Source organism: Flectobacillus longus (assembly GCF_030056705.1).
Taxonomy (GTDB): Bacteria; Bacteroidota; Bacteroidia; order Cytophagales; family Spirosomataceae; genus Flectobacillus; species Flectobacillus longus.
Genome location: NZ_JASHIC010000021.1, coordinates 1 through 57,671 on the forward strand (window position 1 = coordinate 1; position 57,671 = coordinate 57,671).

Sequence of the window (57,671 nt, forward strand, 5' to 3'; positions counted from 1 at the left end):
GATAGTTATAGATCTTTGTTAAATCGCTTCGACACAACGATTTCAAGTTGGATGGGGTTTAACTTTATAGCATTCATTATCATGGCAATTAAGAAAATTAAAAAGTCAAGATGACTTCTAGTTGATAAATGAGTAATTGGTTTCAGAGTTTTCTGAAACCAATTTTTTTTTGCCCTTTTTTTTCAAGAAATTTAAGGAAATTTATACGCCATGACACACCAAGATAATTCTCTAAACACCCTACATCAAGTAGAGTCTCTAAGTACATTTGCTACTCATTTATTAATCATTAGCGACTTGCATATTGCAAGAGGGAAAGAACCATCGGGAATGATTACTGGAACTGAAAATTTTTTTGCTGATGATGCCTTTCTACGATGGATTCGTTTCCACTTAGACAAATATCAAGATGAATCAGCCATGCTAGTAATTAATGGTGATTTCATTGATTTTTTAAGAGTCATTTTTACAGAAATAGAAATTCTAAACTTTGATTATATCGAATGGCAAAAGATATTGCAAAAAGTACAAATTAATATGACTATCGAAGAACTTAAAACCAGCTTCACAGAAGATGAAAAAATATATGGATTTAAGACCGATGATTTCAAATCTATCTGGAAATTAGAAAAAGTTTTTGAAGGTCACGAAAAGGTATTTCTAGCTCTTACCGAATGGTTGAGTTCTCCCAATAAAGAACTCTTAATTCTAAAAGGAAATCATGATTTGGAATGGCATTGGAAAAAGGTTCAAACGTATTTCTCTATAAAATTAAATGAGATAGCTAACCAGCAAAAGAAATCAATCAACGGCAAAATATCTTTTATACAAGACTCTGTAATTATCAATAAAAAGCTCTATATCGAACATGGGCACCGTTATGATAAGTTTTCTAATGTTGTTGGAACCCCAACATTAGACGGCAAACTAAGCGGGCAATTGAGGTTGCCTTTGGGCTCTTTTGTAAACAGATATGTGCTAAATCGTATTGAGATAGCCTATCCTTTTCTTGATAATATTCGTCCTACGAGTAATATTCTTGCTATCCTTTTGAAAGAAAGATTTCCGTTGGCCATTGAGATTTTAACCAAAAGAATCTTGACATTATTGAAATTTGTCGATAAAAAAGCCTTTGCTTATGTTTTTGGACAAGCTTTTACTTTTGTAGGTATCATCATGATTCCTGTGGTGCTTACTATTTTTTTGATGTATAAAGATATTACGTACTTCAATCTAAAAGGAGATTGGAGTAATTTAAGTTTTTTAAAAAACCTAGGTACATTGGTGTTATCTTATATTATTGGTCAATTTGTGGGGGTATTTAATCTAAAAGAACCTGATGACCTTTCTCAAGAATCGTCCAATATCTTCAGAAAATATCCTGATGTAGAAGTAATAACGATGGGACATACACACAATCCTATGCAAATATTTCAGGAGAACAAGGCGTTTTTTAATTCAGGAACTTGGATTCCAATAATAGAGCAAACTGTAGGAAGTCTTAAAGAGAATAAGACCTATAATTATCTAGAAATTAGTTTTTTAGAAAAAGAGTTATTCACCAAAGATTCTCTAAAGCGGTGGAATGACGATGCGCTAAGGCCTGAAAGTTTATATCTAACATTTAAAAATTAAAAATGAACCTTACTTAGTGGTGTTCAAATAGTTTATTTACCAAAAAATAAAAAACAAATTGAATTTTCTTCACTTAAGGCACGATTGTTGCGATAAAATAGTTGTTCTTGTAGTGCAACAACGAAGCATTACAAAAATAACTAACAATTTTACCTAGCATTATTATAATAAAAAAGACGCTTCTTATTATTGCTTAACTCAATGCTATTAAGATTATCCTCTACCTTTTTAAGAAAATAATGTAAAATTATCCAGATAAGTAACCTTTGTAATATTCACAATTCGGTTCTGGTATTTAGATTGCTTTTCTTATGGCTTAGTTAAACCTCCCTCTATTGAATAGAAAAGATTTAATACGAAACTATTCTTTTCTAATCTACCTATTCTATTGTTAACAGCAAGTAAAAAGCTTATTGAAGCCATTTACGTATATGCTAATATTTATATAGAAAACCCTTTTAATTTTTAACAATTCAAACGCAAATTATTACTGTTTTGTGAGTTTATATCGATATATAAACAACAGCTAGTTACATTTGAAGAGGTCATTTGTGGGATTCTATTTAGCTTTCTGAATATATCCTTACTTTATGATTTTAGTGCAATAAAACCGCAGAATCCCCAGGTGGCCTCTACAAATGACTTTTATTTTTGGATCGTAGCACATAAACACTCGCTCTTTTTTCTGAAGATAATTTGCTTTGACCATCTCTATCCTGAATATTAAATGCACCCAATACAAGATCTATATCTCCATCTCTGTCCAAATCGCCACAATCCATTACCATCCATTTTTTATCGGAAATTCCTTCTATAAAATGCGGAGTAAAGCCTTTTCCTGTATTCTCAAAATATAAAAAACCCTCTCCAGGATTTTGCTTTTTATCAGGAAAAAATGAGATAGCTGCAATATCCATATCTCCATCACCGTCAAAATCTTGACTTAGAGCTTTAGAAGCTCCGTGCATAGGATAGAAATATTGATGCTTAAAATTCATTTTTCCATCGTTCAAATATACATGTACACCATGATAACGTTTTAGCGAGATAGAAGCGTCGGCATTATCGCCGTTGGTGTAAACTATATCTTGAAAACCATCTTTGTTGATGTCAACTACTTGAATAAAACTAGAACCATAAATCGGAGGAAAACGCAAGACACGCTGTGGTTCAAAATTTCCATTCCCTTGATTTTTGAGTATCCAAATACCCTCATCACCTTGAGTTTGCAAAACCACAATATCAGGTAATTTATCGCCAGTTATGTCAGTTATACTGGCATTTCGAATACCTGAAAAACTCAATATTTCTTTCTTCAATTTAAAGTTTTGATCATACCACGTTAACTTTCCTATATCGTTACCAAATTCACAAATCAGATAATCAGGCGTACCATTAGCATCCAAATCTCCCACTGATATTTCGACAGGGCGACGGAGTTTTTCTACTAAGGTCTGAGGTGTGCTTTTTGAAATATTCCATAATTTCCCTAATGCTTGATCATTGGGATCCATGATTCCCATACCAAGCGCTATCATACTAATAGGTGTTTTTACAACATCCGAAACAGGACTTTCGGTTGGAACTTCTGAGATTTTCTGGAGTGTCTTATCCCATTTTTCCACACGATTTCTACCACGATGTGCTACGTAAAGGGCTTGTTCGTCAGGTGAAATTTTCACCATCGTTACTAATGTAGGTTCATTGTTGGGATTCTCTAACTTTTGAATTTCAAACAAATCAGAAAGAGGCGTGGCTTTAAGTTTCGAAACTTGCGGAATAGGTTTTTCAGGAGCATTCTTAACATAGAAATCCACGATTTTCTTCCAATCTTCAGGAGCCATAGCTGGTTCATCTGGGTAGATATTAGCTACCGAAACCTCCATCATATCTTCATAATTGATATTGGTAAGATACCCCATTTTGTTTCCCATGCCAAGTCGCAAAGCCATTTTCGGCAAAATACCTTTAGCCCACCATTCTTTTTCTACAAGATTAGGAGAAGGATAAGCGTGACAAGCCACACAATGTTGTTGAGATAGTTGTTCGCCCGTCAAACCAGAGGGAACTAACTTTTGTTTGTTCGCTTTTGTTGAGTCACAAGAAACGTACAGAAGGGTATTAGCAATTAATAAGCTAAAAATAAATGCTCGATTCATTACTGAAATTCATTTATATGATGCGTGTAGACATCATTTTTGGGATAATAATTCAGTAATTTTATCATTTTATGAAGGTAATAAAAGATTACTTTCATTTATTCGACCATACGGGCAAAACTATAGATAAATCGGAGTTACAGCAATAAAGCACCTTGCGGGTGCTTTATTGCTGTTCTAAAATAAATTTTTTAAAAAGTGCGTCGGCTTGCCATACAGTCACCTCAGACAACCATTGATTTTGTGGCTGAAAGCATAATATTGGAGCATGCTTACAGCGATCTGTACATTCAATTTTTACAATTTCAACCTTGTCTTTGAGTCCATTGTCTTTGATGGACTCCTTGAAGAACTTACGAAGCTCTTTATGCTTTCCACATTTGCTACCATCGCAAATCAGAATAGTTTTTTCGGGAAACGTTATGTGAGACATAGTTTTTGGAGATTTTTAGTACAAGATAAAAAAAAACCTATCCAAAATAAACGGATAGGTTTCTATTAGCGAAATAAAGGTATAGAGGTCAACTTTCTAAATACGAAATGAAAAGGCTTTTAACTCAGAAAAGTGCTAGTTGCACTGAACTAATTCTTTCGTCAGCCCATTTTGTTACTCAGTAATTAATGCGGTCTTATTTTTTGGTTTAGTCAAAGTATCTTTCTTCTTGTTACGACGTCCCCACCAAATCACAAATCCAGTAATAGGCAAACTTGCTGAAATTAGACTTACCGAAAAAGCTAAAATTTTACCTGCAATTCCCCAAATAGCACCAACGTGAATATCGTAATTCATCCTGAAAAGTTTATCAGAAGCTGTAGCATCTTTGAGACGACCATACAGGTGAGATACATGAAGTTCCTTCAAAGTATATTGGTCAAAATATCGATAATCTGTTGTCCAGAAAGTACCTTTTTGATGGTTTACATTCACAGCAATCGAAGCAGAATCTGATTCAGGAACATGGACTTCGATAGAGGCTGCGTGAGGTGTTTCTTTCAATACCTTTTTCCAAGCTTGGTCTATAGCAGCTTCAGCACTGGCAATAGGGATTTTTCTTGAAAGTGGATCGACAAATTCTAAAGACTTTTTTCCACCAATTCCGGCATAAACTCCTTTAGAAAACCACTGAAATCCCCACACAAGACCTGTAATTACAAGTACGACTACAACCCATGAAGCATAAAAACCTAAAACATTGTGTAAATCATAATTTTTGCGGCGCCACTGGGCATTCCATTTAACAGAAAATCGCTGCTTAGCGGCACTTTTGTTCTTGGGCCACCAAAGAATAATGCCAGAAATAAGTAAGATAAAAAAGACTAGCGTTGCCGAAGCTACGATAGGTTGTCCAACTGTAGGAGGTAACCACAAATAATAATGCCCGTCTAACACCCATCTAAAAAAATCCTTTGACATATTCTTCACCTGTAGCACCTTGCCTGTGTATGGGTCGAGGTACACTAGGTAATAATGGTAAGGCTCAAAATGATAAAATATAGCTTGAACCGACTGGTTGGCGGTTCCATACATAATCGCATGTAAATTTCTAGTAGGCAAGGTTTTCGTGGCTATCTCCTGTAATTTGGAAGGAGGTAGCATAGCTGTTTTTTGGGGTGCAACAAAACGAAATTCCTCTGTTGCATTTTGTATTTCTTCCTGAAAAGCATATAAACAACCCGTAACACTGATGATAAAAACAATAACTCCAGATGCCAAACCCAAGAATAAATGAATATTTCCGACAAGTTTTTTAAAATTCATTAAAGAATAATTTTAGATGTATAATCAATAAATGAGCATCCCTCCTATTGGAAGGATGCCTCTATAATTAAAACTTATATCCTACTGTCAAACGAGCATTACGGAGTGCTTCTGTTTGATAATAATAAAAACCACCCCAGTTGTAATAAGCGCCTGAATACAAATAAGCATTAAGTAAATTATTGATATTCAAGGCAAAAGATAATTTATTTACTTGATATGAAACAGCGCCATCCATTTTGAAATAATCTTTCAGAGGTTGTTTCGTTCCATCAAATACGTACCAAGACGAACGACCATTTTGGTATTGAGCTCCTAACGAAACGCCCCATCCTTTCAGTTTTCCCTTAGTCGCTTTGTACGATAACCAAGCATTGGCAATATTTCTGGTTGAGCCTGGTACATCTACACCCTCATTCACAGGATTGGTATCTTTGGTTACTTTTGCGTTGGTATAAGCATAGTTTAACGTTAGGTCTAAACCGTGAAGGATTTGTCCACGAAGGTCAAATTCAACACCTTTTGTTTGAGTTTGTCCCAACTGCACTGAGAAATTAGGGTTGCTAGGGTCAGCAGTCAGTACATTATTCTTGGTAATATTATAAGCAGCTACAGAGGTAGTCCACAAGCCTCCAAGCCATTCTCTTTTTAAACCAATTTCTTTGTTATTACCTGTAATGGGCTTAAAACTTGCGCCATTTTGACCTGCCCCTGCTTGAGGAAGAAACGCTTCGTCGAACACCGCATAGGCAGAAGTGTGCTTGTCAAGTGAATAACTTAAACCAACACGTGGGGTAAATTTGTTTCCAACAGCTTCACCAGCATAAGGATTTCCATCGGTTGAGGACGTAAAGCGACCAGCCAAGGTCAATCTTAATTTGTTTTCAATCAGATGAATTTCATCTTGCACATAAAAGGCGTAGTATTTTTGGTAATAATGCGCCCCACGTTCTTTTAAGCTTTTACTTCTATCATACACAGGATATACCGATTCGGGAGTAATACCGTATTGTGGATTATAAATTGCCAAAGGAGTGATTTCCTTACCATTTACAAAATCATGATAGTAGTCTTTGTAACCGATGTCGGTTCCTCCCAATAAAAGATGTTTGAAGGAGCCCGTTTTAAAATCTCCATTTACAAAAAACTGCCCTAGCTTATTTTCACCTAATACATCCCAGATAGACATTTTGCGATAAAGTGTATCACCATTGGCAGATATACCAGTTGGCCACATCGATTGTCCTACTTGGCTATAATTCATATATGCCACCTGTCCTGTAAACTTCCAATTAGGATTAAACGCATGAGCAAACGTCAAGAAAATCGTATTGTCGTTGATATTGGTCGGATCCATATTTTTCTCAGCAGTCGTAAAACTCGCTGGTAAATCAGCAAAGCCTTTTTTTGAATAAGAATAATTAGACCCAATCATTGACATTTGATTATACTGGTAGGTATATTCAGCTGTTAATGAAGTTTTAGGTGAAATTTGATATTTGATAACTGGTGCTACCGACACACGATTATTGTGCTCAAACAAGCGATGTGAGCCTTTCGACTGCCCCATAATGTTTAGACGGTACAGTAATTTTCCGTCATTTGTTAACTTTCCATCCAAATCCAATGTAGTACGATAAGTATTAAAACTTCCCACAGTACCAGTTACCTCTCCACGGGTAATCCCCGTTGGCTTTTTGGTTACTACATTGTAAAAACCCGCAGGTTCGCCATTGGCAAGCATAAATCCAGCAGGTCCTTTAACAAACTCGATACGCTCGACCATACTCATATCTTCAGCAAGAGGTCCCCATGCCATTTGTACATTCATTCCGTTACGAAAAGCTGCAATTTGAGAACCACGCATATTCAAAAGTGCGTAATTATCCCAGTGCTCAAGACGCGTAACACCACTTACGTTGCGGGTTACGCCTTCGAGCATATCAAAAATTTGTTGGTCTTGTAATAATTGCTTGGTAACAACTTGGATGTTTTGAGGTAATTCGAGTAAAGGGGTTTTTAATCTTAAAGAGATTGAAGGATAATCTGTTACATATTTACTAGGGTTCGAGTTTACGATAACTTCCTGTAATTCTTTGGCACTTTCAGGTAAAGTCAAAGTGATTTCAAGTGTTTGTCCTGAGGTTAAACTTACTTTTTGTTGAACAGCCTCTAAGCCCACAAAACTGGCCTGAACTATATAATTACCAGCTTTGACGCCTTGGATTTCAAAATTACCAGCATCATTTGTAACGACACCTTTATTAGTACCACGTAAAATTACATTCACAAATTCCGCAGGATTGCCCTCTTGAGTTTTGACTTGTCCTTTCAATACTGCGGTTTGAGCTATCGATAGCAATGAACTCGTCAACAGCACCAATGTAAGATAAATGTTTTTCATTATAGAAATATTTGAGAGTTGATCAAGTGGTTAGCGTCCACTATTTAGGGTATCCTCAAAGCCTTATTTATAGAGTGAAAACCCTAATAATTTTGACTTTGATGAAACAAAACTATGTCTTATTTAGACTAAATACAAATAAATTGACGTTTTTATTTGGAATAATTCTAAATAGATGAATATATTTGCTTAGATTTTGATACAGATAAATCTATTAACCATCTATCAATCAAATAGTTAAATTAAATATAACAAACCTATGAATATTTTAATGTTTAGAACCGACATACAATCACCGATAGGCATACAATCGGTATGGGAAGCTTTACAGCCACTCGGAATCAAATCATTTAGCATTGATTTTTCAGATTTTAATCACGCTCTTTCGGTGGTATCCGAAGAACTGATCACCCCTCAATCAATCAGTAAAGCATTGAAAGGAATTGGGTATTACTGCGAATACCTTTCGAAGTAGATTTTGAACTATAAAATAAAAACGTATATACTATGCGTCATTCAGAACATCAAACTCAAAGCATATTAGAAAAAGAAAATGCTTTTGTTAGTCACTGCACTTGTTGCAATCAATATAATCTTTCGTACAAGAATTTGCTTTTTGCCCTTTCTTTAGCTGAGCTTAGACAATTTAAAGCTATTATGGAGGAGAAAATAGGTTTTTATGAATATCCGAGTTCACATGGGAAAGAGTTGTTATTCAAAACGCCGTTACAGCACTTCTTTTTATTATTTTCAGAAGCCGAAATCCTTGAATTATGCGACCTCATAACCGAATCTTTGTTGGTTGTTGAAGCACGATTTATACTATCAAATACTCAAATTGACGAATAAAAATATTAAAATTCACTAACAGGCAGAATACTATTTTGTTAAATTTTAATATAGCAAAACAAAGCCTTAGTTTAACGCTTTTTAGTTGTTAAACTAAGGCTTTGTTTATATACTAAATTGAAGAAATATCATGATTGACAAAACTCATAGAGAATCAGCATATTACTATTGTCAGAGATACAAGTAAGTATCTTATTTAGATAATTATAAAATAAAAATCAAACTACTTGTCTTTCCCCTATCTAGCGCTTACATATCTCTAGCACATCGAAAGCCAATATGGTTTGTCGAACTCATAGCCTCTCCTTTTCCTCTACTCCCCGCCTCATATCTTACACAATACTGGTCACTGCACAGATAAGAGCCCCCTCTTTGAACATACTTTATTACACCCGGTTCTTCTGGGTCAAAACTATTTTTAGGTCCTTTAGGGTTTTGCACAGGGCTGGACTTGTAATAATTTACATGATACAAATCGCTACACCATTCCCAAACATTACCTGTCATATCATACACGCCTGTGGCATTCGCTGGAAATGACTCCACTGGAGCTGTAGCAGCATAACCATCTTTTTTTAGATTATTTGTCGGAAAAGTACCTTGAAAAATATTTGCCATCCATTTTCCATTAGGTAGCAACTGATTTCCCCATTCGTATTTGGAACTTACACTCTTACCTTTCGATGCAAATTCCCATTCGGCCTCTGTAGGTAGACGTTTTCCAGTCCATTTGGCATAAGCCACAGCATCTTCATGGGCAATATGAACAACAGGATAATTTTCTTTTCCTATAATATTGCTTTTAGGACCTAAAGGATGTTGCCAATCTGCACCAGCTACAAACTCCCACCATTCGAAGTAGTTGTCAAGCGAACTTACTTGCTTTGGTGCTTTAAAAACCAATGACCCTGCCTTTAATTTTTCTAATGGAACACCAGGAAATGCTTTAGGATCGAGTGGTCTTTCTGCCACTGTGATATACTTGGTAGCTTTTACAAATGCCGAAAACTCTGCGTTTGTTACCTCATGTGCATCTATCCAATATGAGTTGACTGTAACTTTATGAACAGGTACTGCATCTGAGAAGTCTTTATTTCCCATCATAAAACTACCACCTTGTACAAACACCATTCCGTTATCTTTGTTGTCTGCATTAGCCTTGATACTATTTTTCGTGGCTATTCTAGCTAAGCTTTTTTTCTTAGGTTCTGTTTTACAAACAACTACAGAAGGCTTTTGTTGTGTGGTGATAGCTTCAGGAGAAATCAGGTTTAAAATCCATCCCACCAGACTTGCTAGCATTGTTATTCTTATCATGGTACAAAATTTTATAGAAAATAGGATTTTAAATCTCTACAGATAATGTTCAAATTTAGTAAAAACTCAAGAGTATTTTATCCTTTAGCTTTATTCTCGTTGCTATCATAAAATCTGTTGATTATTCATTTCAAACAAAAAACGCTTCCTAAGGTCTGTACCTCAGAAAGCGTTTTGTTTAAAAATAAATTAGATTGCTGCAAATGTTTGTATGAATTGAGCCACTATTTAATCAATCGAATAGATTGTATAGCACCTGAACCGTTTTCTCCAATCGCAACAATTTTGATTTGAATATTTTTCTGGTTCAAAATATTTTCTCCTAAGCCTATAGTAAAGACTTGTGATTTCCCATTTTCTGCACTAATCTCTACTTTTTGAGATAGTGTATCATTCAACCAAACTTCGAAAGCATGAGCTTTTGAATCTTTCAATATGGTTATTTCAATCGCTTTAGACTTTAAGTCTGTGTTGTTCAGTTTGTAAGACATCCATGCCGTTGTTGAGCGCCAAAAATTACCAATACTTCCTCCTGCTCTAGTCTGTTTTCCGTCAAAAGCATGGTCTGCCTCTGGTTGTTGTTCGCCCAAACTAATCCAGTCCATAGTTTTTTGACGCAAAATAATATCAGCCTGCTCTTCTGCTTTCAATTTTTCCTGATGCTGACTTACCTCATTAGCATTCATCAAAGGCCAGTACATCATACAACGAGCATCATGCAACTGATAAAATGGCTTTAAAATCAAACTTGTTTTTTGCGTAAAAAACAAATTAGGATTTTCTATTTTAAAAGCAAGAGGCTGGTTTTTAAGAGGCTTCAAACTCGCAATCACGGCATTTTGCGAGCCGACCAACACAGGCGCTTGATTGATAGGATATAATTTGCCCATAGCTTCATGACCCATTCTTGAATCATCAGCGACTAATCCCTTCAAATCTGAAGAATCCGTAGCAGCGGCCAAAATAATTGGTCCGTGAGCAAAAGCATACCAATTAGAGCCATCAGGCAATTGTTCCAAACGGGTTTGCATTGGTAATACTAACTGAATTTGGTCCCCATTTTTCCATGTCTTTTCAAGTGAGGCATATCCCTGGGCATCAACAGTAAGGTATTGAGAGTGATTATTAACTTTCACCAATATTTTTTCACTATTTAACCAAAAAGGTTTTCTCAGATATAGCTTAAATTTTTGTGTTTGCTTCAGTGAAAGTTGAATGACAGTGCTTTCTTGATTAGGAAAGTCTGTTTTTTGGATAAAACGAATCCCTTTTTCTTTCCAATCAAGTTGTGATGGCACAAATAAGTTTACCCAAATATTTTTATCATCATGAGCATATATTAGCTCGGCATACTTCCCGTGGTTTTCTATCCCAGACCCGACACAGCACCAAAAACCTTTCTGAGCATCAGAATATACACGATAATGTTGAGGACGAATCGGTGTAAAATAAACCAATCCTCCATGTTCTGGATGCTGGGAAGAAAGAATATGATTGTAAAGTGTTCTTTCGTAAAAATCTATATATGAAGACTTTGGCTCATGCAAAAATAATGCTTTGGTGAGTTTTAGCATATTATACGAGTTACAAGTCTCTGGTCCTTGGTTAGACTCCAACATAGGCTTGAAATCGTTCGTCGCATTGAAATGTTCACGATAACTATTTCCTCCAAAAGCTACACTACGTTTTTGGGTCACATTTTGCCAAAAATATTCACTTGCCGAATGCCAATCTTGACGGTTTTTCAACTCAGCGATTCTTTCAAAGCCTATGACTTTCGGAATTTGAGTATTGGCATGCAAACCCGTTAGTTTGTCTTCGTGCGACACCAATGGTGCAAGAATAGCCTGATGTGACATTCTTTCGGCTACATCCAGATATTTGTTTTGTTGAGTTATTACATACACATCTGCCAAAACTTCATTCATACCTCCATGCTCTGTTTTGAGCATCTGTTGAATTTGCGTATCATTGAGTGGCGCTATTAGATTACAAAACCAGTCCGTAAGATGAATCAGCACTTCCTTAGCTTCTTGATTTCCACCAATCAAATAGGCATCTCTTAAACCGGCAAATAACTTGTGAATGTTATACAAAGGCACCCAAGTATTATTCAAACCAAAGCCACTACCATCAATATCACCTTTACCGATTCTTTCCCAAAAAATTTTGCCATTGGGTATTCCACCCACATAACCATTTTTGTTTTGCTGTTGACAAAGCGCTAGTTCAGCGATACAATAATCTAGCTTTTCTTTCAAACGCTTATCATCTGTAGATGCATACATCAACGCCAATGCAGACAAATAATGCCCTCCAATATGACCGTCTAAGCCCGAACTTTCCCAGTTGCCATACGCAGGTGCTTTTACAGGTAGTCCAGCCTCTTTGCGATACGGCGCAAGCAATCTGTCAGCATTAAGTGAAAGAATATAGTCTAAATCCTTTTGTTGGGCATGCAGAAATGCACCGCCTGTCAATCTGACTTCATTCAAAGAAAAAGCCACAATCGGCTTTGGAGAGTTTTGGGTATAGCTTACTGAAGAACTTATCGTAAAGCCAAGCCCAATGAGCATAGAGGTTACTTTTTTCATTATCGTCAAAAAAATAAATTGTGTATTTTTGACACAAATATAAATAACAGAAAAGTAACTAAATCATGATTTGTCATGGTTTTTTAAAAATAAATCTCTTTAAAATGAAATTGTCTTTCAAAACGAGTACAAAACTCTTTTGAAAGACAATCCATTAGCTAAAAAAGAACCTATTATTTCTCTTCTATTATCACAAATCCCCACGGCTCAAGCGATACCCCTTGATTAGTAGTCACTACCTTATTACCTAACAAATCATTGCCAGCATTTTCTTTGTAGGTAAAATTTTGAGAAGCTCCTGAATAGTTAAAATAGTAATGCAATCTCTTCCCCAGTTGATTGGTGCCCGAACGATGAATTAGGGGAAATTCTAACCCTGATTTTTCTTTTGGCAATTGGGCTTTATCCAAAACATTTTGTAAAACCTGCTTATATACAAACTCGCTTGTCAAACATCCAACATAAGTCGCTGTGCCCTTACCAAATTGATTTTGAGTAATAGCGGCGTATTTTCCCCATTGAGGATGCTCATAATTAGCCAAAACTTTAGCTGTTGTTGGAGTCAGCAATTCCATCCATTGGGTTACCTTAGTTTTGTCTGATGTCCATTTTCCTTCTGTATCTTTCAAACTTACACCATTCGGAATAGAAAACTGAGAATATTGTACTCCACAAGCTTCGGATATGATGGCAGGTTGTATATCTGTTCTAACTTTGACATTTTCGTCAGAAAAACCACTCTTCAAAGTATAAACCACATGTCCACCATTTTTGACAAAATCATTCAGTTTTTTCAAAAGATTTGTTGGAGCAGCATACAGCGCTGGAACAACAATTACTTTGTATTGTGAAATATCCTCTGTAGTAGGGTCGATAAAATCAAGTTCGACATTCATTTTATACAAAGCATCATAGTAAGGTCGCAAAATATCGTTATAAGTCTCACGAGCTCCCCAACCAAAACTAAATGCATTAAATGCTGTCAAAGCCTCGTTACTGAATAGAATTGCTACTTGATTATTCTTTTTAAGATTGATTAATTTTTGTCCAACTCTTTGAAAATCTTGACCTATCGTAATAGCTTCATTATACGTAGGATTAGGCTGAAAATCATGACTTAGTAAGCCTTTCCAATACGTTTCGGCCGAGTTATGAATTGAATGCCAATGCCAATATTCAACCATATTGGCTCCAGAAGCCAAATGGCTAAATGCTTGTAAACGTAATTGATTAGGATATGGTGTCCATTGTGGAAAGCCTTGAGCTTCAGTTTCTAATACAAAATAATTCTTTCCATTCTTCATCGAACGAGTAATGTCTCCCCCCAAAGCAATTTCAGTCCCAGTTAATTGATCTTGACTAGGGTGATAAATATCTATCCCTGCTACATCCAAGGTTTTAGCCGTTGCAAAATGATCTACATCAGGCTGAATACCATAAGAGTATCCTCGCCAATCAAGATCAAAATTTTGCGTAATAAATTGTTCAGGACGCTTATATTCTCGTACAATATCTGCCTGCCATTTCAAGAAATCAACCACCAATTTACGCTGGAACTTTGCAAATTCAGCAGCGAAACTTGCATTGATAGTCCCAACTGTCGAAGGAAAATCTTCCCAAGTATTAATTCTGTTACTCCAATAATCAAAACCAAAAGCTTTATTTAGTTTATCAAGTGTTCCGAATTTTTGTTTACAATATTCTACAAAAGCCTTTTGTACATTAGGCCCTGCTGTACCATAAGCCTTAGTTTCATTATCTACTTGATACCCAATTATAGCAGGATGTTTACTAACATGTTCCATTAGTTTGCGGATAACCCTTTCGCTGGCTTCACGATAATGAACATTCGAAATATCCATATTTTGACGAGCTCCGTATTGATTTTGTCCACGAGAGGTCACAGCCAAAACATCAGGATGCTTACGAACCAGCCAAGTTGGTACAGCATACGTAGGCGTTCCAATAATCACAGCGATTCCTGCCTTGTGCATTGCATCCAAAACTCTATCGATATGTGAAAAATCAAAAGTATTTTCTTGAGGTTCTAAAGTACTCCATGTCGATTCGGCTATACGTACAACGTTGATACCAGCCTTTTTCATCATTTCAACATCTTGTTGAAGTCTATCATAAGGCATATACTCATCATAATAAGCTACACCATAGTAAGGAGTTTTGGGAGAAAAATTCTGAGCTTGTAAACCATAATGAGAAGCAATAGCCAAGCAGATAGCGTACCAAATTTTTTTCATAGTAAAATAAGATATTTATTGAATCATAAAGATACAATAAATATAGTTAAACAAATACTTCGTAAAGTCTTAATTAGTAAAGGGATTATTGCAGATACTTATCAAAAAGCAAAAAAGAAGCTATCCAAAATGGATAGCTTCAATAGCTAAAACACAATGTGTTTTTGAATAATATTTAAAACAATTCCTGAAATCAGGATATACCGATTACACTTTTAAAAACACTGTTAAACCACGAGCCCCATGCGCACCCAATACCAATGATTGTTCAATATCAGCAGTTTTGGAAGGTCCAGCTAAGAAAGTAGCAAAACCGTATTCTTCCATTCCAATTTGAGCATACGCCTCGTGCATGGACGAAACAAGTGATTTTGCGTCTAAAACAATCGCCAAATATTGAGGAATAAACGCCGAAACGCGTTGCTTCAAAAGGGATTCGGTAATCCATATAGCGCTGTTTTCAGCAACACCCAAATGCCCTTTAATAATGGTTAAATCAACATTTTCTAAGGTATGAGGGTCGTTTTCAGCCCAATTTAGTTCGGCAATTTCTGCCAATTCTGGAAGAGTTGAAATAATTCTTGAATTTGCTTCAAAATGCTCTTTCACAAAAGATTTTATCTCTGACCAATCCGAAAATTCGATTACTTTACCACCAATACCTTCTAAAATTGTTTTAAACTGTTGGGCAGGGCTTTCATAGACGTTCCCCAATCCTTTCAAATCAGGTAATGCACTAAATTCTGGTTGATTTTGAGCTATTTTTGCTAAAATTTTATCTCTGCTACTCATGATATTTGGGTAACCAATGAAGGTTTAATCAATGTGATTCAACTTTAGTTTGATGCAAAATAGAAGAAAAGAAGGCGGGTGGAAAATCTCTCACCCAATCCGACTTTTACATCTCACTATGTCATGGATAAACTCCAAATTTTGCATTGTCGTTTGTCAATCCTCTCGGACAAACTAAGATTTTTTATTATTCAGATACCATTCTCTAAAAGATTCCTTTGGAGGCTCTGGCATTTCTCTGTTTTTGAACCAAGGATTTAACCCATTATTAACCACAAAAGGTACATTACGCATAAACCATCGCCCAACTTTCCCTCCTGTTTGATAAATAGCAGGGTTTGATAATGTAAAGGTCATTGCACCCATTCCTAATTTTTTGGAGGTAGTGGCATAACCTTCTTTTACAATCACCTGACGCCATTTATAAAGTTGGTCATGAATATCAATTTTGACGGGGCATACATTCGAGCATGAACCACATAGCGTCGAAGCAAATGGCAAATCTGCATTCTTGCGCATATCTAAATTAGGCGCTAAAATAGAGCCAATTGGACCAGCAACCGCATTATGATAACTATGACCACCACTACGACGATACACAGGACACGTGTTCATACAAGCCCCACAACGAATACACTTCAAAGAATTACGAAAATCTTCACGAGCCAACTGCGTCGAACGACCATTATCTACAATCACTATATGCATTTCTTGACCTTCACGAGGCTTTTTGAAATGACTCGAATAAGTTGTAATCGGCTGCCCCGTAGCACTTCTTGCCAATAACCTCAAAAATACGCCAAGGTGTTCACGACGAGGTATTAACTTTTCAAAACCCATACATGCAATATGAACATCAGCTAAGTGAGCACCCATATCGGCATTCCCTTCGTTGGTACAAACCACAAACTCTCCTGTTTGAGCTACCGCAAAATTAACTCCTGTAAGTGCTATTTTACGAGTCAAGAAAGTCTCACGTAAGTGATGGCGTGCAGCTTCAGTAAGATATTGCGGATCCTTATTTCCTTTTTCAGTTCCTAAATGGATATGGAAAGTCTCGCCAACATCCTCTTTTTTCAAGTGAATCGCAGGTAAAACAATATGACTTGGTGGCTCATCGCGCAACTGCACAATACGTTCACCCAAGTCAGTGTCAATTACCTCAACACCATTTTTGGATAAATAATCATTCAAATGGCATTCCTCTGTCAGCATTGACTTACTCTTTACCATACGAGTAACACCATGCTTGGCAATAATACCGTGAACAATCTTATTATGCTCCTCGGCATCGGCAGCCCAATGCACATGTACGCCATTGGCCAAGGCATTCTTCTCAAACTCGACTAAATAGTCGTGCATATTTGACAGCACATTATGTTTGATACTCGAAGCCGTAGAGCGCAATAATTCCCAATCAGGAATATTATGGGCAGCTTTATCTCGCTTACTTCTTACAAACCAAAGTGTTTCGTCATGCCAACCTACACGCTCTTTGTCTTTATTAAATACCTCCGAGGCTTTGCTATGTTCAAGAACTTTAGATTCCATATCTGATTACTGAATAAGTAAGTACTAGTGCTGAATGATGAATTGTGAGTAAAACATTGATAATTAAACCTTTGTATTTACAATTTAACAGTTACAACTCAGCATTATAACTTAAGTTGGAAGGCAAAATCTATTTGATTTGACTATTTAATATTTCTGCAATATGTATCACTTTTACAGGGCTTTGTTGACGACGTAGAATTCCCTCCAAGTGCATCAAACAAGACATATCTCCACCTGTAATAAACTCGACATTCTTGTCTTCATGGTCTTTCACACGGTCTTGTCCCATACGTACCGAAATGGCTTCTTCGGTCACACAGAACGTTCCACCAAAACCACAGCATTCGTCTTTTCGAGACAACGAAACCAAATCCAATTGTTTGACTTGTTTCAATAATTGTTCAGGTTTTGAGAAAAAAGGCGCATTTAACTCAGACATTTGTGCCAGTTTCAAACCTCGCTGACCATGACAACTTTGATGCAAACCTACTCTGTGTGGGAAATTGGCTTCAAGGTTTTCTACTTTTAAAACATCTGTCAAAAACTCCGTCAATTCATAAACACGTTTACGAATCGTTGAAGCTTTTTCCTCTCTTTTTTCTTCGTGAAGATGTTCTTTAATATGTAAAGTACAACTTCCAGAAGGACAAACGATGTAATCAAAGCCCTCAAAATTATCGATGAACAAAGAGTTACATCCTCCCGTTAAATGTTCAAATCCTGAGTTGGCCATTGGCTGACCACAGCAAGTTTGATTTAGTGGAAAATGAACCTCACATCCTAATTTTTCAAGCAACTCCAAAGTTGCAACACCAATTTGAGGGTAAAATTGGTCTACATAACAAGGAATGAATAAGCCAACACGCATAATCTTGGATATTTCATATTTGTGGCGCTTTAGCGCACCACTTTAAATCTATTTCAAATTTGATAATGGATATCTGATAAAAAGTACAAAGTTTTTGTAATCAACAAATTGTACTTTTTTATGTTTATACAAATAAGTCAAATATCTGTTATCGCTATTCAAATAAGGCATTTTGCTAAAAAACTACTCTTATTCTATATGGGTTTTCTATCACTAAAAAATAAGGAGTCAGCTTAGCTTTTGGGTAAAAGAGTAGGCTGGCACGCATAAAACTTCAAATCAATCAAATCTCCTGGCAAAGCTTTTGAATTCCAATGTTTATGAATAGCCAATGCTGCACCCAACGAACTAGCCTGAGCCATAGATGCCGCAAACACTTCTAATTCTGGAAAAGCAGCAGCCAAAAGATTCATGAATATAGGATTTTTACTAAAACCACCATCTACAAAAACTCGCTTCACAGGATAATTATGCAAAACCAATTCCGTAGAAATTAATTGTTGAGTCATAATATCCAACATCAATTGATGATAAGCCTCTTCAACAGATGAATAATCTGCCAAATCGCGATGTTCGAATAAAGAACTTTTCAATAGTTCGTATTTATTGTCTTCTTCCGAAACCGATGGGCTTTGTGCATTTTTCAATCGATTGATGATTTGTGCATCATAAGCTACGGTTTTGAAGAAATCATTTTCTACGCCAAAATGCTGTGCAATGCGCTTCGTTTGAATTTCGTGTTCGTAACCCGAAAACAAACGAGAAGCTTTTACAGGCTTACCTTGATAGTGCATATAACACAAACAATCATATTGCAACTCTTCAAAAGTAAGCGGAATATCATTGAATGGGTTCAGGGTAATGCTCCATGTTCCCGTTGAAAGCAAAATAAAAGGTTCTTGAAAATTTATCAAATAAGGAATCAAAGCCGAGGAACTATCGTGTAAACCAACCCCTACAGAAACAGCCTTATCCTTATTTTCCAATTTTACCACTTCGTCCGAATAGAAAAGTGTTGGAAGTTTTGTTTCAATTTTTTCGCGAGAAGTCCATTCGTGATACTTCTGCACTCTGAAATCCCAGAGATTGGTATGACAGCCAATACTAGTAATATCAGAATAATATTTTTTTGTAAAGAGGCTATGTAAAAATTGAGGCAAGTGAAGACAATATTTTACTTGCTCAAATATTTCAGGCTTTTCGTATTTCAAACGATAAATCTGCATACCAGAATTAAGCGATCCCAATACTGGAGACGCTGTTCTGACAGCAAACTCCTCTTCGCCACCATAAGTATCATAAAATTGTTTCTGCAACTCAGCAGAATATGCTTTAAGATAGTTATAAAGAGGAGTCAAGATATTTCCTTCTTCATTTACATAGACAAAACTTGCCCCATAAGTTGAAAAATTAAGTGCATTTACGACGAAATCATCCAAGCCTAGCACTTCATTCCATGATTCCAATACCCACGATTGAAGTAAGTTTACATCCTCGCAAGCATCTCCATCCTCGTCGATAGTTTCGGGGAATTGCATACTCTTTTCCCAAACAATTTGGTATTGTTCGTCAAATAAAAACAGTTTTTTATTGGTTTTGCCAATATCAAAGATTGCGCAAACTGGTATCGGATTCATATTTCGGTAATGAATTTTAAAACAGCCTAAGGCCTCAACAGATATGTCAGTAAATGAAGGGAAGAATATTCCCGAGTAGTTTGTTACTCGGGAATACAAATTCAAAAGTATATAGGAAAGGCAGAAATGGTTTTCTACCCAAAATCTTACAAACCAGTAGATACAGTTTTCAAACCGCGTTCAGCAATAAGATTTTCTCTTACTTTCAACTCACGGTACAATGCTACTGGGTTCAAAGCAGCGCCTGCACGCAAACGAGCCTCAGCAACGATAGCACGAACATCTGTACGGAAAGCATTTTGAAGAATTTCTTGCGCACGAACCACATCGTTGTTTTCTTGAGCATCTTCCAAAGCTTTTCTGTCTACAGAAAGAGCTTGAGCATAAGCAATCATGATAGCTTCAACTGATTGTAACAAATCCTCCAAAGGATCTTTTACATTGTGAGAAGCATCAATCATCCAACCCAAATCTTTGGCATGATTCATACCACGAGCGTCCATGCCTTCAACTAATTCATTGAAAATCAAGAATAATTGATAAGGTTTTACAGAACCAGCTGTTAAATCATCATCGCCATATTTAGAGTCGTTGAAGTGGAAACCACCCAATTTTTCTTCCATCAACAACAACGACACAATTTGTTCGATGTTAGCGTTTGGTAAATGGTGTCCCAAGTCAACCAATGTATAAGCCTTATCTCCCAATTTGCGAGCGTACGATAATGATTGTCCCCAATCCCCTACTGTCATTGAGTAGAAGTTCGGTTCAAATGCTTTGTACTCAACAAAGATTTTCCAATCATCTGGTAAAGCTGCGTAAATTTCTTGCAAACTTTCCAAGGTATTTTGATAAGCCTTTCTAAAGTTTAATTGACCCGGGAAGCAAGAACCATCCGACAACCAAACAGTCAATGAATCAGAACCCAACTCAATACCATGCTTAATAACCTCGATATTATGGTCGATAGCCTGCTTACGAATGGCTTTGTTTACATTTTGTAAAGAACCAAACTTATAAGTATGTTCTTGATCAGCTTGATCTTGAAATGTATTTGAATTTACTGCGTCAAACTTCAAACCATGCTGCGCTGCCAAAGCACGAATCGCCTTAGGATCAGTTGGAATATCCCATGGAATATGCAACGAAATAGCTCCAGAAGCTTTGTTCAAAGTGTGTAAAAGACCAACGTCTTCGATTTTTTCTTCCAAAGTACGTGGCTCACCACCACCTGCAAATCGTCCGAAACGAGTACCACCAGTGCCTAAAGCCCAAGAAGGAATAGCAATTTGGAAGTCAACAAGTTTTTGAATGATTTCTTCAGTTCCAGCGATTTCAGAGCGAGTAAACGCCAATTTATTTTCGTGGCCTTTCAACAAAGAGTCGTTGTGTGAGGCAATTTTGTATGATTCGAGTAACATGAGATGTTTCTGTTAAAATTCGGATAGTTTGTCCTAAGGTAAATGAAATACATCAACTAGTGGTACACTTACTGGAGAGTTATCTGGATTGGCGTCCATGATATCACCCATATATTTCCACCACTTTTGCATAACTGGATGTTTAGGAAGTTCATCCATCAATGCAGGGTTTTCTATTTTTAAAACGCCAAACAAGGCATAAGTGTCTGGATCAAGGAAAATCGAATAATCTTCAATTCCTATACTTTTGAGCAATTCTACTAATTCAGGCCAAATTTCGTCATGACGACGCTTATATTCTTCAACCTGTCCTTGATGCAATTGCATTTTGAAGGCAACTCGTTTCATAATTTATGGAGTGATTGAGCAAATGAGTAAATGAGTAAATGAATGATTTTGTTGGTAAATCGCTCATTTACTCATTCGCTAGATATATCTATCTATAGAAGCCCATTGCAACACCACCGTCTACGTTCAAGGCATTTCCTGTTGATTTACCCAACAAACCACCAACAAACGCAAAACAAGCATTAGCAATATCAACTGGCAAAATGATTTCGTTCAACAACGTACGTTTTGCATAATAAGCAGGTAGTTCTTCAACTGTAATACCATACGCTTTTGCACGGCCTTCAGCCCAGCCTCCTGCCCAAATATTTGAGTCAGAGATAACAGCATCAGGGTTTACTGTATTCACACGGATTTTGTCAGCACCTAATTCTGCTGCCATCAATCTTGTCAAATGCGCTTGAGCAGCTTTAGCCGAACCATAACCAGGGTTGTTTGGTCCTGCAACTACCGCATTTTTAGAAACAATATTTACGATGTCGCCACCAAAACCTTGCTTACGCATTACTTCGATACCAGCTTTAGAAACGATAAATTGACCTTTTACCAAAATGTCATATAATCTATCCCATTCTTCCAAGCTATGCTCAGCAATAGATTTTGAAATACTGATACCTGCGTTATTGATAACAATATCAACACCACCAAATGCCAAACAAGCATTATCAAGCGCTTGCTCTGTGCTAGCTGCATCAGTTACGTTCAACAAAGTAGAAGCTACCGCATCTTTTCCGAAGATTTGAACAAACTCAGCTTTTGCACCATCCAAACGCTCTTCGTTGATGTCGTTGATAATAACACAAGCACCTTCTTCTGCAAATTTCTTAGCAATAGCTTTACCAATACCACCAGCAGAACCAGTCACTAACGCAACACGACCTGACAATGCTTTTGGTTTTGGCATTCTTTGCAATTTTGCTTCTTCCAACAACCAGTATTCAATATCAAAAGCCTCTTGACGTGGCAATGAAGTATATTCAGATACAGCTTCAGCACCTTTCATTACATTCACAGCGTTGATGTAATATTCTGATGCTAAACGAGCTGTAGTTTTATCTTTTGCAAAAGTAAACATACCTACACCAGGGTAAAGAATTACTACTGGGTTCGGGTCGCGCATCGCTGGCGAGTTATCATGTTTACAAGTGTTATAGTACTCTGTGTACATAGCACGGTATGCCTCAAACGCAGGAGTCAATTTAGCTTTAATACCCGCTACATCAGACAAATCTTCGCTTGGAGCCAATTCCAGTACTAAAGGAGAAATTTTAGTACGCAAGAAGTGGTCTGGACACGATGTACCAAGTGGAGCTAATTTCTCTAAATCGTTAGAGTTGATGAATTCCAAAACGCGAACATCATCCGTGAAATGACCAATCATTTGGCGTTCTGATGAGCAGAAACCACGTAAAATTGGCGCAACTTTAGCTGCTTGTAATTTACGATCTGCTTCTGGCAAGCTATCGATTTTTGCCCCTCCAAATACTGGACGAGATTTACCGTAGTTAGATTCCAAATATTCAGCACATTTTTCAATTACTTCCAACGTGTTGATATAACTTTCGTAAGCAGTATCGCCCCAAGTAAACAAACCGTGAGAACCCAACATGATACCACGAAGTTTGATTCCTTTCGCAGCAGCTTCTTCCAAGCAAGCACGCAATTGCAATCCTAAGTCGAAACCTGGACGTTGCCAGCCTACCCAGCCAATTTCGCCATTAAATAATTCTTCTGTGATTTTTTGACCATCTTTCGCAGCAGCAATAGCAATCGCAGCATCTGGGTGAAGGTGGTCGATATGAGCAAATGGAAGGAATCCATGAAGAGGCGTATCAATTGATGGCGCTTTTGAATCCAAATCAAAAATACAATGGTTGAACAATGCTACCATTTCATCTTCAAACTCGATTCCACGATATACATTTTCCAATGAACGAAGTCTATCTACGTACAACGCAGCACAACCGCTTTTTTTCAAAGTACCAATGTCACCACCCGAACCTTTAATCCACATTATGTCCGTTTCCTGACCTGTAAGCGGATCCACATCTTTGAGCTTTACAGAAGTGTTACCACCGCCATAGTTAGTCAAACGAAGGTCGGCACCCAACATGTTTGAACGGTAAATGAAAAGAGCTACTTCATCGCCTGCCAACGCTGCTGCTTTGGCATCGTCCCATAAATAGCTTACATGCTTAAATTTAGTTGCATCCACTGTTGAAATCGTTGTCATTGTTTTTTGGTATTTGATATTCAAGCGAATTTGCATCGCTTTTGAATAGATTGTTTTATTTCTGTTTAAAGGGTAATTAAAGATAGACTTAAAATTTTGTTACCAGATTAATATTCAAAACTTCTCTATCATTTATTCTATATCGAATTGTTTTTTTCTTAGATAGTACAAACTTAATAGTTGAGATTCAGTCAACTTTCCTTTACCGTCCTGTACCAGAAACAAAAAACAATATAAATATCTGATTTTCAGTTATTTGACAATTAAAAATATTTTATTTTTTTATAAAATTATTAAAATTTTACTCTAAAAAACCTATGAATCAAGCTAAGTATGGTTTGCTTTTAGGATAAAAGGAATAATTTTGACCTTAATACTGAATATGTACGATATGAAAAATAAGTCGATTATGCTGCCTGTTTCACTCGAAACGAAAATCAATGATAAAACACCGCTTTTATTGGTATTTCATGCACAATGGTGCCAACCTTGTAAAGGTCTGGCTCCAATCTTAACTGATTTGAGCAAACAAATGGGCGATGGGATATTGATACAAAAAGTAGATGTGGATAGAGAGAAAAGTATTAGTGACTATTTCTGTGTAAAAAGTATGCCTACTTTATTTTTGTTTCAACAGGGTGAACTTATTTGGAAGCATATAGGTATTATCACCAAAAATTCATTGGAGCAGGTTATTAAAACGAAAACAGTCAAGCCTTATTTACTCAAATAGTCAAACATGAGTCATCCCGAATTTAGCAATTTAGTGATTGAGCGTATGAGTGATTATTTTTAATCTAGATTTTACTAGTAAAGATGCAAGGCTTTGCGTAAAATTCATATTAAAAAATAATCGCTAAATTAGAGATGATTCATGTTTCTTTTAATAGGTTTTTTATTTGACAAAAGCTCTATTTATCCATGTTTAAGCAGGGTTAACAAATCTTCTTTCGTCATTTGTTGCAACATATCTTGGTCTGTCTTAATCAGCTCATTGACCAAATGTTGTTTATTAGACTGTAATACCATCATTTTTTCTTCAATAGTATCTGGACAAATCAATCGAACGGCAACTACATTTTTCTGTTGTCCTATCCGATATACTCGGTCAATTGCCTGATTTTCTACGGCAGGATTCCACCAAGGATCTATCAAATACACATAGTCGGCTTGTGTAAGATTCAGTCCTATACCACCAGCCTTTAAACTTATCAGAAATACTCTAATTTGGTCATCATTCTGAAATTGCTCTACCACCTTTGCACGATTTGTGGTTTGTCCTGTCAGATAACTAAATGGTATCTCTCGGAGTTGCAATTCTTTCTTGACCAATTCCAACATTTCTACAAACTGTGAAAAAACTAATATTTTGTGTTTGGGAGATTTATTCTCTATCTCTTCAATCAAAACCTGCAATTTGGCAGATTCATGTCCATAAAACTCTTCATCGCTAAGCAAGGCAGGCGAATTACATATTTGACGGAGTTTGGTCAACCCTTGTAAAATATGTAATCTTTCTTTCGGAATATCTCCTTCTTTTTGCGTATTCAAATAGTCCCAAAACTCTCGCTCATAAGCTTCATATACCCGACGTTGCTCGGTACTCATTTCGCAGTAAAGTACCATTTCCGTCTTTTCGGGAAGTTCTTTGGCTACTTGCTGTTTTGTTCTTCGAAGAACAAAAGACTTGATTTTTTGCTGCAATTCCTGTGCTCTAGACAAATCTTTAAACTTGTCTATCGGCATAGAATAGTATTCTTTGAAAAACCGTTTTGTTCCCAAAAGTCCTGGACAAGCAAAAGAAAACTGTGCATAAATATCAAAGGTATTATTTTCGATTGGTGTTCCCGTCATTACTAAACGATGGCGACCATGCAACATACAAACAGCCTTATATCGCTGTGATTCAGGATTTTTAATAGCCTGAGACTCATCCAAAACAATGTAATTAAACAGGTATTTTCGTAAAAACTTTATATCAGACAAAAGCGTATGATAAGTCGTAATAACAACATCATATTCCTCAAAACCAAGTGTATTTTCGGGACGATTAGGTCCGTGCATGACTAGCACCTTTAAACTAGGCGCAAACTTTTTAATTTCTTGTAGCCAGTTAAAAATCAAAGTAGTAGGCACTACCACCAAATTAGTTTTTAGGGTGCTTTTTTCCTTTTGCCATAAAAATAAGGCTAATACCTGAAGGGTTTTACCCAAACCCATATCATCAGCTAATACCCCGCCCAAACTCAACTGATTCAAATAGGCCAACCAATTCAAACCCTCCGATTGATAACTCCGCAACTGAGCGTGAAGTGATGAGGTTACTGGGATAGGGGCAATTTTGTCCAGATTTTCAATTTTATCTCTAAAATCTTGACTTAAAGCTTTGACTTCCTGCGTCAGCATTTCAGCATCAAAAAGCTCTTCAAGACTTCCTAAGCGTGATTGTGGTACTCGCAAAGTATCTTCAATGATTTCGCCAGCCTCAAAGTAATCTGCAAATTTTGAAACCCATACTTCTGGTAAAATACCCAATGAACCATCGTCGAGCGTCACATATTTCTCTTTGTTTTTAATCGTTTTTTGTAAATGCTTTAACGAAACTCTCTGCTTCCCAAACTGAATTTTGATGGTTGTATCAAACCAATTCATACCCGAATTAACCACCACACTCACATTGGCTTTATGAGCATTTAATCTACTTTTCTTGAATTGGTTAAAACCTAAAATCTTGATTTGTTGCTCTCGCCACACCTCAAAGGCATCTAAAAACCATTCGTTTTCCAAAAATCTTTTTCGATGCAAATAAAAACTCTCCTGATGTAATTGTTCCTCAAAATCAGGGTGCTGACGAATCAATATCCCTAAAAACCTTTGTTCTTCTGGTTCATTGCGAGGAAGAGCAAAAGGTTTACCTTTTCGGTCGATAGCATAGAGTTGTTTTTTGGATAAAACAGGAATCTCTACCTCTCCATAAACCATCGTTGGCGTCAGTAAGATATAATCCTCATATTCAGACAAATATATCATTCTGACTAAAGATTGATTAAGATTTACCTCTTGAATTTGCTCTGGACTAGCAGGTTTTAGGTATGAATATTTAACACGAACATGTCTTTCAAGCGGGTCAAGAATCTCTTTTTGAAACTCGGTATATTTTGATTCGTGTAAGACTAAATAATAATTATGTCTTCTAAAAAAAGCTATTACCTTCAAAAAATGTAGGTTATCAACCAAATACATCGTTTGATGTATTTGGATAAAATATCCATATCTCAAGGTCAAATCCTGTAAAGGATATACCTGACCATTTACCTGAAGATATACCTTAATTTCATACATCTCATCTTGCTGAAAGACCTCCAATTGCAATTCAATCGGAAGCGTGCTCAATTGCACAGGCACAATCGACTGTGAGGCAATATTGACAGAAGTTTTATGATTATGATAAAAAATAGGTAATGCCAAAGGATTTTTAACAAGTGCTTTCAAACTAGCTAAATCCTCTTCAGGAGGTGTTTGCTCATAATTATGTTGAAAACGAGCCACTGCCATAAAAAACTTCAATACATCAGGTTCTTCAATTTGCCAAATTTTATCTAGTGGAGCTCTTGAAATCAATGGATTTTTGGGTTTGCCTTCCTTCGTGAAATCAGCTTGATATAACTCTAGATGAAAATGGTCGAAATATTTATGGAGTTTAAAAACCACAATCAGATTTTCTTGCGCTGACGAATTAGACAAATGTTGCCAGTGGTTTGCTGACAATAACTGGTCTTGTAGCGCTACTTTCGTATCATTAGTAAAAGCAAAGAGAGCAGAGTTTTTGGGAAGAATATGTGTTTGTTTTTCTTGGTAATGTATTCGAAAATACTTCATCAAATCGGGCTCAGCTTCCAAACCATAATCATAAGCCTTGGCTCGCATTTTTCTAAACCGTAATGCTTCATCAAAAAAAATCAGTAAGTCCTGATGTCTATGTACATTGTGTAAGGCTTGTGCCTGATGATCACACATTTTGATTTTGGAAGCTCCACAATTACAATGTGTTTGCAACAAATCCCCAACCAGATTGACTTGCACCAAATAACCCATCGGGTGTTCAAAAACTACCCAATTGATTTCGATATGACCAACTTGTAAATCAAAAAAGCCCCTAATACTTGTATCAGGGACAGATTCGCTATGTTGAATAATCAAAATTTCGTTGAGGAGATGGATGCTAAAGGCAGGAATCGTATAAACATTACGAGGGTCATTCACAAAAGCCGAACGGTGTACTGAATTCATCACAAAGTTTGTTGGTATTTGACTACATAGATACAGGATTTTTGTGAAAATCGCAAAGTAACTCCCATCTCAACACACTGACTTATTCTTTCAAACTTTTCAAATATGCAATACTTTGTGGCACTTGTATATTTTGAATTGGGCTTTCGTCTTCGATAAAATAGTGCTTAATTCCTAGTTTTTTAGCCTTTCTGATAATACCCGCCACGTCGATTTGACCAGTGCCTAAAGTTACGTCATTAGTCACTGGAGTCGAGCCCGAATGGTTTCCTTGAACGCCCTTGCGCAAATCTTTTACATGAAGCATTTTGAATCTGGTAGGATACTTGTCCAAAAGTCCTTCAGGATTGGCTCCACCATGAAATGCCCAAAGCATATCAAGTTCGAAAGAAACATACTTAGGGTTAGTGCGTCGAACGATAAAGTCAAAAAGTGTTCCGTCCTGATACGGGATAAACTCATATCCATGAATATGGTAGCAAAAAGTAATACCATTTTCTGCCAAAATTTTCCCAACACGATTAAAATCTTCTACAGCTTGTTGTGCCTCAAAAATATCAAAGTCATCTTTATGAGGTATCCATGCCACCATCACGAATTTTGCACCTAATGTTTGGGCATTTTGAACTACACTCATTGGATTTGCGACGATTTCCTCATAACCTGCTCCTGTCGAAGGAACCTTTATATTTCTCTCTTTCAGCAATTTAAGATATTCTTTTGCTTCCATTCCTTTCGGAAGATTGCCCTCTAGTTCGGTGATTCCTAAGGCTTTGATAGTATCGAGTGTGGCTATTATTCCATTAGGGAAGCTATTTCTAAAAGTATAGGCTTGCGCACCAATTGGGAAGGTATAGAGCTTTTTTGATTTTTGACCCAAAGCTGTCAATCCTAGTATCAGATTGGCGAGCAGTAACAAAAGTGAATATTTTCTCATAAGAAAAAGGGGATTTTTGAAGAGATAATTACAGTAAGTTTTCTGTAAATTACTCTTTAATATTTAATACTTTATCTTGGTTTATTCTTAAAATGTAGAAATAATTGCCAGAAAGTAACTATCCAATTAGTTAATGTCAGAATATTCACTTAACTCCCCTTATAAATAATGAATAAACGTACATTCCTTAAAACATCTTCCTTAATGGTAGGAGGCGCTTTTTTACCCAAAATGATTTTAGCAAATGATACCCCTCGCACTAACTGGGCAGGAAATTTACGATACAGTGCCAAGCAATATTTTGAACCACAGACGATTGTTGAAGCGCAAGAACTTGTCAAAAAAACACCTATCATTCGTGGTTTAGGAAGCAGACACTCTTTCAATAGCATTGCAGATACTCCTGCGACTCAGATTTCGTTGAAATCAATGCAGAAAGTTTTATCAATCGACAAAGCAAACAAAGAAGTAACGATTGAAGGTGGCTCCACCTATGGACAAATCTGTAAAGAAATTCATGAGGCTGGTTTTGCACTGGCAAACTTAGCATCACTACCACATATTTCGGTGGCAGGGGCATGTTCAACAGGTACACATGGCTCTGGTGTGAAAAATGGGAATTTGGCTACTAGTGTAAGAGCATTAGACATTATAACTGCTAATGGTGACATCGTTAGTTTTTCAAAAAACGAAAATAGTGAGACTTTAAAAGGAGCTGTAGTTGCTCTTGGTGGTTTAGGCATTGTTTCAAAAATGACTTTGGCATTACAAGACACCTTCGAGATGAAACAATTGGTGTATCAAAATATGCCAATGTCAGCTTTGGAAAAAAACTTTGAAAGCATCGTTTCCAATGGTTACAGTGTAAGTCTGTTTACAGATTGGCGTAACAAAAATGTCAATCAAGTTTGGTTGAAAAAACGTAGTGAAGATGTTTCGACGCCAGATAAAGAGTATTTTGGGGCAAAATTAGCAACACGCAATCTTCATCCACTAGAAGCCCTTTCGGCCGAAAACTGTACAGGACAAATGGGTGTATCAGGCCCTTGGTATGAGCGAATGCCCCATTTTAGAATGGGCTTTACGCCAAGTAGCGGAAAAGAATTGCAATCTGAGTATTTTGTACCTTTCGAACATGGTTATGAAGCCATGATGGCTATCGAAAAACTGCATGAAAAAGTAAGCCCACATTTATTCATTTCTGAAATAAGAACAATGACAGGCGACGACCTTTGGATGAGCGCCAATTACCATCAACCATCAGTTGCTTTTCACTTTACATGGAAACAAGATTGGAATGCTGTAAAACAACTTTTACCGCTAATCGAAGCGCAACTAGCCCCATTCAATGCTCGTCCGCACTGGGGCAAATTGTTTACGATGAATCCTAAAAAGCTTCAATCGCTTATCAAGCCCTTACCACAGTTTAAAGAATTATTGGCAACCTACGACCCAAAAGGCAAGTTTAGAAATCCATTTATTCAACAGAATTTGTACTAATCCTTAAGGTAGAATTGTAACTATAAAACGACTAGTTCGTGACTTTATATAGTGCTGAATTGGGAATGTATTTTTTTAATTATCAATATTTTACATTCACAATTCAGCATTAATATTTAAACGGCTTCTACATTTGGAGCTTTAAACTTGTACAGATAAGGAGCTTTATTAGCGGCGCCAGTGTACAATTTTTCTATTCTTTCCAAAATATCCATTCCTAGCATTTTTCGTTGAAAATTATTTCTACGTAAGGGAACGCCCAAAATTGTCTCGTACAGACTTTGGAGTTCGGGCATCGTAAATGTTTCGGGTAATAAGTTAAATCCCACCAGTTTGGTGTCCAAATTAGCTCGAAGACTCTCCAAGGCTTTATCAATCATTTCTCGATGGTCAAAAATCATTGGTGGCAAATCCTTTAAATCAAACCATTCAGCCTTGTCACTGAAGGGATCTGGTGTTGGATTTACTTTAGAAAAATCTACTAAAGCATAATAGCCAATCGATATAAATCGCTTGTTGAGCCACGAGTTTCTAAATTCTTCTGTATGTCCAAAATCAAGAATATCTGCCAAGGTATTTTTCTTAGAGCGGTCTTCATGACCAAAAGTATGATATTGCTCTAAATAGACATTTTCTAAACCTGTTCTTTCACGTAAAATCCTTAAAGCCGCAGGGTCGATACCTTCTTCCATTCGCACAAATCCACCCGACAAACTCCATACGCCTGAATCGTGAACCCTCAGAAGCAACACTTTCAATTGGTCTTGATGAAAACCAAAAATGACGCTATCAATCGATAAGTGAGGGATAAAATTTTGCTTATTTTCTAAAAAACCATCCAAATCAACATTTCTCTCCATGTGAATACCTTCTACTTTTTAATTTTCAACTATAAGCTCAAAGTAACTATTTATACTAATCAGATGCCCAACTGGGACTAGACTATTTATTCTATGTCATTTGTCTACACTTCTGGCACCGTTAATCACAAAATTATATAAATATTTTGCTACTTCTAAAATTTCAAGTATTATTGTCCCAAAATGGGAAAATAATAAAAATATACCTTTTTCAAATTTAATTTATCCAATTAGCACAACCCTTCAGAACACTATTCCAATGAGAAATCTTCTTTTCAATCAATGGAGAAAACTGAACCTCTTATTGTTAGCCGTGAGTTGTACCATTCTTCAGTTTGGTACTTATGCTCAAAATGTAGGTAAACGAGTATTAGTTTTCAGTAAAACCGCAGCATTCAGACACGCTTCTATCGAAGTAGGTAAAGTAGCTTTTCAAAAAATGGGAAAAGAAAAAGGCTTTTCTGTAGACCTTACAGAAGATGCCAATGCTTTTACCAATGAAAATCTTCGTAAATACAATGCTGTTGTATTTTTAAGCACAACAGGCGACGTGCTAAATCCAGCTCAACAAGCTGAATTTGAGCGTTATATTCAAGCAGGAGGTGGGTATTTAGGTATTCATGCAGCTACAGATACTGAGTATGATTGGCCTTGGTATGGCAAGTTGGCAGGAGCTTATTTCCTTGACCACCCAATGACTCCGAGCAATGTTCAGAAAGGTAAGTTTTTTGTAGTTGATAAAAACAATTGGTCGACTAAAAATATGCCAAGCGAGTTTGAGCGCAGTGATGAGTTTTATAGCTTCAAAAGCATCAACCCTTCTATTAATGTTGTAGTAAAAATTGATGAGAAAAGTTATATAGGTGGAAAAAATGGAGATAACCATCCTATTAGCTGGTATCATGAATTTGATGGTGGTCGTTCGTTCTATACTGCTATGGGGCATACTGACGAAACATTTGCTGAGCCTCTTTTCTTAGACCATATTTGGGCTGGCTTAAACTATGTTATGGGTGGAGATTCTCCAAAACCTTTGGATTTTTCTAAAGCGCGTCCTGAAGAAAATCGTTTTGCGAAAGTGATTTTGGAAGAAAAGCTCAATGAGCCAATGGAATTGAGCGTTTTGAATGACGGACGTATTTTGTTTATCGAGCGTCATGGTGCTGTTCGTTTGTATAATTTAAAAACAAAACAGCTTAAAACCATTGCCAATATCGAAGTAAGTACCAAATACAAAGATAAAGAAGGCAAAGAATCAGAAGCTGAAGATGGCTTGTTGGGTTTGAACAAAGATCCAAATTTTGCTCAAAATCACTGGATATATCTATATTATTCGGATCCAAAAGAGTCGAAAAACGTTTTGGCAAGATTTGAGTTGAAAGGTGATGAATTAGTGGGTTCTTCTAAAAAAATCTTATTAGATATTCCTACACAGCGTGAGCAATGTTGTCATACAGGCGGCTCAATTGCGTGGGATAAAATGGGGAATTTATATCTTTCGACAGGTGACAATACCAATCCTCACGGCTCAAATGGCTATAGTCCAAGTGACGAACGTCCTGACCGTGCGCCTTGGGATGCTCAAAAATCTTCGGCAAATACCAATGACTTAAGAGGAAAAATTATCCGTATTAAGCCAACCGCTGAGGGTTCTTATACCATTCCTGAAGGTAATTTATTTGCTAAAGGTACGCCAAATACACGTCCTGAAATTTATACAATGGGACACCGCAATCCATTCCGTATTTCGGTTGACCAAAAAACAGGATTTGTATATTGGGGAGAGGTAGGTCCAGATGCTAGCAAACCTGCCGCAGACCGTGGACCTGAAGGACATGATGAAGTAGGGCAAGCACGTAAAGCTGGTAACTTTGGATGGCCTCATTTTGTAGGTGACAACAAAGCCTATAACAAATATGATTTTGTTAAAAACGTTTCTTTAGAAAAATGGGATGCAGCAGCACCAACCAACAACTCACCACACAACACTGGTTTGAAGGTATTACCTCCTGCTCAAAAAGCATTTATTTGGTATCCTTATGCAGCTTCGGCCGAGTTTCCTTTGGTAGGTAGTGGTGGTCGTAATGCTATGGCTGGTCCAGTATTTTACAGTGAAGATTTTAAAAATGCTAAGCGTGCTTTTCCAAAATATTACAATGAAAAACTAATTGTTTATGATTGGATGCGTGGTTGGATTATGGCTGTAACGATGGATAAACAAGGTAATCTGACTGATATGGAACAGTTTATGCCAAGCTATCGCTTTAGTAATCCAATGGATATGGAATTTGATGCCAATGGTGATTTGTATATGCTTGAGTATGGTTCGGGGTGGTTTACTGCCAACGACGATGCACGCTTGATTCGTATTGAATATAACGGTGGTAACCGTAAACCAATGATTCAAATGGCAGCGAATCAAATGGGTGGAGCACTTCCATTCAAACTTAGCCTTGACTCAAAAGGAACGAAAGATGCAGATGGCGATGCTTTGACGTATTCTTGGAAAATTACTTCTAAAAATGGATTTAATAAAGTAATTGCTTCTCCATCGGCAGATGTAACTTTAGCCAAAGCGGGTATTTATAATGTGACATTGACAGTTTCTGATGGCAAAGGTGGTATCAGCACACAAGCCATGGAAGTTTCAGCTGGTAACGAGCCTCCTGTATTGTCTTTTGATTTACCAAAAAGTAATAAAACATTCTTCTTTCCTAATAAATCTTTTGACTATGAAGTAAAAGTAAAAGATAAGGAAGATGGTAGCCTTGAAAATGGCAAAATCAAGCCAGAGCAAGTAGCAGTAAATATCGATTATTTGGCTGAAGGATTTGACAAAATTGCGATTGCACAAGGTCACCGTTCGGCCGATGCTAGCACAGCACTCGTAAAGGGTAAAAAACTCATTGATGCAAGTGACTGTCAGGCTTGTCATAGCATGGACAAAAAATCAGTTGGTCCAACTTACCGTGAGGTTTCTAAAAAATACAAAGGCGATGCAGGTGCATTAGAGCGTTTGACTAAAAAAGTAATCTCTGGTGGTAGTGGCGTTTGGGGCGAGGTAGCCATGGCTGGTCACCCACAATTATCAACAGGCGACGCTGCTGAGATGGTAAAATATATTTTGACTTTGGCAGATGAAAAAGCAAAAGAAACTTTACCAACCAAAGGTACTTTTACAGCTAAAGTTGGTGCTGGAGACAAAGGTCAAGGAGTATATATCTTACGTGCTTCTTACCAAGATCAAGGTGCAAATGGTGTTCCTTCTTTAAGTTCAGAGCAAACATTTACCTTGCGTAATCCACGTATCAGTCCACACGGATATGATCAATACGAGGCTGTTTCAAAAATGAGTTTTGGAGGAAATGAATTAATGATTCCTAGCAAATCAGGTTCGTATATTGTTCTGAAAAATGCTGATTTGACCAATATCAAACAATTAGAGTTGTTGGCTACAGCCCCAAAAGCGCAATTAAATGCACAAGGAGGAAAAGTAGAAATTCATCTAGACTCGCCAACAGGGAAAATTATAGGTGAATCTGCCTTCTTGGAAGCTAGTGATAAAGGTGGGTTTGCTCCTTCACCATTGAGCGTCCCAATTAATCCAACTGACGGTTCTCATGATTTGTATATCGTTTTCCAAAATCCCAAAGCAGAAGGTTCGCTCATGGTAATTATGGGAACAGCCTTCAAAGATGAACTAGGAAATAGTGCTCCTGCACAAGCAGCAGCCCCAAGTGCTCAAAACTTAGAAGGCTATGCAGGTAAATATAAAATGACAGGTTTGCCATTTGAGTTTATTGAAGTCGAAGTAAAAGACGGAAAAGTAATACTCAACGCTGGAGGTCAAGGAGGTGCATTGACAGAACTTGAGCCAGATAAATATGATGCTGACGGAAAAGCAAAAGTACAATTTGTAAGAGATGACGCAGGAAAAGTTAATGGCGTTAAACTAGAAGCAATGGGTATGAGCTTTGAAGGTAAAAAACAGTAAAATATTAGCTTAAAATAAATAAGGCGAATAGCACAAATGTGCTATTCGCCTTATTTATTCATTGAGTATGTTTAAATTTTATAAGTTATTGAAAATTAAAAGTGTGTATTTATTTTTCTGAAATCCTACTGTTTGAGCCGCAGGCGAGTTTAGGATTTCTTGACTTTCTTTTGCGGCCGCCGCGCGGTTACTTTTCTTGTGTCAAGACAAGAAAAGTAAAGAGTGGCGAAGGGAAATTTTATTTCTTCTACAAATGTCAAATAAAATTATTAAACATACTTTTATTTATTTTTAAGAAATTCTATTGAAAACCACAAAATTACATGTAACCTTATCCTATTCGATTTAGCTCATTTCTCAAAATCAAAATATGTCCAATAAATACCCCTGCTGGCACAACATAACTTTTGAAAACGAATATAAACAAAAAGTAAATCAGGGTAAATGCTACCAAACGTACAGTCAATTTATTCATCATTTGGTCTGGCAAGCGATAACGACTTAATTGAAAAACTTGGTATAAAGAATATCCAAAACAGCTCCAATCAATAATTCTGAAGTAATCGTTTAGTCCTGTGTGAAAATCACCTTTCAAAAAGAAGCCAAGGTCGACAAGGATAAAAATCATTCCTAATAAAATAACTGTTCTGATGATATACGTACTTCTCATGCTTTAAGGATCGTTTGGTTTGATTTGGATAAATACGTTTAGGTGTGCCCTAAAAGATTTTCACAAAAGTAAAGGGCTGGAAGAAATTCCCAGCCCTTTTTCTTTATTTCTTCACAAACTTTTCAGGTTTTTTATCAAACATCTCTTTACAAACTACACTACAAAAGCCATATTGCTTTCCTTTATAGGTGCTTATGAACTTCGTGTCTTTTTCAGCGTGCATTTTGCAAACAGGGTCTTTGGCTTCCATTGCCACTGCCTCTTTTTTGCTTTCGCTACCTGCTTTTTTGTCTTTAGGAGCTTGTTGGAAACTTGCTACAAGTACCAACATCGAGCATAAGATTGTTTTCATTTTGGAATTCTGGATTAAAACATAAAAGTAATATGGGCAGTCGTACGAGCATTTGCTTTTAATTCACCTCTCGACAACTCTTGTGCAAAAGGCATTTGATGTGTTAGACCAAGGCTAAATTTCTTAAAAAATGCCTCACATCCAATATTTGCTGAAGCCAAATACCCACCAGTATCTTTGTTGATAATACCTTTATCATGGTCATTTTGGGCATATTCCCAATAAACACCTGCATTTGGCATTAGGGTATTTCCTTGACCAAAACCTTTGGCATAAAAAGCTGTTAAAGCACTTGTTAGCTTGTTACCATAACGATATTGATTACTATTTTCGGTATTGATTTTATAAGTTACATCGGTATTCAAACCCCATTGATCATAACGAACTGTATAAATGGCATTTAGCAAAAAATCTGTACTTCCTGTGCCTAATTGAAAATTAGGATTAGCTACTTCTTCTACGCTGTTTTGATCATATCTGAACTTCCCAGTCGGAGCTTTTACGCCTACACCAAGCATCAAATTATGATTTACTTGATGCGCTGTACTATCCCAAAAGGTATTCAATACATTGTAATGCCCCAATATTGTAATATCGCCCAAACCTTGAATGGTATTGGTAATATTAGGTAAAATCTGTGTTTGGGCATTGAAGTTGTAGGGCACAAAAGCCAGAATTTGCACTTTTTTCAAAGGATAAAATCGTCCCCAAAGTTCGGTGGTATGAAAACTTTCTTTGGTTTTCAGTAATTGTGAATTTAGGTGCGAATCAAAATTTGAATAGCGATAACGCAATCCTAAAAAACCTCGGTGAGATTGTGGCAATATACCAAAAAAGGTATTCCCATTGGAGCATCCACAAATATCACAAGCACGGCTTTCGTAAAAAAAAGTACAACAGAATATGAGTAAAAATATCTTGAATCGCATAAAAACATGGTTAAAATTGACACCGCTCAATAAGATTATTGCAATCTTTTATCAGCTAAAAAAGTCTTGTCTGTCAACGTTTTCAAAAAAGCTATAACTTGCTTTTTTTGTACATCCGTCAACGAAACACCACCTTTAAGCGAAGGGTCGAGGTTAGGAGTATTCTGAACATCGTCGGTATAATGGTTCAAAACAGCCTCCAATGTATAAAAACGACCATCGTGCATATAAGGGCCTGATACTTCGATGTTTCGCAAACTCGGCACTTTAAATTTGTATTTGTCGGTTTCTAATTCGGTAATTTTTCCACGTCCAAAATCTTCAGGTCCTTGAATCCTCAATCCATTATTGCGATAGGATTGATTAGTAAATAAAACTCCGCTATGGCAAGAGGCACATTTTTGTTCAAAAAGACTTTTACCCGCTAGTTCGTCAGTCGTAAAAACTGCCCCTGCTTCTTTTCTCATGACTTTATCATATTTCGAGTCAGCCGAAACCAAGGTAAGCATATACTGCGAGAGCGCTTTTAAGAATCTTTGGGTATTGATTTCTTCCGTTCCAAAAGCCTTTTTGAACTGACTTGGATAGTAGGAAGTCTTACGAAGTTTTTCGAGAATAACACCTATTTTCTCATCCATTTCTACTGGATTTTCGATAGGAGCAAGAGGGACAAAATCCAAGTCACCGACACCTCCATCCCAAAAAAATTCAGACTGCCAAGCTAAATTTTGAATAGGCAAAGAATTTCTTATTCCAACTTTTCCATCTATTCCATGACTCAAATCATGACCATGATGTGTAAAAGCAAAGCTTTGGCTGTGACATTCTGAACAGCTAATCGTATTGTCGCGCGACAAAAGTGGGTCAGCAAACAAAGCTTTGCCTAATTCAAATCCTTCGGGCGTAATAGGATTACGAGCTAAATCATAAGTTGGCGTCGGAAAATTACTAGGTTGCTCAAACCGAATTGTTGGCGTTGTATCAGTTTTTTTACATGCTATCAGACTCAAAAAAGTCATAAAAAGCATCCATTGAACTCGTTTCATCATTTCAACTAGATAGATAATATTCCCAAAAGCAATAATCCAAATGAGAATAAATGAAATAGAAATAGCCAAAAAACTAACCTGTTTTCACTTGTCAAACGGATTATTTCAAATATCCTTTCGGCAAAACTTGGCTTGGGGAGTAACACAATTCCAGTACCTTCAAGCCACTTTTCAAGTTCGTATCTTTTAAGCATTGTAATGTTGGTTAGTCTAAAATAGAGATAGAGGAACAAAGATTATTTGTTCCTCTATCCTTTACTTAGTCATTATGAACATGGTCAACTATAAACATATTTTTGTAATTATTAGCAATTGGCGTTGCCAATGCTGGAGACATAATTACTGGTGCATCGGCTAATTTGAGCGTTGTTGTACCACTAAATACTTTAGCAATATCCGCCACAAAATGAATTGTTGGAGCAACACTCTTACGAACCGTCATAGTAGTTGGTAGAGCTAGTGTCACCGTTCTCAAATTGTTGGCAGTAGCACTTGTACGACCTCCAAAACCACCTACGTGATATTGGTATTTTCTAACACCTGCTGCATTTGCAGGTACCGCCGAAGATGTTCCCTCTAATTTCATGAAGATATAACCTGAATTCCATGACCAGTACATGCCATCGTCTGTAAAACCTGCTGGATCCAACACGCCCGTACGTTCTTCTACTGGCGAAATACTTTTTACACTATCTACTCCAATCGTAAAAGTAACTTCCTTATAATCAGCCGCTGGAACATCTTTCAATGATTGAATCAAGGTTGTTGCATCGGCTTGACGAACTAAGAAATATTGGTTTTTAAATTCTACAGAACTTCCATCTACTTTTTTCAATGAAACATTACTAACATAATAATTCAAAGTAGTTACAGTAAAATCTTCGCCTGCCGCATTTTTAGCGGTAGTTGAGCCGAGGACGATTTTTTGTCCGCCCATCAAGTTATCAAACTCAAGGCTAACATTATTTTTGTCACTTGTGCCAATTGGCTCTATGTCATCTTTTGTACAAGAAACTAGTGTAAATAGTACAATGGCAATAATTGATAATGAATTGAATAGAGATTTCATTTTATGAAAATATTTTTTGTTTTACCTTACAGGAAAGCCATCAGGCTCAGCAAAGCGTTTGTCTTTTAAAAAAGTGTCGTCTGTGAGTGTATTCAGAAAAGCTATAATTTTTCTTTTCTCCTCTGATGTCATCTGAATACCTAAGCGCCCATTGGACTGTCGCAAAATCGGGTCGAGTGTTCCATAATCTTGTACACTGGCATCATAAAAATTCAATACTTCGAGCAAGGTCGTGTACCGTCCATCGTGCATATAAGGCGACGAAGCAGCTACATTTCGGAGACTTGGCACCTTAAATTTGAATTTATCATTCGCATTTCCAGTAACTCTAAATCTGCCTTCATCCACTACGATTTGTAACACGGGTTTCTCATTGATATATTCAATTTTTGTTCTTTCAAACTTAGAAAGTCCATTACTTCTAAAGCTTTCATCTGTGAACAAAACCCCTTTATGGCAATTAGCACAGCCTTTTGAGCTAAACAAATTCATCCCGTCTAGCTCATCTTGTGTAAAACTCGCCGATGCATCTTTTAGGACATATTTATCATATCTGGACTGATATGATACCAAACTTAACATAAATTGAGTCAGCGCTTTGAGCATTCGTTCTTTGGTTACACCCTCCGAACCGAATGCCGCCTTAAACTTGTCACGATAGCCTTGATGACGTGCCAATCTGGCAACGACATTATCAATTTTATCGTCCATTTCGTCGGGGTGCTCAATGGGTAGAATGGGTTGCTCGTTTAAAGTTGCCGCTTTACCATCCCATTGAAAACGCTCACGCCATGCTAAGTTTTGTAAAGATTGTGCATTTCGAAGCCCTACTCTTCCGTCAATCCCATGACTCAAATCGTGCATGTGATGGGTAAAAACATAGGTTTGTCGATGACATTCACCACAAGCAATGGTACTATCTCTCGATAAAATTCCGTCGTAAAACAAGTTTTTCCCCAAATCAAAACCCGCCGCCGTAATCACATTAGAATCAATGGGATACACGGGTTTTGGAAAATGACTGGGTGCCACAAAATAAACTCCAGGATTGGGTTCATCTGTTTCTTTTTGACAAGCAACAACAAATAATACGAGGATTAAGAACAAGTGTTTTTTCATGACTATCGTGATTCGTTTTTATAGAAATAATTCTACTAGCGTTGACAAAAGTACACATATTCAGTACTTATCAACGAGCTAATTATATATCCGAAAACATAAAGCAATAGTCAATCCATATCCCATGAGTGGGCAATTCCATTACATTGTGGAAATTGAGGATTAGATTTTGGGAGGTTGAAAAATCCCAAGAAGCGGTGAGCCATAACTAGGCTCTAGATAAGAAAAAGAATGAAGCTGAGGTAGCTCTTCAAAAGAGCCAAGTCCTGATAAGTCAACGTGATTGTCATCGAAGAAAAGTACAATTTCTGGCATTTTTTCTAATTTTTCAGAAGTAGCTTTTTGTTCTTTTTCTTCAGCGGCTTTGAGTTTTTTCGCTAAAAAACACTTCCCATCACAATGTAATTGGGGCTTGTTGCGATTAATACAAAGCTCTTTGGCAATATAACTTTTGTTGACTTGGTAATACACCACAAAGCTCCACTTGCTAAACAACGGAATGTTTAGTAAAAACAGTAGAAGTATTGCTATGACTTTGTTTACCATGGCGCAAAGATAAACCACGAAATTGAGCCACACTACGTTTTTTTCAAAAAATGACAAGAATCAGGATTTACCCAAGGATATACTTGTTCGTTACTTAACTAAAAGTAAGTAGTATTTTTCTCAAATAGTCTATAGAAATGTATGGTTCTATTCTTTTTCTATATACCTAACGGTTACAAATAAAATTTGTTGCGCCTGCTAGGTTTTATCCAAAATCGAGCAACCCACAATCTTTAGCTCAAAGCTTTGATATTGTCTATATATTTTTTCCCAACGGGTAATTCAAGTTTTGACAGAAGAACTTTAGAATGATGAAAACCTGTAATTTTCTGTTTATTGACAATATAAGAATTATGAATCCTCACAAAGATTTGTTCTGACAATCGGCTTTCAATTCCTCGCAGGTTACTTCGTGTTAAAATAGGATAAGTCTTTTCTTGAATATAGATTTTTACATAATCTTTTAGCCCCTCGATATAGATAATTTCATCATAAAATATCTTGACTTTTTTGTATTCAGCATTCACAATAATGTACTGTTGAACTTCTTCTTGAGGGGGCAAATCTCTCAATTTTAGTCTATCCTCTATCTTTTTAAGCGCAGCAGAGATTCTTTCTTTTCGAATAGGTTTCACCAAATAATCGACCGCATTTAGTTCAAAACCTTCCACCGCATATTGATTGTAAGCTGTTGTAAAAACCACCAAGGGAGGATTTGCTAATGTCTTGACAAATTGTGTTCCCAAAACTTCAGGCATTTGAATATCCGAGAATAGTACATCTACCTCTTGAACTTGTAGAAAAGCTATTACATCGCTTGGATCATGAAATTTACCAAGTACTTCTACTTCAGGAAATTGCAACAAATCATCTTCCAGAATATTGAGCGCAAATGGCTCGTCGTCAAGTAAAATACATCTAATTTTCATCTAAAATAAGTTCAAGTTTTACCTCAAAATAGCCCTCTTGATTATTAATTTCTAAGGTGTATTTATGAGGATACAGTAGTTCTAATCTTCGTTTGATATTGCTAAGGCCAATACCCTCCGTGTTGAGTGTTGTCTTGTTTAACAACACTTTATTTTTTGATAAAAACAAAATTCCATGTTCGGTATTCTGTAAGCTGAAAATGATTTCTGGTGAATTTTTACTATCTATTCCGTACTTAAAAGCATTTTCGACAAAATGAATAAACAGCAAAGGTGCAACACTATATGGCTTGATAGATGGAGACACTTGAAACTCCACTTTCCCCTCAATGGGCAAGCGCAAAGCTTGTAATTCTATGTAGTTTCTCAGATGTTCAATTTCTTTGTTGATATCAACATTCGAATCACTTACTTCATAAATAATATATCGAAGTATTTCTGAAAGCTTAATAATAGTGTCTTCCGAATTGGGGTGACTTTTGCGAACTAGCCAACGAATATTATTGAGTGTATTAAACAGAAAATGAGGACTAATTTGGAGCTTGAGCATATTTAGTTCAGCCACAGTTTTTTCCAATTCCATTTGTTTATATAATTCCTTTTGGCGCGCTTGCTCATTATACAAAAACAACATCGTACTTGCCAAAATACAAACTGTATAAAAAAATAAAGGACCAATAATTCTAGCAAACAAAAAATCCAAAGTACCTACTTTTACAGGATGTGGCGGTCCCATCAGTGAGATTAAATAATTGACACCCGCATAGGTCAACCCTCCCAGTAACAATACGCCAAAGTATTTCCATCGCTTGGTCGAAAAGAATAGTTTAGGACCAATGTAAAGCAGGTGCGAATAAAAAATAACCGCCCAAACAATCATGTTGGTTGTATGAGTTTTGAAAAAAGCAAAATCAAGCTTTTGAAGCTTGCTGGGTTCATACAAAAAAATGATATAGGGAAACAGATAAAGGATTGTCCACGTAAGGATATGCCCCGTATATGGTTTGATGGCTTGTTTTAACATAAGTTTAAATATGTTATTGGTGATTTATAAGATTGCTTTGGGTCATGGAAAAATTCTATTTTGAAAGTAACATTGTAATCAAATAATATCCTTTTGACAAATATTTTTAATCTATTGATTTTAAACGACTTAATAGTAAACCAATAATCTTGTGACTTGTTATTCATTTCGACAACAAACTTACTGAATAGATTCTAATCCACGATGTTCATCCATATACAGTTCACATCATTGCGTCTACAGCCGAATGGAATTTCGAGAAATTGCCCGCAAATTTGAATCATTAATCACAAAGCGGGAGTATATAAATTTAAAATGATATAAATCCTCTGATAACTCTCAAGTCAACTCATACAATGATGAAAAAATTATTCACTCTCATAATGATGCTTTTCTCGCTAGCGGGATTCGCACAAATGCCTTCGGGTGGTGCAGGCAAAATGCCTGAATGGAAAGCCTATGGTAAAATAGTAGACGAGCAAGGCAAGCCCGTAGAATTTGCTTCAGTCGTAGTACTTAAAAGCGTTTTTGATAAGGATACCAAAAAAGAAAAAGATGTTTTGGTAAAAGCTCAACAAACTCAATTAAATGGCGACTTTAGCTTTTCCGGTTTACCTATGATGGCTAAATTAAAACTTAAAATCAGCTCGGTAGGTTATAAAACTTTGGAAATGCCTTTGGCAGTATCTATGCCAAAAATGGAAGGTGGCGCACCAAAACCAGGTCAACAACCTGACCCTGCGATGATGGCGAAAATGATGGCTGCGATGGACAAAGATCTAGGAAACATCAAATTGGCCTCTGAGTCTACTCTCCTTGATGGTGTAACCGTAAACGGTTCTAAGCCATTATTGGAAATGGATATTGACAAAAAGAGTTTTAATGTTTCTAAAAACTTAGTTACTTCGGGTGGTACTGCGGTAGACATCATGCGCAATATTCCTTCGTTGCAAGTTGACATTGACGGTAATGTTAAGCTAAGAAATGCGTCTCCTGTATTGTACATAGACGGTCGTCCGACCACGTTGACCTTAGACCAAATTCCTGCGGATGCTATTGAAAAAGTTGAAGTAATCACCAATCCATCAGCTAAATACGATGCTTCTGGAAGTACTGCTGGTATCTTGAACTTGGTTTTGAAGAAAAACAAAAAGAGTGGTTACAATGGTATGGTAAACGTAGGTGCCGACCGTTTTGGTGGCTCAAACATTATGGGAAACCTAAGCGTTCGCCAAAACAAAGTAAACGTTTCGTTGATGTTTATGAACATGCGTATGCGCAATAACGTTACAGGTAACAGCGACCGCTCAAGCACCATTGGTGGTACACAATCGAGTATTGCACAGGACATCAATAGCAAAACAAAAGGCAATATGACTTTTGGTCGCTTAGGTATGGACTACTATGTATCAAACCGTGCAACACTTTCGGTGGCTGGTTTCTTCGGACAAGGTAATTTTGATCCAACTGAAGATTTGAAAATTACGACCAAAATTAATGGTGTTACGAGCTTTAGTAATAGACTTTCGAATACGGAAAGAGCTTTCAAACCAAGAGGTTTGCAATTAGGTTTTAAACAAAACTTCAAAACAGAAGGAGAAGAACTTTCTGCTGACTTAAACTACTTTGGTGGTGACAACTCTTCCAATGCGGTTTACTCTACCAATTATTATAATGCACAAAATGCTATTACAGGAAATCAAATCCAGAAAAATATTGGTGAAGGGAACAACAAAGTTTTGACTGTTCAGACAGACTATGTAAAACCTTTGAAGGGAAAAATCACTTTAGAAACTGGTGCAAAAATTCAAATCAATTACAATAAAAATTTGAATAACAATACCTTAAAAGCTGTAGGCTCTGATATTTACAAAGATATTACTTCTGCTTCTGTAAATTATGAAGGTGAAAATTATGTGTACGCTGCTTACGTTTCATTTGCAGGAAAGCTACCAAAATTGTTTTCTTACAAAGTTGGTTTACGTGGTGAAAGTTCAAAATACGATGGTTCACTTTTAGCCAACAACCAAAAATTTAGCAACGAATATCCAATAAGTTTATTCCCTTCGATATTCTTAACTAGAGAATTATCTAAGACAGACCAATTACAATTGAGCGTAACAAGAAGAGTAAACAGACCAAACTTTTTCCAACAGATTCCTTATGTTGATTATAGCGATAGCTTGAATATTACTAGAGGTAATCCCAACTTGGTACCAGAGTTTACTACCTCAAGCGAAATATCATATAGTCACTCAAAAGGTAATTCAACTTTCTTAGCTTCAGGTTATTACAAATACACCAATAACCTAATTACTAGATATTTGAGTCAAGAAATCAACCCGATAAGTGGCAAAACGGATTTGATTAATACCTATATCAATGCCAATTCGAGTGTAACGTATGGTACTGAGTTTACTTATACAACCAAGTTGAAAGCATTTTGGGATTTGACGGCAAACTTGAACTTTTATAACTCAAAAATCAATACCCAAAACATCGAAAACGCACAAGTGACAGATGCTCTTTGGACAGTGTTTGGTAAAATCAACAACAGCTTTACTTTACCTAAAAAATGGGTAATCCAGCTTTCGGGTGACTATCAAGGTAAAACCAATATGCCTATTACACAAAACCAAGGTTTTGGACCTCCAATGAGTCAGGCGCAAAGTTCATCACAAGGATATATCAAACCTTTTTATGGAGTTGATATTGCCATCAAGAAGAGTTTCTTGAAAAATGATATTGCTTCTGCGACACTCTCTGTTAATGATATTTTCAGAACTAGAGGAAACACACAAGTATCGTACGGTGAAGGATTTACACAAACTTACTATCGTTTGAATAACCCACAATTGGTGAGATTGAACCTCTCGATTCGTTTTGGACAGATGGATATGAGCATATTTAAGAGAAGTTCTAAAAATGCCTCATCGATGGATGGTATGCAAATGCAGTAGTTTTTTGGATAATAAATCATAGAAATAGTGACAAGGTGTATTATGATATTGTAATGCACTGAATAAACCACCGCGCATTTTGTACGGTGGTTTTTTGTTTGGCTTTAGGTAGCAAGCTTTGGAATACAAGCTAAAATCGAGTTCAGTTTTGAGGATAACCTATTTTAGGCAAGGACAATTCATCACTCACAACTCAAAACTCTACACTATTAATTGATTCCTTGTTCGCTCAGGATATTTTTCAGCAGAGGCTCAAGGTCTTCCTTTTTAGTTTGTGAACTTATGTGTTTGGTAAGATTATCATAAATAGATTGGTCGCCAATTTGGTCGATTTGATAAGTCAATACCTTAATCAGTCTCAAATACTTTCGTCGTTGATACCAAACAAATCCAATAATTAGTAAAGCTGCAAGTGTAATGGCACCAATAACCCAAGAGGCTTGTCTCTGAACAAATGGAATATCCTTATGGACAATCTTATCAATCCTACTTGTGAGCGTATCTATGGTCGGTTGAAGGGTATTATTGACTAATTGTTGGGTACGCATGGAAGTTTTTTCACTTAAGATATTACCAATAATTGAATCCAATTTAGCTTTGGAAGCAGGGCTATTCATAGAATCCAGCGCATTTTGTAACATATTGGTCAAAAGTCTTTGCGAATTTTTGTCGAGTGTTCGCATGATTCTGGCAACTAATTCATCTGTGAATTTCAAATCTCCTTTGAGTCGCCCTATTTGCCAATGCAGATTATCACCCAATTTTGTCAACTGAATATTGGTAGTATCTCCTGCAATAGCAATCGCATGAATGAGTTTTTTAATATCAGGGTTCAGTGTATCTGCAAATCCCTTCAGTCCCGAAGCTACGTGTGGTAGGGCTTTGGTAGCGCCTAATACGAAGCTTTCACCTGCTTTGGAGGTTAAATCACTCAAGGCTGGTTCGGTTTTATTGAGGGGTTTGGTCAAATCGATTTTGTCAACCTCATTTTTGAGAACATTACAGGAGGTAAAAAGTAGGGACAAAACCATTGCTAAAACAGACTGTTTTAGGATAGAAAGTGGTAGTAGGTGTTTCATAAAAGATTAAAAAGTGTGTTATGATAGATTTTCTGCAAAATAGGCAATTCAACATTCATAAAACATCATAATCTATTATTCGGTCAAAAGCAAAAGAGGGATGACTGTTTGGCACAATCATCCCTCAGATATATAATATTCTGCTTAAAGCAATCTTATTGTTCTTCCAACACTACAGCTTTAGTTTTTCTAACATCCAATTTTTTACGATTGATTGTTAACAATAATGCTGGTAGCAAAATCAAGTTGGTACACATCGCAATCAAAAGTGTAATAGACACCATCACACCCATGGCAGCAGTACCTCCAAAGCTTGATGCAGCAAAAATAGAGAAACCACAGAACAAAATTACCGCAGTGTAAATCATACTCAAACCTGTTCCAAAAATCGTATTGGTAATCGATTCGCGTACACTATGACCTTTTTCCTCTAATTCTTGGCGATAGCGTGTCAAGAAATATACTGTTCCATCCGAAGCAATACCGAAGGTAATACTAAAGATCAGAATCGTTGAAGGCTTGAAGTGAATATCAAAAAAGCCCATAATCCCCGCTGTCAATGCCAATGGAATCAAGCAAGGCAATTTTGATAGAATAATGATAGGAATCGAACGGAAAAGTACCATACCCACCAAAGCAATCAACACAATCGCAATCAATAAACTTTCGTATAAGTTGCCCAACAAGTAATCATTACTTTTCAAAAACACCAAACTATGTCCCGTTAAGCTTACTTTATATTGGTCTTTCGGGAAAATCTCATCCACCTGTGGTTGGATTTCTTTCATCAATTCTTTGATACGCACCGAGCCTACATCAGCCATTTGATAACTGATACGTGTGATACTTTTATCATCGTTCAAAAACGGCTTGATTTGTTTTGAGGCTGACGAAGAATCTGTTTGAAGATATTCCGACAGTTTTGACAACTCAAACACACTTGGCATAATAAAGTATCGTCCTTCGCCACCTTTGTAAGATTGATACAAGAAACGAACCGCTTCAACAATCGATAATGGTTTTGAAAATTCTTTATATTGTTTCAAGCGATTTTGTAGCGATTTAATTTTGTACAAAGCTTCGGCTTGATTATCAAAAACACCATTTTTACGCTTTGTATCAATCATAATTTCAAACGGCAAAACTCCGTTGAAATTTTCTTCAAAAAAGCGTAAATCTGTGTAAATCGGATCCTTTTTAGGAAGATCATCCACCACATAACCAATCACATTGATTTTGGTCACACCATAAGCAGACACCAACACAACCACCAAGGCTGTCAAATAAATCGCTGGGCGGTGATTATGTACCGTATGGTCAATCCAAGACAAGAATTTCTTTGCCCATTGTCCGTCCAAATGCTTCAAATGCTTTACCTGAGGCAAGCCCATATAGTATACCGAAATGGGAACTAACACCAAACATAGCACATAGGTTACCATCACGTTGAGCGCTGATACCACCCCAAATTCAACTAACAAGCTACTATTGGTAAAGTAAAATACCCCAAACCCAATGGCAGTAGTCATATTCGCCAAGAATGTAGATAAACCAATACCCGTAATCATATTGCGAATGGCCAATTGTTTGTCGCCATGAGCTAACAATTCAGCTTGGTAGCGGTTAATCAAGAAAATACAGTTTGGCACACCAATCACAATCAATAATGGTGGAATCAAACCTGTAAGCATTGTAATTTTATAGCCCATCATCACCAATGTACCTACCGAAAATACTACACCAATCAGTACGACAAGAATCGAAACCAAGGTAAAGCGAATCGAACGGAAGAAAAACCATAAAATGACAGCCGTTACCAATACGGCTAACCCCATAAACAATTCCATTTCGTGAGATACCTTTTGCATGGTAGCTGTACGGATAAATGGCATTCCTGAAAAATGAAGTGTCGTTTTATGTTTTACCTCAAATTGGTGTGCTAAATCTCTGATTTCCTGTACAATTGAAATACGCTTCTTCGAATTCAAATCTTTCTCGTTGAAGGTAATCGCCATTAAGGTAGTATTGGTTTTTGAATTAACTACCATACCTTCATAGAACTTCAGATTAGCTATTTTGTCTTTGATAGAATCAACCTCAGCTTGAGACTTTGGTTTTTGAGTCAACAAAGGTTTTACGTCAAAACGCTTCGTTGTTTCATTGACTTTCAAATCAATCAAGTTGGTCAATGAAATCACATTCTTGATACCTTCATGCTTTTTGATAGCCTGCGAAAGATCATACCAGTCATTGAAGTTATCTAATTTATACATCTCAGATGATTGGTATCCAATCACCATTAGACTACCATCTTCACCAAATAATTTTCTAAAGCGTTGATATTCTTGTTCGATAGGGTCATTTGCAGGAAGGATTCGAGCAAACTCATACGAAAGTTGGATTCTACTCGCCTGATACCCCATATAGATGGTTGATACTATAATCAATCCAATCCAAAATAATCTATTTCGGATGATTAGCTCCGCAATTTTATTCCACATAATGTGTAATGTTAAATGATGATTGGCCTTTTTAAAATCACTGTTTGTATGCAATACTTCAAAAAGGCGGTGTTCAGTGATTTGGCTTGTTCCTAACTGTAAAAATAAATTGTATGTCTGAAGAGTTCAGTTGTATTACCCAAAATTCATGGAGCATTGATGTCGATATAATATTGGGTTAATAACTGATACGGAACGAGAAGAAATATATTACTTAACGCATTTGAAGGCTTGAATCTTATGAGTGCGTCGGGGCAATTAAATTGTAATTTGAAACTTAGTTTGTCAACATCATGAATTATTCTGGCGATACTTCCTAGATACTTAAAAAAAACGAGTGAAACATCCTCTAAGTAGGAATTAGCTTGCTCAAGGGTAAGTTTGGCAACAAGTCCATTTTCTATTTGGTATTGTAACACAGTTCTGCCCGTAATGCTATAACTAATCACGATTATCGAGAATATGATAGCAATAATGGGCAATATGTTACTTTTAAAATATATCATGCTTTGTTACAAAATTAATGTAGATGTCGGGAGTTGCCCAAAAAAATAGGACTTTTCCAAATTTTTCATCTTTTAATCATACAAAAAGCAGTAAAAATCTAATTTTAGAATTTAGGATAAATAAAAAAAGACAGCCCTTCAAGAGCTGTCTTCTATTCTGTATTTTGTATTTTTCTTATTTCTTTACCGAAAACTTATAAATGGTTGTTGTTTCATAAGTTTCACCTGGCTTTAATACCGTACTTGGGAATTTTGCTTGGTTCGGAGAATCTGGGTAGTGTTGTGTTTCTAAACAAAGACCAAAACGGTGCTTATACACTTTTCCGCCTTTTCCTGTGATAGTACCGTCCAAGAAGTTACCAGTATAAAACTGAATAGCAGGCTCTGTTGTGAATACTTCCAACACACGACCGCTTGTTGGCTCATACACAGATGCAGCCAATTTCAAATTCTTCGTTGAATCAGCCAATACCCAACAGTGATCATAGCCTAATCCAAATTTAATTTGCTCATCCTTCGCATCATTGATTCTCGCACCGATTTTAGAAGATTTTGTAAAATCAAATGGAGTTCCAGCTACTGGCTTTAATTCTCCAGTAGGAATCAACGTTGCATCTACTGGTAAGAATTTATCAGCGTTCAAAGTCACTTCATGATCCAAAATATCGCTATCAAAACCACCTTTCAAGTTGAAATAAGCGTGGTTTGTCAAGTTTACAACAGTCGCTTTGTCTGTAGTCGCTTTATAGTCGATTTTTAATGAATTATCTTTTTGCAAAGTGTAAACTACCTCTACCGACAAGTTGCCAGGGTAGCCTTCTTCACCATCTTTTGCAGTGTAAGTCAATTTCAATGACGGTTCTTCACCCTCGATTGGAGTAGCTTTCCAAAGTACTTTATCAAATCCCTTCAAACCACCATGCAAAGCATTTGGTCCGTTGTTTTTGGCAAGAGAATAGCTTTTACCATCCAATGTAAATTGCCCTTTAGCGATACGGTTTCCGTAGCGACCAATCAAAGCACCGAAATACGGAACACCTTTTTGATAACCCGAAAGCGAATCACACCCTAGCGTAATATCATCAAATTTTCCATTTTTGTCAGGAGCTGTCCACGATACAATTGTCCCACCGAAGTCAGAGATTTGAACGGTAGTTCCTGCTGCATTATGCAAGGTGTAAAGCGTAGCTTGTGTACTATCAGAAACTTTTCCGAAAGCCGATTGTTCGATTTTCAAGCTATCAGAAGTTCCTTGAGTAGATTCAGATTTTTTACTTTCGCAAGCCCACAACAAACTGGCTGTCAATAAACTTGCTACGAGGAGATTGTTTTTTTTCATAGTTTTTTTACTGTAAAATGGAAAAATTTAGGTTATCAAGAATTATATTGGATGTCGGATTTTTGATTTCAGATTGATAAAGCTTCCCATATCTTGAAATCAAAAATCCTATCCAAAATTGCCTATTTTTTTACTAATAATTCAAAACGCCACACTCAATTAGTTCCACTTTCCTGCCATATCCTTCATAAACTTCTCTAGACCGATGTCAGTCAAAGGATGTTTAAGTAATGCCAAGATAGCACTCAAAGGACCAGTCATCACATCCGCCCCGATTTCAGCACATTGAAGAATATGCACAGGATGGCGAATTGATGCCGCGAGAATTTCTGTTTCGAAACCATAATTGTCATAAATCGTGCGAATTTGCTCGATTAATTTAGTTCCATCAAAAGAAATATCATCCAAACGACCCACGAACGGAGAAACATAAGTTGCCCCAGCCTTTGCTGCTAATAGAGCCTGTCCTGCTGAAAATACCAAGGTACAGTTGGTTTTAATTCCTTTGTTTGAAAAATAGCGAATCGCACGGATACCATCTTTAATCATAGGAACTTTCACTACGATTTTTTCATCCAATGCCGCAAGTATTTCTCCCTCAGCAATCATACCTTCATAATCCGTTGAGATTACTTCGGCACTTACGTCGCCATCAACAATCGCACAAATGGCTTTGTAATGGGCAATGATATTGTCTTTACCACTGATACCTTCTTTCGCCATCAATGATGGGTTGGTGGTTACACCATCTAATACCCCTAAATTTTGTGCTTCTTGAATTTCCTGCAAATTGGCAGTGTCAATAAAAAATTTCATGTCAAATAAGTTTTAAAGTTGAAAACAGATTAAGGGTTGTGTAATCGGGCACGCAAAACAATACGCTTGCAAAGCCCTCAAACTCGTCCGCTTTGTGCGTCGTAGTAATAATGACAGCCTTCATTCCAGCGTTGAGTGCGGTGCGGGCTCCTGTGGGTGAATCCTCAAATACCAAACATTGCTCACAAGGCACGCCTAGTTGGTCGGCTACCTTAAAGAACACCGTTGGGTCTGGTTTACCCAAAGTCACATCGCGATCGCAGACAATCGACTTGAAATAATGACGAATGTTCAAATTGTCTAACACAAAATCTACATTTTCGGCACGTGCCGCTGTACCAATTCCCATTGGAATGCCAGCCTCATGAGCCGTTTGTAGCAATTGTGCTAACCCATCTACCAATCTGAGTTCAGGCAAAAATACCTCTCGGTAAATTGCCTCTTTCTCAAATGAAATTTTATCACGTTCTTCAAAAGAGTATTGCTCTCCAAAAATACGCTGTAAAATTTCATCATTTTTGCCATGACATGTAGCGATAACTTCCTCCAAAGTCATTACTTTTCCAAGTTCGGCTAGTTTCTTTTGCCATGCACGATGATGAACCATCATGTTGTCCACCATAGTTCCGTCCATATCAAAAATTAGAGCATTTTGCATCACAAAAATTATTGTTTTAGTAAAAACTCAATATCTGCCTTACTTGCCTTAAATACCGTTCCATGACGAGTACCCTTCGGAAAATGAACTTCTTCAGAAATATCTACCCAATTTTTTAGGTCTTTCGATTTCAAAGCTCCCATTTTGTGGCGAGTATATTGGTCGAAATATACAACCCAATCCTCACCAATTTTAGTTACTGTTGGTCCTTCAATCCAATTTAATGCTGAAATTGGTTCTGATGCTGGCGAAAAACCGCTGTTCAAATGTTTGCTCAAAGCAATCTTCAAATTCTTTTTTACAGGGTTTTTGGTCTCATCTTTCATAATCATAGCATATTTTTTCTTGGAAACTTGAAAAATTGTTACATCAATTACATTGAAACCAGGGTCATAAAACAAGCGAGTAGGAGTAAAGGTCTTAAAATCCTTCGTTGTGGTCGCATACATACGGTGGTTGTATTTTCCATCGCCTTTGTCACCTTCGGTACTGACAAATCTATCAGGAATGGTAGTAGCCCAATAAATCAAATATTCCTTGGTTTTAGCATCATAATTAATCTCTGGTGCCCAGCAGTTGAGCGCAGTTGGCTCATGTGACATCACAGGGATAAATTGTTGTTCTGACCAATGCACTAAATCTTTCGAACGTGCATAGCCGATACCCAAATCATTCCAAGAAACTGTCCATACCATGTGGAAATAACCATCTGGACCTTTCAAAATACAAGGGTCACGCATGAGCTTGTCTTTGCTAACTGTTGGACGTAAAAATGAACTATCCTTTTTCAATGCAGTCCAATTATAACCATCATAACTATAAGCCAAATGCAAACCATCTTGACCATTATCTCTGAAAGAAGAAAACAAATAGACATCATTCTGTGCCATAGATGTTGTTCCAAGTCCAAGAAGCATTCCAACAAAGAGTCCTAAAAAAAATCGAATTTTCATATCAATAACTGAAATATTGGGTGGGGATAAGTATTGAGTAATTTATTGAATTAGTGGTTAAGTGATTTTTTGAAATTTGTATCCATGGTTAGGAGTACTCGCCACAGATACAAATTCATTTTCAAATTATAAAATCTTCAAATTTTCAAATCGAAAATACTACCAGAAAATCGTATAAATCAATACGACAACGGCAGTAATCAATAGTGCGCCAAAACGGAAAGCTTTGTCAGATTTAAACCAAGTACTATCCACAACAAAAGCTTTTGGATGGTCTTTTCCTTTTGATTCAATTAAACTGATAACAACGGTTACCAGTGCACAAATCCAGAATACAACGCCCATACGGTTAAGGAAAGGCATATCTGGCGCTTGAACTTTTAATAATGCCGACATCGGAATACTCAAAATAGTAGCAGCTAATGCACCGTTGGCAGTAGCCTTTTTCCAGAAGAAACCTAACAAGAAAATTGCTAAAATACCTGGAGAAATAAAGCCTGTGTATTCTTGAATATATTGGAAACCTTGACCCAAGTTTTTCAACAATGGACTAATAGCCAATGCAATCACAAAAGACACTACAATAGATACACGACCCATCCATACCATTTGCTTTTCGTTTAGGTCTGGTGCGAAGAATTTCTTATGAATATCCAATACATAAATCGTCGAGATACTGTTGGCTTTTCCTGCCAATGACGCTACAATCGCTGCGGTAAGTGCTGCAAATGCCATACCTTTCAAACCTGTAGGAAGGATATTCAATAAAACTGGATATGCATTATCTGGTTTTACAATACCGCCTTCTCTAATTCCTTCGACAATTGCCATATCTGCATTTTCTTGGAATAGTACATACGCCGCCAAACCTGGTAATACTACAATGATTGGCATCAACATTTTGAGGAATGAAGCAAACAACAAACCTGAACGAGCTGTTTTTAAATCTGCACCCAAAGCACGTTGTGTGATATATTGATTACAACCAAAGTAATTAAGGTTTACAATCCATTGACCTCCAACAATAAACATTAACAAACCTGGCAATTGATTGTAAGCATCAATCATACCACCTTGACCGTCATGTACTTGGTATTGTCCTTTGGCAAAAATCATGTGTAAATGGCTATCAGCTTTGTCTTTAATCAAACTCAAGCCTTCGAAAATACCTGCTCCAGAACCCACTTTTGCTGAAAGTAAATCTAAAGCCAAGTAAGTCGTTGCCAAACCACCTACGACCAAACACACTACCTGAATAACATCGGTATAACCAATTACCTTCATACCTCCAAGGGTAATAAAAATCGCAAAAATGGTCAAGAAAGTTGCACAAGCCATAAAACTAAAGCCTGTCATCGTCTCAAGACTCAATGCTCCTAGGTAGATAATAGAAGTTAGGTTGACCAAAATGTACAAAAACAACCAGAATACTGCCATAATCGTACTGATACGATTGTCGTAACGACTTGCCAAAAACTGAGGCATAGTATAAATATTGTTTCGGATATACATCGGTAAAAAGAATACCGCAATCAAAATCAACGAGAAAGCTCCCACCAATTCGTACACCGAAATAGCAATACCTAATTGAAAAGCCTGTCCACTCATACCGATAAACTGCTCAGCCGAGATATTTGAGGCAATAATCGACGAACCAATAGCCCACCATGTAAGTGAACCTTCCGCCAAGAAAAAGTCTTTTGAGTCAGCAGTTTGCTTACCCTTATTCTTGTAAACCCAATAACCGTAGCTTGCCACGATTACGAAGTACACAAAAAAGATAATGTAGTCGAGAGATTCTAATCCGAGCTTCATAGATTAATAGAAGGAGATAAAAGATGGTGAAGCTTCACCAAGGGCTTTTAGGTTTAATTTGAAAATTACATTGCTGTACTGAATTGAAAATGAAAAGTTTGATTAATAGAACCTTTCTTCTCAACTCAGCACGCTTCATTATTTTATAGTGTTTGACTTGTAGGTTGTTTCGCTATTGGTTTTCAAGAAAATAAAAACCAATAGCGAAACCTTTTTTACTTTTAGAGAAATGCGCTATAATACATAGTTTTCAAAACTCAGAAATCTAAACTCATCACTTAGCATCCTTGACCGTAATACGCATTTTTGCCATGCTTACGCTCATAATGCTTTAGGCGCAAAGTGTCTTTAATGCGTGGGGTATTAGGATTGATTTGTAATGTCAAATAAGCCATACGTGCGACTTCTTCTAGAACAGCTGCGCTATAAACTGACTTTTCAGCCGTTTTTCCCCAAGTAAATGGACCATGGTTTTGTAAAAGAACCATTTCCATTTCTTTGTAAGAAAGACCTTTGTCAGCAAAACAGTTGAAGATTTGATTACCAGTTTCAAATTCATAATCACCTTCAATCATTTCGTCAGTCAACACAGGGGCGCATGGAATATCTTGGTGAGTATGATCCGCATGCGTAGTTCCGAAGATAGGAATGTCTAAACCAGCTTGTGACCAAGCCACAGCATACGTACTATGTGTATGTGTGATTCCGCCAATACCTTCCCAGTTTTTATACAACTGAGCATGCGTTTTTGTATCAGAAGAAGGGCGCATTTTGCCATCTACCACTTTGGCATCATAGTCCATAATAACGATATCCTCAAGTTTCAAAAACTCATAAGGTACACCACTTGGTTTGATAGCAAACACCGCTTGCGAACGGTCAACAGCACTTACATTACCAAAAGTAAAAAGCACCAAACCTAGTTTAGGAAGCTGCATGTTTGCTTCATAACATTCCTCACGTAGAGATTGATAAGTCATGATTGTAATTAATTTTAGGTAAAAGACTCGCCAGAGGTTTCTAGCGAGTTTTTACAATTGTATAGTAAAAGCTTTATTATTTCAGCTCTAATACTACTACCGAAGTAGCAGGTAATTTTACTTTAAGCGTACTACCAGCAATACTTGCCCCTGTAAAAGTAGTTGGCTTTACTTTTACAGGATTATCAAAGGTATTGTGGTCTTGTACTTTTGCCGACGTCAACACACGACCAGTAACTGCTTTCGCCGTGATTCCTTTCAAGTTGATAGAAATCTCTTGCCCTTTGTTAATGTCAATGTTCGTTAATGAAATATGAACAACACCCGCTTGGTCTTTTGAAGCCGAAACAGAAACCGCTGGCAATTTTTCTGATCCAAACACATAATCATTCGACTTTATTTCAACAGGAATATTGGTCGCATCTTGGTGAACATTGTACATTTCCATTACGTGGTAAGTTGGAGTCAAAATCATTTTTTCCTCCTTTGTCAGCACAACCGCTTGCAATACGTTTACGATTTGAGCCAAGTTTGCCATTCTCACACGTTCAGAATGTTTGTGGAAAATATTCAAAGTTGCACCCGCTAACACAGCATCACGCATGGTATTTTGTTGGTACAAAAACCCTGGGTTTGTTCCTTGTTCAACTTCATACCAGCCACCCCATTCGTCAACTACCAAAGCAACTTTCTTTTTAGGATCGTATTTATCCATGATAGCAGTATGCTTTTGGATAAGCTCGTCCATAAACAAAGCCTGTTGCATCGTTTTGAAATAATGTTCTTCCGTAAAATTGGCTGCTGGACCTTTTTTGTCCCAATTAATAACAGAATAATGGTGCAAAGCAATACCCTCCAACATGTGGTGAGGAATATCACGCATCAAAACTTCTGTCCAATTATAATCTTTCGAGTTGGCTCCAGAAGCAATTCTAAACAACTTCGAACCGTTATCCCAATCCGTCATAAAA

At 36.8% G+C, this 57,671-nt stretch carries 43 protein-coding genes (1 of these 43 running past the window's edge); 7 read left to right on the plus strand and 36 right to left on the minus strand.

Going from position 1 to position 57,671, the window contains the following annotated elements:
- Window positions 1-210: 210 nt before the first annotated feature.
- Window positions 211-1,635: a metallophosphoesterase gene (locus QM491_RS15890; RefSeq protein WP_283328486.1), complete on the plus strand. Its 1,425-nt coding sequence runs from the start codon at window positions 211-213 to the stop codon at window positions 1,633-1,635.
- Window positions 1,636-2,267: 632 nt separating this feature from the next.
- Here QM491_RS15890 and QM491_RS15895 read toward each other — a convergent pair.
- The 4 genes from QM491_RS15895 to QM491_RS15910 form a co-directional block, all read right to left on the minus strand.
- Complete coding sequence (locus QM491_RS15895; RefSeq protein WP_283328488.1) at window positions 2,268-3,794, minus strand: FG-GAP repeat domain-containing protein; 1,527 nt, start codon at window positions 3,792-3,794, stop codon at window positions 2,268-2,270.
- Between the two features lie 166 nt (window positions 3,795-3,960).
- On the minus strand, window positions 3,961-4,227 hold the full coding sequence (locus tag QM491_RS15900; protein WP_283328489.1) for a (2Fe-2S) ferredoxin domain-containing protein: 267 nt from the start codon (window positions 4,225-4,227) through the stop codon (window positions 3,961-3,963).
- 174 nt (window positions 4,228-4,401) lie between these two features.
- Window positions 4,402-5,553 (minus strand): PepSY-associated TM helix domain-containing protein, encoded by a 1,152-nt coding sequence (locus tag QM491_RS15905; RefSeq protein ID WP_283328491.1) that lies wholly within the window; start codon window positions 5,551-5,553, stop codon window positions 4,402-4,404.
- Between the two features lie 67 nt (window positions 5,554-5,620).
- Window positions 5,621-7,957: a TonB-dependent receptor gene (locus QM491_RS15910; RefSeq protein ID WP_283328492.1), complete on the minus strand. Its 2,337-nt coding sequence runs from the start codon at window positions 7,955-7,957 to the stop codon at window positions 5,621-5,623.
- 259 nt (window positions 7,958-8,216) lie between these two features.
- On the opposite strand from QM491_RS15910, the gene QM491_RS15915 reads away from it, so the two are divergent.
- A complete protein-coding gene (locus QM491_RS15915; protein WP_283328493.1) occupies window positions 8,217-8,432 on the plus strand; it encodes a hypothetical protein in 216 nt (71 codons plus the stop codon).
- Between the two features lie 32 nt (window positions 8,433-8,464).
- Entirely contained in the window at window positions 8,465-8,806 is a 342-nt protein-coding gene (locus QM491_RS15920; RefSeq protein WP_283328494.1) for a DUF6686 family protein, read from the plus strand.
- Between the two features lie 249 nt (window positions 8,807-9,055).
- On the opposite strand, the gene QM491_RS15925 is transcribed toward QM491_RS15920, so the two are convergent.
- The 10 genes from QM491_RS15925 to QM491_RS15970 all read right to left on the minus strand — a co-directional run bounded on the left by QM491_RS15925 (window position 9,056) and on the right by QM491_RS15970 (window position 23,825).
- Window positions 9,056-10,123 (minus strand): formylglycine-generating enzyme family protein, encoded by a 1,068-nt coding sequence (locus QM491_RS15925; RefSeq protein WP_283328495.1) that lies wholly within the window; start codon window positions 10,121-10,123, stop codon window positions 9,056-9,058.
- Between the two features lie 224 nt (window positions 10,124-10,347).
- Window positions 10,348-12,717: a glycoside hydrolase family 127 protein gene (locus tag QM491_RS15930; RefSeq protein ID WP_283328497.1), complete on the minus strand. Its 2,370-nt coding sequence runs from the start codon at window positions 12,715-12,717 to the stop codon at window positions 10,348-10,350.
- Window positions 12,718-12,890: 173 nt separating this feature from the next.
- On the minus strand, window positions 12,891-14,972 hold the full coding sequence (locus QM491_RS15935; protein ID WP_283328498.1) for a beta-galactosidase: 2,082 nt from the start codon (window positions 14,970-14,972) through the stop codon (window positions 12,891-12,893).
- Between the two features lie 207 nt (window positions 14,973-15,179).
- Window positions 15,180-15,764: a LutC/YkgG family protein gene (locus QM491_RS15940; protein ID WP_283328500.1), complete on the minus strand. Its 585-nt coding sequence runs from the start codon at window positions 15,762-15,764 to the stop codon at window positions 15,180-15,182.
- 174 nt (window positions 15,765-15,938) lie between these two features.
- Window positions 15,939-17,315, minus strand: a complete 1,377-nt coding sequence (locus tag QM491_RS15945; protein WP_283328501.1) for a lactate utilization protein B — start codon at window positions 17,313-17,315, stop codon at window positions 15,939-15,941.
- Window positions 17,316-17,445: 130 nt separating this feature from the next.
- The gene (locus tag QM491_RS15950) at window positions 17,446-18,186 is read right to left on the minus strand and encodes a (Fe-S)-binding protein (protein ID WP_283328502.1); all 741 of its coding nucleotides are present in this window, start codon (window positions 18,184-18,186) and stop codon (window positions 17,446-17,448) included.
- A gap of 233 nt (window positions 18,187-18,419) precedes the next feature.
- Window positions 18,420-19,823 (minus strand): FGGY-family carbohydrate kinase, encoded by a 1,404-nt coding sequence (locus QM491_RS15955; protein WP_283328503.1) that lies wholly within the window; start codon window positions 19,821-19,823, stop codon window positions 18,420-18,422.
- Between the two features lie 146 nt (window positions 19,824-19,969).
- Window positions 19,970-21,244 carry a sugar isomerase gene (locus QM491_RS15960; RefSeq protein ID WP_166551190.1) on the minus strand — a complete coding sequence of 425 codons (1,275 nt, stop codon included), beginning with the start codon at window positions 21,242-21,244 and terminating at the stop codon, window positions 19,970-19,972.
- Between the two features lie 33 nt (window positions 21,245-21,277).
- Window positions 21,278-21,592: an L-rhamnose mutarotase gene (rhaM, locus tag QM491_RS15965; protein ID WP_166551191.1), complete on the minus strand. Its 315-nt coding sequence runs from the start codon at window positions 21,590-21,592 to the stop codon at window positions 21,278-21,280.
- 88 nt (window positions 21,593-21,680) lie between these two features.
- Window positions 21,681-23,825: a bifunctional aldolase/short-chain dehydrogenase gene (locus QM491_RS15970; protein ID WP_283328506.1), complete on the minus strand. Its 2,145-nt coding sequence runs from the start codon at window positions 23,823-23,825 to the stop codon at window positions 21,681-21,683.
- A gap of 391 nt (window positions 23,826-24,216) precedes the next feature.
- Between QM491_RS15970 and QM491_RS15975 the strand changes: the two genes are divergently transcribed.
- Window positions 24,217-24,558 carry a thioredoxin family protein gene (locus QM491_RS15975; protein ID WP_283328508.1) on the plus strand — a complete coding sequence of 114 codons (342 nt, stop codon included), beginning with the start codon at window positions 24,217-24,219 and terminating at the stop codon, window positions 24,556-24,558.
- A gap of 182 nt (window positions 24,559-24,740) precedes the next feature.
- Here QM491_RS15975 and QM491_RS15980 read toward each other — a convergent pair whose 3' ends face one another.
- Window positions 24,741-28,115, minus strand: coding sequence for a DEAD/DEAH box helicase (locus QM491_RS15980; protein ID WP_283328509.1), 3,375 nt, complete (start codon window positions 28,113-28,115; stop codon window positions 24,741-24,743).
- A gap of 82 nt (window positions 28,116-28,197) precedes the next feature.
- A complete protein-coding gene (locus QM491_RS15985) occupies window positions 28,198-29,052 on the minus strand; it encodes a sugar phosphate isomerase/epimerase family protein (protein WP_283328510.1) in 855 nt (284 codons plus the stop codon).
- A 168-nt stretch (window positions 29,053-29,220) separates the two neighbouring features.
- Between QM491_RS15985 and QM491_RS15990 the strand changes: the two genes are divergently transcribed.
- Window positions 29,221-30,552, plus strand: coding sequence for an FAD-binding protein (locus QM491_RS15990; RefSeq protein WP_283328511.1), 1,332 nt, complete (start codon window positions 29,221-29,223; stop codon window positions 30,550-30,552).
- A 116-nt stretch (window positions 30,553-30,668) separates the two neighbouring features.
- Here QM491_RS15990 and QM491_RS15995 read toward each other — a convergent pair whose 3' ends face one another.
- On the minus strand, window positions 30,669-31,412 hold the full coding sequence (locus QM491_RS15995) for an NUDIX hydrolase (protein WP_283328513.1): 744 nt from the start codon (window positions 31,410-31,412) through the stop codon (window positions 30,669-30,671).
- 259 nt (window positions 31,413-31,671) lie between these two features.
- Here QM491_RS15995 and QM491_RS16000 point away from each other — a divergent pair, with 259 nt between their 5' ends.
- On the plus strand, window positions 31,672-35,406 hold the full coding sequence (locus QM491_RS16000) for a ThuA domain-containing protein (RefSeq protein ID WP_283328514.1): 3,735 nt from the start codon (window positions 31,672-31,674) through the stop codon (window positions 35,404-35,406).
- 331 nt (window positions 35,407-35,737) lie between these two features.
- On the opposite strand, the gene QM491_RS16005 is transcribed toward QM491_RS16000, so the two are convergent.
- The 9 genes from QM491_RS16005 to QM491_RS16045 all read right to left on the minus strand — a co-directional run bounded on the left by QM491_RS16005 (window position 35,738) and on the right by QM491_RS16045 (window position 43,093).
- Window positions 35,738-36,076: a hypothetical protein gene (locus QM491_RS16005; protein WP_166551138.1), complete on the minus strand. Its 339-nt coding sequence runs from the start codon at window positions 36,074-36,076 to the stop codon at window positions 35,738-35,740.
- A 103-nt stretch (window positions 36,077-36,179) separates the two neighbouring features.
- On the minus strand, window positions 36,180-36,428 hold the full coding sequence (locus tag QM491_RS16010; RefSeq protein WP_283328515.1) for a YHS domain-containing protein: 249 nt from the start codon (window positions 36,426-36,428) through the stop codon (window positions 36,180-36,182).
- 14 nt (window positions 36,429-36,442) lie between these two features.
- On the minus strand, window positions 36,443-37,357 hold the full coding sequence (locus QM491_RS16015) for a transporter family protein (RefSeq protein WP_283328516.1): 915 nt from the start codon (window positions 37,355-37,357) through the stop codon (window positions 36,443-36,445).
- Between the two features lie 35 nt (window positions 37,358-37,392).
- A complete protein-coding gene (locus QM491_RS16020) occupies window positions 37,393-38,406 on the minus strand; it encodes a cytochrome-c peroxidase (protein WP_283328518.1) in 1,014 nt (337 codons plus the stop codon).
- A 259-nt stretch (window positions 38,407-38,665) separates the two neighbouring features.
- Entirely contained in the window at window positions 38,666-39,475 is an 810-nt protein-coding gene (locus QM491_RS16025) for an MbnP family protein (protein ID WP_283328519.1), read from the minus strand.
- A 21-nt stretch (window positions 39,476-39,496) separates the two neighbouring features.
- Window positions 39,497-40,594, minus strand: a complete 1,098-nt coding sequence (locus QM491_RS16030; RefSeq protein ID WP_283328520.1) for a cytochrome-c peroxidase — start codon at window positions 40,592-40,594, stop codon at window positions 39,497-39,499.
- 162 nt (window positions 40,595-40,756) lie between these two features.
- The gene (locus QM491_RS16035; RefSeq protein WP_283328522.1) at window positions 40,757-41,140 is read right to left on the minus strand and encodes a hypothetical protein; all 384 of its coding nucleotides are present in this window, start codon (window positions 41,138-41,140) and stop codon (window positions 40,757-40,759) included.
- 233 nt (window positions 41,141-41,373) lie between these two features.
- Window positions 41,374-42,069 carry a LytR/AlgR family response regulator transcription factor gene (locus QM491_RS16040; protein WP_283328523.1) on the minus strand — a complete coding sequence of 232 codons (696 nt, stop codon included), beginning with the start codon at window positions 42,067-42,069 and terminating at the stop codon, window positions 41,374-41,376.
- A complete protein-coding gene (locus tag QM491_RS16045; RefSeq protein WP_283328524.1) occupies window positions 42,059-43,093 on the minus strand; it encodes a sensor histidine kinase in 1,035 nt (344 codons plus the stop codon). Before QM491_RS16045 ends, QM491_RS16040 begins: the two co-directional genes overlap by 11 nt.
- Window positions 43,094-43,449: 356 nt before the next feature.
- Here QM491_RS16045 and QM491_RS16050 point away from each other — a divergent pair, with 356 nt between their 5' ends.
- Window positions 43,450-46,053 carry a TonB-dependent receptor gene (locus QM491_RS16050; protein WP_283328525.1) on the plus strand — a complete coding sequence of 868 codons (2,604 nt, stop codon included), beginning with the start codon at window positions 43,450-43,452 and terminating at the stop codon, window positions 46,051-46,053.
- 209 nt (window positions 46,054-46,262) lie between these two features.
- On the opposite strand, the gene QM491_RS16055 is transcribed toward QM491_RS16050, so the two are convergent.
- The 10 genes from QM491_RS16055 to QM491_RS16100 form a co-directional block, all read right to left on the minus strand.
- The gene (locus QM491_RS16055; protein ID WP_283328526.1) at window positions 46,263-47,132 is read right to left on the minus strand and encodes a hypothetical protein; all 870 of its coding nucleotides are present in this window, start codon (window positions 47,130-47,132) and stop codon (window positions 46,263-46,265) included.
- A gap of 155 nt (window positions 47,133-47,287) precedes the next feature.
- Window positions 47,288-49,633, minus strand: a complete 2,346-nt coding sequence (locus QM491_RS16060; protein WP_283328527.1) for an efflux RND transporter permease subunit — start codon at window positions 49,631-49,633, stop codon at window positions 47,288-47,290.
- 146 nt (window positions 49,634-49,779) lie between these two features.
- On the minus strand, window positions 49,780-50,139 hold the full coding sequence (locus QM491_RS16065) for a hypothetical protein (protein WP_283328529.1): 360 nt from the start codon (window positions 50,137-50,139) through the stop codon (window positions 49,780-49,782).
- 175 nt (window positions 50,140-50,314) lie between these two features.
- The gene (locus tag QM491_RS16070; protein WP_283328530.1) at window positions 50,315-51,478 is read right to left on the minus strand and encodes an aldose epimerase family protein; all 1,164 of its coding nucleotides are present in this window, start codon (window positions 51,476-51,478) and stop codon (window positions 50,315-50,317) included.
- Between the two features lie 159 nt (window positions 51,479-51,637).
- Window positions 51,638-52,294, minus strand: coding sequence for a fructose-6-phosphate aldolase (fsa, locus tag QM491_RS16075; protein WP_283328531.1), 657 nt, complete (start codon window positions 52,292-52,294; stop codon window positions 51,638-51,640).
- 1 nt (window position 52,295) lies between these two features.
- Window positions 52,296-52,952: an HAD family hydrolase gene (locus QM491_RS16080; RefSeq protein ID WP_283328532.1), complete on the minus strand. Its 657-nt coding sequence runs from the start codon at window positions 52,950-52,952 to the stop codon at window positions 52,296-52,298.
- Between the two features lie 8 nt (window positions 52,953-52,960).
- On the minus strand, window positions 52,961-53,905 hold the full coding sequence (locus QM491_RS16085; RefSeq protein ID WP_283328534.1) for a glycoside hydrolase family 43 protein: 945 nt from the start codon (window positions 53,903-53,905) through the stop codon (window positions 52,961-52,963).
- A 159-nt stretch (window positions 53,906-54,064) separates the two neighbouring features.
- Window positions 54,065-55,720, minus strand: a complete 1,656-nt coding sequence (locus QM491_RS16090) for a sodium/sugar symporter (protein ID WP_166551221.1) — start codon at window positions 55,718-55,720, stop codon at window positions 54,065-54,067.
- Between the two features lie 278 nt (window positions 55,721-55,998).
- Window positions 55,999-56,700: an L-ribulose-5-phosphate 4-epimerase gene (locus QM491_RS16095; RefSeq protein ID WP_095168303.1), complete on the minus strand. Its 702-nt coding sequence runs from the start codon at window positions 56,698-56,700 to the stop codon at window positions 55,999-56,001.
- A gap of 76 nt (window positions 56,701-56,776) precedes the next feature.
- Window positions 56,777-57,671, minus strand: the 3' portion of a protein-coding gene (locus tag QM491_RS16100) for an alpha-N-arabinofuranosidase (RefSeq protein WP_283328537.1). 644 nt of this gene lie beyond the right edge of the window; only the last 895 of its 1,539 coding nucleotides appear in the window; the start codon falls outside the window, past its right edge — the gene reads right to left on this strand; its stop codon occupies window positions 56,777-56,779.

What these genes read in the sequence shown, in the direction of transcription:
- QM491_RS15890 (WP_283328486.1), top strand. Translation starts at nt 211, where the DNA reads ATGACACACCAAGATAATTCTCTAAACACCCTACATCAAGTAGAGTCT.
- QM491_RS15895 (WP_283328488.1), bottom strand. Translation starts at nt 3,794, where the DNA reads ATGAATCGAGCATTTATTTTTAGCTTATTAATTGCTAATACCCTTCTG.
- QM491_RS15900 (WP_283328489.1), bottom strand. Translation starts at nt 4,227, where the DNA reads ATGTCTCACATAACGTTTCCCGAAAAAACTATTCTGATTTGCGATGGT.
- QM491_RS15905 (WP_283328491.1), bottom strand. Translation starts at nt 5,553, where the DNA reads ATGAATTTTAAAAAACTTGTCGGAAATATTCATTTATTCTTGGGTTTG.
- QM491_RS15910 (WP_283328492.1), bottom strand. Translation starts at nt 7,957, where the DNA reads ATGAAAAACATTTATCTTACATTGGTGCTGTTGACGAGTTCATTGCTA.
- QM491_RS15915 (WP_283328493.1), top strand. Translation starts at nt 8,217, where the DNA reads ATGAATATTTTAATGTTTAGAACCGACATACAATCACCGATAGGCATA.
- QM491_RS15920 (WP_283328494.1), top strand. Translation starts at nt 8,465, where the DNA reads ATGCGTCATTCAGAACATCAAACTCAAAGCATATTAGAAAAAGAAAAT.
- QM491_RS15925 (WP_283328495.1), bottom strand. Translation starts at nt 10,123, where the DNA reads ATGATAAGAATAACAATGCTAGCAAGTCTGGTGGGATGGATTTTAAAC.
- QM491_RS15930 (WP_283328497.1), bottom strand. Translation starts at nt 12,717, where the DNA reads ATGAAAAAAGTAACCTCTATGCTCATTGGGCTTGGCTTTACGATAAGT.
- QM491_RS15935 (WP_283328498.1), bottom strand. Translation starts at nt 14,972, where the DNA reads ATGAAAAAAATTTGGTACGCTATCTGCTTGGCTATTGCTTCTCATTAT.
- QM491_RS15940 (WP_283328500.1), bottom strand. Translation starts at nt 15,764, where the DNA reads ATGAGTAGCAGAGATAAAATTTTAGCAAAAATAGCTCAAAATCAACCA.
- QM491_RS15945 (WP_283328501.1), bottom strand. Translation starts at nt 17,315, where the DNA reads ATGGAATCTAAAGTTCTTGAACATAGCAAAGCCTCGGAGGTATTTAAT.
- QM491_RS15950 (WP_283328502.1), bottom strand. Translation starts at nt 18,186, where the DNA reads ATGCGTGTTGGCTTATTCATTCCTTGTTATGTAGACCAATTTTACCCT.
- QM491_RS15955 (WP_283328503.1), bottom strand. Translation starts at nt 19,823, where the DNA reads ATGAATCCGATACCAGTTTGCGCAATCTTTGATATTGGCAAAACCAAT.
- QM491_RS15960 (WP_166551190.1), bottom strand. Translation starts at nt 21,244, where the DNA reads ATGTTACTCGAATCATACAAAATTGCCTCACACAACGACTCTTTGTTG.
- rhaM (WP_166551191.1), bottom strand. Translation starts at nt 21,592, where the DNA reads ATGAAACGAGTTGCCTTCAAAATGCAATTGCATCAAGGACAGGTTGAA.
- QM491_RS15970 (WP_283328506.1), bottom strand. Translation starts at nt 23,825, where the DNA reads ATGACAACGATTTCAACAGTGGATGCAACTAAATTTAAGCATGTAAGC.
- QM491_RS15975 (WP_283328508.1), top strand. Translation starts at nt 24,217, where the DNA reads ATGAAAAATAAGTCGATTATGCTGCCTGTTTCACTCGAAACGAAAATC.
- QM491_RS15980 (WP_283328509.1), bottom strand. Translation starts at nt 28,115, where the DNA reads ATGAATTCAGTACACCGTTCGGCTTTTGTGAATGACCCTCGTAATGTT.
- QM491_RS15985 (WP_283328510.1), bottom strand. Translation starts at nt 29,052, where the DNA reads ATGAGAAAATATTCACTTTTGTTACTGCTCGCCAATCTGATACTAGGA.
- QM491_RS15990 (WP_283328511.1), top strand. Translation starts at nt 29,221, where the DNA reads ATGAATAAACGTACATTCCTTAAAACATCTTCCTTAATGGTAGGAGGC.
- QM491_RS15995 (WP_283328513.1), bottom strand. Translation starts at nt 31,412, where the DNA reads ATGGAGAGAAATGTTGATTTGGATGGTTTTTTAGAAAATAAGCAAAAT.
- QM491_RS16000 (WP_283328514.1), top strand. Translation starts at nt 31,672, where the DNA reads ATGAGAAATCTTCTTTTCAATCAATGGAGAAAACTGAACCTCTTATTG.
- QM491_RS16005 (WP_166551138.1), bottom strand. Translation starts at nt 36,076, where the DNA reads ATGAGAAGTACGTATATCATCAGAACAGTTATTTTATTAGGAATGATT.
- QM491_RS16010 (WP_283328515.1), bottom strand. Translation starts at nt 36,428, where the DNA reads ATGAAAACAATCTTATGCTCGATGTTGGTACTTGTAGCAAGTTTCCAA.
- QM491_RS16015 (WP_283328516.1), bottom strand. Translation starts at nt 37,357, where the DNA reads ATGCGATTCAAGATATTTTTACTCATATTCTGTTGTACTTTTTTTTAC.
- QM491_RS16020 (WP_283328518.1), bottom strand. Translation starts at nt 38,406, where the DNA reads ATGATGAAACGAGTTCAATGGATGCTTTTTATGACTTTTTTGAGTCTG.
- QM491_RS16025 (WP_283328519.1), bottom strand. Translation starts at nt 39,475, where the DNA reads ATGAAATCTCTATTCAATTCATTATCAATTATTGCCATTGTACTATTT.
- QM491_RS16030 (WP_283328520.1), bottom strand. Translation starts at nt 40,594, where the DNA reads ATGAAAAAACACTTGTTCTTAATCCTCGTATTATTTGTTGTTGCTTGT.
- QM491_RS16035 (WP_283328522.1), bottom strand. Translation starts at nt 41,140, where the DNA reads ATGGTAAACAAAGTCATAGCAATACTTCTACTGTTTTTACTAAACATT.
- QM491_RS16040 (WP_283328523.1), bottom strand. Translation starts at nt 42,069, where the DNA reads ATGAAAATTAGATGTATTTTACTTGACGACGAGCCATTTGCGCTCAAT.
- QM491_RS16045 (WP_283328524.1), bottom strand. Translation starts at nt 43,093, where the DNA reads ATGTTAAAACAAGCCATCAAACCATATACGGGGCATATCCTTACGTGG.
- QM491_RS16050 (WP_283328525.1), top strand. Translation starts at nt 43,450, where the DNA reads ATGATGAAAAAATTATTCACTCTCATAATGATGCTTTTCTCGCTAGCG.
- QM491_RS16055 (WP_283328526.1), bottom strand. Translation starts at nt 47,132, where the DNA reads ATGAAACACCTACTACCACTTTCTATCCTAAAACAGTCTGTTTTAGCA.
- QM491_RS16060 (WP_283328527.1), bottom strand. Translation starts at nt 49,633, where the DNA reads ATGTGGAATAAAATTGCGGAGCTAATCATCCGAAATAGATTATTTTGG.
- QM491_RS16065 (WP_283328529.1), bottom strand. Translation starts at nt 50,139, where the DNA reads ATGATATATTTTAAAAGTAACATATTGCCCATTATTGCTATCATATTC.
- QM491_RS16070 (WP_283328530.1), bottom strand. Translation starts at nt 51,478, where the DNA reads ATGAAAAAAAACAATCTCCTCGTAGCAAGTTTATTGACAGCCAGTTTG.
- fsa (WP_283328531.1), bottom strand. Translation starts at nt 52,294, where the DNA reads ATGAAATTTTTTATTGACACTGCCAATTTGCAGGAAATTCAAGAAGCA.
- QM491_RS16080 (WP_283328532.1), bottom strand. Translation starts at nt 52,952, where the DNA reads ATGCAAAATGCTCTAATTTTTGATATGGACGGAACTATGGTGGACAAC.
- QM491_RS16085 (WP_283328534.1), bottom strand. Translation starts at nt 53,905, where the DNA reads ATGAAAATTCGATTTTTTTTAGGACTCTTTGTTGGAATGCTTCTTGGA.
- QM491_RS16090 (WP_166551221.1), bottom strand. Translation starts at nt 55,720, where the DNA reads ATGAAGCTCGGATTAGAATCTCTCGACTACATTATCTTTTTTGTGTAC.
- QM491_RS16095 (WP_095168303.1), bottom strand. Translation starts at nt 56,700, where the DNA reads ATGACTTATCAATCTCTACGTGAGGAATGTTATGAAGCAAACATGCAG.